Source organism: Nocardia sp. NPDC051463, from assembly GCF_040681975.1.
Taxonomy (GTDB): Bacteria; Actinomycetota; Actinomycetes; order Mycobacteriales; family Mycobacteriaceae; genus Nocardia.
Genome location: NZ_JBFBAB010000013.1, coordinates 1 through 57,671, shown reverse-complemented (window position 1 = coordinate 57,671; position 57,671 = coordinate 1). Strand labels below are relative to the sequence as shown.

The 57,671-nt window shown below is 67.2% G+C and carries 50 protein-coding genes and 1 riboswitch; of the genes, 26 read left to right on the top strand and 24 right to left on the bottom strand.

Going from position 1 to position 57,671, the window contains the following annotated elements:
- Positions 1 to 34: 34 nt before the first annotated feature.
- Complete coding sequence (locus AB0M74_RS18620) at positions 35 to 1,861, bottom strand: L-aspartate oxidase (protein ID WP_366527495.1); 1,827 nt, start codon at positions 1,859 to 1,861, stop codon at positions 35 to 37.
- A gap of 109 nt (positions 1,862 to 1,970) precedes the next feature.
- On the bottom strand, positions 1,971 to 3,017 hold the full coding sequence (nadA, locus tag AB0M74_RS18615; protein WP_366527604.1) for a quinolinate synthase NadA: 1,047 nt from the start codon (positions 3,015 to 3,017) through the stop codon (positions 1,971 to 1,973).
- A gap of 86 nt (positions 3,018 to 3,103) precedes the next feature.
- Between nadA and AB0M74_RS18610 the strand changes: the two genes are divergently transcribed.
- Entirely contained in the window at positions 3,104 to 3,862 is a 759-nt protein-coding gene (locus tag AB0M74_RS18610; protein WP_366527494.1) for an NUDIX domain-containing protein, read from the top strand.
- Positions 3,863 to 4,213: 351 nt separating this feature from the next.
- Here AB0M74_RS18610 and AB0M74_RS18605 read toward each other — a convergent pair whose 3' ends face one another.
- From AB0M74_RS18605 to bioB, 7 genes are all read right to left on the bottom strand, one after another.
- Positions 4,214 to 4,645 carry a hypothetical protein gene (locus tag AB0M74_RS18605; RefSeq protein ID WP_366527493.1) on the bottom strand — a complete coding sequence of 144 codons (432 nt, stop codon included), beginning with the start codon at positions 4,643 to 4,645 and terminating at the stop codon, positions 4,214 to 4,216.
- Entirely contained in the window at positions 4,642 to 5,037 is a 396-nt protein-coding gene (locus AB0M74_RS18600) for a hypothetical protein (protein ID WP_366527492.1), read from the bottom strand. The genes AB0M74_RS18605 and AB0M74_RS18600 overlap by 4 nt, the downstream gene beginning before the upstream one ends.
- Positions 5,038 to 5,283: 246 nt before the next feature.
- Positions 5,284 to 5,469 (bottom strand): hypothetical protein, encoded by a 186-nt coding sequence (locus AB0M74_RS18595; protein WP_366527491.1) that lies wholly within the window; start codon positions 5,467 to 5,469, stop codon positions 5,284 to 5,286.
- A 606-nt stretch (positions 5,470 to 6,075) separates the two neighbouring features.
- The gene (locus AB0M74_RS18590) at positions 6,076 to 6,612 is read right to left on the bottom strand and encodes a DUF1353 domain-containing protein (RefSeq protein WP_366527490.1); all 537 of its coding nucleotides are present in this window, start codon (positions 6,610 to 6,612) and stop codon (positions 6,076 to 6,078) included.
- 95 nt (positions 6,613 to 6,707) lie between these two features.
- Positions 6,708 to 7,394: a DUF2567 domain-containing protein gene (locus AB0M74_RS18585; RefSeq protein ID WP_366527489.1), complete on the bottom strand. Its 687-nt coding sequence runs from the start codon at positions 7,392 to 7,394 to the stop codon at positions 6,708 to 6,710.
- Complete coding sequence (locus AB0M74_RS18580; protein ID WP_366527488.1) at positions 7,394 to 7,609, bottom strand: hypothetical protein; 216 nt, start codon at positions 7,607 to 7,609, stop codon at positions 7,394 to 7,396. Before AB0M74_RS18580 ends, AB0M74_RS18585 begins: the two co-directional genes overlap by 1 nt.
- A 10-nt stretch (positions 7,610 to 7,619) precedes the next feature.
- Positions 7,620 to 8,633, bottom strand: a complete 1,014-nt coding sequence (gene bioB / locus AB0M74_RS18575) for a biotin synthase BioB (protein ID WP_366527487.1) — start codon at positions 8,631 to 8,633, stop codon at positions 7,620 to 7,622.
- Positions 8,634 to 8,767: 134 nt separating this feature from the next.
- Between bioB and AB0M74_RS18570 the strand changes: the two genes are divergently transcribed.
- Positions 8,768 to 9,352 (top strand): TetR/AcrR family transcriptional regulator C-terminal domain-containing protein, encoded by a 585-nt coding sequence (locus AB0M74_RS18570; protein WP_366527486.1) that lies wholly within the window; start codon positions 8,768 to 8,770, stop codon positions 9,350 to 9,352.
- Between the two features lie 219 nt (positions 9,353 to 9,571).
- Here the strand turns inward: AB0M74_RS18570 and AB0M74_RS18565 are convergent, their stop codons facing one another.
- The 5 genes from AB0M74_RS18565 to AB0M74_RS18545 form a co-directional block, all read right to left on the bottom strand.
- On the bottom strand, positions 9,572 to 10,921 hold the full coding sequence (locus tag AB0M74_RS18565; protein ID WP_366527485.1) for an LLM class flavin-dependent oxidoreductase: 1,350 nt from the start codon (positions 10,919 to 10,921) through the stop codon (positions 9,572 to 9,574).
- Complete coding sequence (locus AB0M74_RS18560; RefSeq protein ID WP_366527484.1) at positions 10,918 to 11,673, bottom strand: ABC transporter ATP-binding protein; 756 nt, start codon at positions 11,671 to 11,673, stop codon at positions 10,918 to 10,920. The genes AB0M74_RS18565 and AB0M74_RS18560 overlap by 4 nt, the downstream gene beginning before the upstream one ends.
- Entirely contained in the window at positions 11,649 to 12,512 is an 864-nt protein-coding gene (locus AB0M74_RS18555) for an ABC transporter permease (protein WP_366527483.1), read from the bottom strand. Before AB0M74_RS18555 ends, AB0M74_RS18560 begins: the two co-directional genes overlap by 25 nt.
- Positions 12,512 to 13,606, bottom strand: coding sequence for an ABC transporter substrate-binding protein (locus AB0M74_RS18550; RefSeq protein ID WP_366527482.1), 1,095 nt, complete (start codon positions 13,604 to 13,606; stop codon positions 12,512 to 12,514). Before AB0M74_RS18550 ends, AB0M74_RS18555 begins: the two co-directional genes overlap by 1 nt.
- A 75-nt stretch (positions 13,607 to 13,681) precedes the next feature.
- Positions 13,682 to 14,848 (bottom strand): alpha/beta hydrolase, encoded by a 1,167-nt coding sequence (locus tag AB0M74_RS18545; RefSeq protein ID WP_366527481.1) that lies wholly within the window; start codon positions 14,846 to 14,848, stop codon positions 13,682 to 13,684.
- 63 nt (positions 14,849 to 14,911) lie between these two features.
- Positions 14,912 to 15,045: riboswitch (cobalamin riboswitch) on the top strand.
- 34 nt (positions 15,046 to 15,079) lie between these two features.
- Between AB0M74_RS18545 and AB0M74_RS18540 the strand changes: the two genes are divergently transcribed.
- The 5 genes from AB0M74_RS18540 (at position 15,080) to AB0M74_RS18520 (ending at position 19,935) form a co-directional block, all read left to right on the top strand.
- Positions 15,080 to 16,111 carry an iron ABC transporter permease gene (locus AB0M74_RS18540; protein WP_366527480.1) on the top strand — a complete coding sequence of 344 codons (1,032 nt, stop codon included), beginning with the start codon at positions 15,080 to 15,082 and terminating at the stop codon, positions 16,109 to 16,111.
- Entirely contained in the window at positions 16,108 to 17,082 is a 975-nt protein-coding gene (locus AB0M74_RS18535) for an ABC transporter ATP-binding protein (protein WP_366527479.1), read from the top strand. Before AB0M74_RS18540 ends, AB0M74_RS18535 begins: the two co-directional genes overlap by 4 nt.
- Positions 17,079 to 18,104: an ABC transporter substrate-binding protein gene (locus AB0M74_RS18530; RefSeq protein WP_366527478.1), complete on the top strand. Its 1,026-nt coding sequence runs from the start codon at positions 17,079 to 17,081 to the stop codon at positions 18,102 to 18,104. Before AB0M74_RS18535 ends, AB0M74_RS18530 begins: the two co-directional genes overlap by 4 nt.
- 320 nt (positions 18,105 to 18,424) lie before the next feature.
- Positions 18,425 to 19,375 carry a sigma-70 family RNA polymerase sigma factor gene (locus AB0M74_RS18525; protein ID WP_366527477.1) on the top strand — a complete coding sequence of 317 codons (951 nt, stop codon included), beginning with the start codon at positions 18,425 to 18,427 and terminating at the stop codon, positions 19,373 to 19,375.
- Positions 19,372 to 19,935: a maleylpyruvate isomerase family mycothiol-dependent enzyme gene (locus AB0M74_RS18520; protein ID WP_366527476.1), complete on the top strand. Its 564-nt coding sequence runs from the start codon at positions 19,372 to 19,374 to the stop codon at positions 19,933 to 19,935. Before AB0M74_RS18525 ends, AB0M74_RS18520 begins: the two co-directional genes overlap by 4 nt.
- 58 nt (positions 19,936 to 19,993) lie before the next feature.
- On the opposite strand, the gene bioD is transcribed toward AB0M74_RS18520, so the two are convergent.
- The 3 genes from bioD to AB0M74_RS18505 all read right to left on the bottom strand — a co-directional run bounded on the left by bioD (position 19,994) and on the right by AB0M74_RS18505 (position 23,270).
- The gene (bioD, locus tag AB0M74_RS18515; protein WP_366527475.1) at positions 19,994 to 20,656 is read right to left on the bottom strand and encodes a dethiobiotin synthase; all 663 of its coding nucleotides are present in this window, start codon (positions 20,654 to 20,656) and stop codon (positions 19,994 to 19,996) included.
- A 94-nt stretch (positions 20,657 to 20,750) separates the two neighbouring features.
- Entirely contained in the window at positions 20,751 to 21,905 is a 1,155-nt protein-coding gene (locus tag AB0M74_RS18510) for an 8-amino-7-oxononanoate synthase (protein ID WP_366527474.1), read from the bottom strand.
- Between the two features lie 93 nt (positions 21,906 to 21,998).
- On the bottom strand, positions 21,999 to 23,270 hold the full coding sequence (locus AB0M74_RS18505; RefSeq protein ID WP_366527473.1) for an adenosylmethionine--8-amino-7-oxononanoate transaminase: 1,272 nt from the start codon (positions 23,268 to 23,270) through the stop codon (positions 21,999 to 22,001).
- 510 nt (positions 23,271 to 23,780) lie between these two features.
- Between AB0M74_RS18505 and AB0M74_RS18500 the strand changes: the two genes are divergently transcribed.
- From AB0M74_RS18500 to treY, 5 genes are all read left to right on the top strand, one after another.
- A complete protein-coding gene (locus AB0M74_RS18500; protein WP_366527472.1) occupies positions 23,781 to 24,824 on the top strand; it encodes a GNAT family N-acetyltransferase in 1,044 nt (347 codons plus the stop codon).
- A complete protein-coding gene (locus tag AB0M74_RS18495; protein ID WP_366527471.1) occupies positions 24,812 to 26,065 on the top strand; it encodes an MFS transporter in 1,254 nt (417 codons plus the stop codon). The genes AB0M74_RS18500 and AB0M74_RS18495 overlap by 13 nt, the downstream gene beginning before the upstream one ends.
- A 34-nt stretch (positions 26,066 to 26,099) precedes the next feature.
- On the top strand, positions 26,100 to 27,509 hold the full coding sequence (locus AB0M74_RS18490; RefSeq protein WP_366527470.1) for an amino acid permease: 1,410 nt from the start codon (positions 26,100 to 26,102) through the stop codon (positions 27,507 to 27,509).
- Between the two features lie 187 nt (positions 27,510 to 27,696).
- Positions 27,697 to 29,817, top strand: coding sequence for a glycogen debranching protein GlgX (glgX, locus tag AB0M74_RS18485; protein WP_366527469.1), 2,121 nt, complete (start codon positions 27,697 to 27,699; stop codon positions 29,815 to 29,817).
- Positions 29,818 to 29,828: 11 nt separating this feature from the next.
- Positions 29,829 to 32,252 (top strand): malto-oligosyltrehalose synthase, encoded by a 2,424-nt coding sequence (gene treY, locus AB0M74_RS18480; protein WP_366527603.1) that lies wholly within the window; start codon positions 29,829 to 29,831, stop codon positions 32,250 to 32,252.
- Here the strand turns inward: treY and AB0M74_RS18475 are convergent.
- The 3 genes from AB0M74_RS18475 to AB0M74_RS18465 form a co-directional block, all read right to left on the bottom strand.
- Entirely contained in the window at positions 32,172 to 33,404 is a 1,233-nt protein-coding gene (locus AB0M74_RS18475) for a DUF2235 domain-containing protein (protein WP_366527468.1), read from the bottom strand. The genes treY and AB0M74_RS18475 overlap by 81 nt on opposite strands.
- A 190-nt stretch (positions 33,405 to 33,594) precedes the next feature.
- Entirely contained in the window at positions 33,595 to 34,173 is a 579-nt protein-coding gene (locus AB0M74_RS18470; protein ID WP_366527467.1) for an MspA family porin, read from the bottom strand.
- A 121-nt stretch (positions 34,174 to 34,294) separates the two neighbouring features.
- A complete protein-coding gene (locus AB0M74_RS18465; protein ID WP_366527466.1) occupies positions 34,295 to 35,116 on the bottom strand; it encodes a methyltransferase domain-containing protein in 822 nt (273 codons plus the stop codon).
- A gap of 165 nt (positions 35,117 to 35,281) precedes the next feature.
- Between AB0M74_RS18465 and AB0M74_RS18460 the strand changes: the two genes are divergently transcribed.
- A complete protein-coding gene (locus AB0M74_RS18460) occupies positions 35,282 to 37,981 on the top strand; it encodes an AAA family ATPase (RefSeq protein ID WP_366527465.1) in 2,700 nt (899 codons plus the stop codon).
- Positions 37,982 to 38,104: 123 nt separating this feature from the next.
- On the opposite strand, the gene AB0M74_RS18455 is transcribed toward AB0M74_RS18460, so the two are convergent.
- Positions 38,105 to 38,344 carry a hypothetical protein gene (locus AB0M74_RS18455; protein WP_366527464.1) on the bottom strand — a complete coding sequence of 80 codons (240 nt, stop codon included), beginning with the start codon at positions 38,342 to 38,344 and terminating at the stop codon, positions 38,105 to 38,107.
- Between the two features lie 98 nt (positions 38,345 to 38,442).
- Here AB0M74_RS18455 and AB0M74_RS18450 point away from each other — a divergent pair, with 98 nt between their 5' ends.
- Positions 38,443 to 38,877 (top strand): nitroreductase family deazaflavin-dependent oxidoreductase, encoded by a 435-nt coding sequence (locus AB0M74_RS18450; protein WP_366527463.1) that lies wholly within the window; start codon positions 38,443 to 38,445, stop codon positions 38,875 to 38,877.
- Between the two features lie 68 nt (positions 38,878 to 38,945).
- Entirely contained in the window at positions 38,946 to 40,319 is a 1,374-nt protein-coding gene (ilvA, locus tag AB0M74_RS18445; RefSeq protein WP_366527462.1) for a threonine ammonia-lyase IlvA, read from the top strand.
- Positions 40,320 to 40,381: 62 nt separating this feature from the next.
- On the opposite strand, the gene AB0M74_RS18440 is transcribed toward ilvA, so the two are convergent.
- Together AB0M74_RS18440 and treZ are read right to left on the bottom strand one after the other, a co-directional pair.
- The gene (locus AB0M74_RS18440; RefSeq protein ID WP_366527461.1) at positions 40,382 to 41,638 is read right to left on the bottom strand and encodes a serine hydrolase domain-containing protein; all 1,257 of its coding nucleotides are present in this window, start codon (positions 41,636 to 41,638) and stop codon (positions 40,382 to 40,384) included.
- Positions 41,639 to 41,862: 224 nt separating this feature from the next.
- Positions 41,863 to 43,614 carry a malto-oligosyltrehalose trehalohydrolase gene (gene treZ, locus AB0M74_RS18435; protein ID WP_366527460.1) on the bottom strand — a complete coding sequence of 584 codons (1,752 nt, stop codon included), beginning with the start codon at positions 43,612 to 43,614 and terminating at the stop codon, positions 41,863 to 41,865.
- Positions 43,615 to 43,813: 199 nt separating this feature from the next.
- Here treZ and AB0M74_RS18430 point away from each other — a divergent pair, with 199 nt between their 5' ends.
- The 3 genes from AB0M74_RS18430 to AB0M74_RS18420 all read left to right on the top strand — a co-directional run bounded on the left by AB0M74_RS18430 (position 43,814) and on the right by AB0M74_RS18420 (position 46,324).
- Positions 43,814 to 44,428: a class I SAM-dependent methyltransferase gene (locus tag AB0M74_RS18430; RefSeq protein ID WP_366527459.1), complete on the top strand. Its 615-nt coding sequence runs from the start codon at positions 43,814 to 43,816 to the stop codon at positions 44,426 to 44,428.
- A 53-nt stretch (positions 44,429 to 44,481) separates the two neighbouring features.
- Entirely contained in the window at positions 44,482 to 45,054 is a 573-nt protein-coding gene (locus tag AB0M74_RS18425; RefSeq protein ID WP_366527458.1) for a TetR/AcrR family transcriptional regulator, read from the top strand.
- A gap of 79 nt (positions 45,055 to 45,133) precedes the next feature.
- Positions 45,134 to 46,324 (top strand): Cmx/CmrA family chloramphenicol efflux MFS transporter, encoded by a 1,191-nt coding sequence (locus AB0M74_RS18420; RefSeq protein ID WP_366527457.1) that lies wholly within the window; start codon positions 45,134 to 45,136, stop codon positions 46,322 to 46,324.
- Positions 46,325 to 46,476: 152 nt separating this feature from the next.
- Here AB0M74_RS18420 and dnaE read toward each other — a convergent pair whose 3' ends face one another.
- On the bottom strand, positions 46,477 to 50,028 hold the full coding sequence (gene dnaE / locus AB0M74_RS18415) for a DNA polymerase III subunit alpha (RefSeq protein ID WP_366527456.1): 3,552 nt from the start codon (positions 50,026 to 50,028) through the stop codon (positions 46,477 to 46,479).
- A 360-nt stretch (positions 50,029 to 50,388) separates the two neighbouring features.
- Here dnaE and AB0M74_RS18410 point away from each other — a divergent pair, with 360 nt between their 5' ends.
- The 8 genes from AB0M74_RS18410 to AB0M74_RS18375 form a co-directional block, all read left to right on the top strand.
- Positions 50,389 to 50,829 (top strand): hypothetical protein, encoded by a 441-nt coding sequence (locus AB0M74_RS18410; RefSeq protein ID WP_366527455.1) that lies wholly within the window; start codon positions 50,389 to 50,391, stop codon positions 50,827 to 50,829.
- 94 nt (positions 50,830 to 50,923) lie between these two features.
- Positions 50,924 to 52,123: a histidine kinase gene (locus AB0M74_RS18405; protein WP_366527602.1), complete on the top strand. Its 1,200-nt coding sequence runs from the start codon at positions 50,924 to 50,926 to the stop codon at positions 52,121 to 52,123.
- A 51-nt stretch (positions 52,124 to 52,174) separates the two neighbouring features.
- Positions 52,175 to 52,972, top strand: coding sequence for a LytTR family DNA-binding domain-containing protein (locus AB0M74_RS18400; RefSeq protein WP_366527454.1), 798 nt, complete (start codon positions 52,175 to 52,177; stop codon positions 52,970 to 52,972).
- Positions 52,969 to 53,337 (top strand): hypothetical protein, encoded by a 369-nt coding sequence (locus AB0M74_RS18395; RefSeq protein ID WP_366527453.1) that lies wholly within the window; start codon positions 52,969 to 52,971, stop codon positions 53,335 to 53,337. Before AB0M74_RS18400 ends, AB0M74_RS18395 begins: the two co-directional genes overlap by 4 nt.
- 54 nt (positions 53,338 to 53,391) lie before the next feature.
- Positions 53,392 to 55,140, top strand: a complete 1,749-nt coding sequence (locus AB0M74_RS18390) for a cation acetate symporter (protein WP_366527452.1) — start codon at positions 53,392 to 53,394, stop codon at positions 55,138 to 55,140.
- 194 nt (positions 55,141 to 55,334) lie between these two features.
- On the top strand, positions 55,335 to 55,718 hold the full coding sequence (locus AB0M74_RS18385) for a DUF485 domain-containing protein (protein ID WP_366527451.1): 384 nt from the start codon (positions 55,335 to 55,337) through the stop codon (positions 55,716 to 55,718).
- On the top strand, positions 55,715 to 57,361 hold the full coding sequence (locus AB0M74_RS18380) for a cation acetate symporter (protein WP_366527450.1): 1,647 nt from the start codon (positions 55,715 to 55,717) through the stop codon (positions 57,359 to 57,361). The genes AB0M74_RS18385 and AB0M74_RS18380 overlap by 4 nt, the downstream gene beginning before the upstream one ends.
- 114 nt (positions 57,362 to 57,475) lie before the next feature.
- Positions 57,476 to 57,671, top strand: a 196-nt coding sequence (locus AB0M74_RS18375) for an acetyl-coenzyme A synthetase N-terminal domain-containing protein (protein WP_366527601.1), incomplete at its 3' end; no start/stop codon positions are given.

Here is a 57,671-nt window from a genome sequence, read left to right as displayed (position 1 = left end):
TGCCGCAACCATGCGCCACTCATCGCCCCGGCGGTCACGATGCGCTCGGGAGGGAGTCACGGGGCCAGGGGTCGGCGACGGCGAATCCGTCGGGGGCCGGGACCGGTTGGCCCTCGGAGCCCAGACGGAATGCGACGCTGTGTTGCCGTCGTTCGGTCGGCTCCTGGTAGTCGGAGCGGGTGTGGCAACCGCGGCTCTCGGTGCGGGCCGCGGCGGCCAGCAGCAGCACACGAGCAGTCAAGGTGAGCGCGGCGTCCTCGAACTCGGCGATCCGTTGCGCCGCAATGCTGCCCGCCGAGTCGTGCGCGGGGCCGGTCAGCGGCACAACGCCGTTCGGTGACGACGCGTCTGTCTGCGCTGCCGCGCCATTACACACCCCATGACCGTCTCGCACCGCCCGATCGCCGGAAATCGCCGCGGCATCGTCCACCGACGGATCGATCGCCGCCGCACCGCCCGTGGCACGGCTGTCACGCACCGCCGAACTGTGGCCCGTCCGCGTCACGCGATGCAGCACCGCATGCTCCAGCCTGCGTGTCGCATCGGACAGACCGGCGCCGTCGCGGACGACGGAGCCGTGGGCAGTCATCAACTGCTGCACCAGCATTCGGTCGACGCGAGGAACCGCACGGAGCGGGATTTCCGTGATGGGCGCTTCCGCACCGAGACGTTCCGTCGCGGCCGCCCCGGCGCGTTCGCCCACGACGAGCCCCTCGAGCAGACTGTTGGAGGCCAGCCGATTCGCGCCGTGCAGGCCGGTTCGCGCTACCTCGCCCGCCGCGTACAAACCAGGGACGGCGGTGCGACCGTGCGTGTCGGTGACCACCCCGCCGCATTGGTAGTGCGCGGCAGGAGCAACCGGGATGAGATCGGTGCGCGGATCGATGCCCGCGGCCAGGCAGGAGGCGGTGATCGTCGGAAATCGTTGCGGGAAACCGTCGATGGACCTGGCATCGAGATACACGTGGTCGGCGCCGAGTGCTCGCATCCGCTCCGCGATGGCCCGCGACACCACGTCACGGGGAGCCAGATCACCACGGGGGTGCACCCCAGCGGTCACCGAATTGCCTTCGGAATCCACCAGTGTCGCACCCTCGCCGCGGACGGCTTCGCTGATCAGCGGCCTGCGACCGATCCCGCCCGGCGTGTACAGCACCGTCGGGTGGAACTGGACGAATTCGAGATCGGCCACGGTCGCTCCGGCCCACAGCGCCAGCGCGATACCGTCCGCGGTCGCCCCGGGCGGGTTGGTGCTGAGGGCGTACAGCTGGCCGAGCCCACCGGTGGCCAGCAGCACCGCCGGTGCGTGCACAACCCCTAATCCGCGCTCGGACACCGCGATCACGCCCTGCACACCGCTGGGACCGGTGACAATCTCCAGTGCCGCGGTGCCGAAGAGAACCGGCAGACCTGCCGCGTTCAATGCACGCTGCACCTCGGCGCCGGTGGCGTCGCCGCCGGCGTGGATGATCCGTCGAGTGCTGTGCCCGCCCTCGCGGGTGCGCGAAATCTGGCCGTCGCGACCGAGATCGAATACCGCCCCCAGGTCCGTCAGCGCGGCGATCGCGTCTTGCCCGCCTGCCACGATCGACCGCACCGCATCGACATCGCAGAGTCCGGCACCGGCCTCGACCGTGTCGTCCACATGCGACTCCACCGAATCCCCGTGCGGCGCGACGACAGCGATGCCGCCCTGGGCGTACTGGGTGGAGGTGTCGGTCGCTCCGCCCTTGCTGAGAATGAGCACCCGGAGGCCGCGCAGCGACGCAGTGCGCGCCGCGGTCAGACCGGCGACACCGCCGCCGATCACGATCAGGTCAGCGTCGGCCTCCCAGTCGATCCGGGGCGGCGCGATCGTCATTTGCTCCTGCCGCCCCGGACGAGCACGTGTGCCCGGTTACCGATCTCGATCCGCGGGCGCACCGGATCATATTCCCGCGCAACCATTTCCAGCATCGCGCGAACGGCATTCATTCCCCACCGCCCGGGTTGCCGATCTCGATCATGCGCTGCACCGAATTACGGGCCAGCGCAGCGGTTTCCAGATCGACGTGCACCTCGTCGCGGTTTTCCACCAAGGCCCGAAGCAGCGCGGCCGGGGTGATCATCTTCATGTACTTGCACGAGGCCCGGTCGTTGACGGCCTGGAAGTCGATGCCGGGGGCGGCCTTGCGCAGCTGGTGCAGCATGCCTACCTCGGTGGCGACGAGCACCTGGCTCGACTTGGCGACCCTGGCCGCATCGATCATGCCGCCGGTGGACAGGATGTGCACCCGATCGGCAGGGAACGAACCCGCACCCGCGAGATACAACGCCGAAGTGGCGCAACCGCATTCGGGGTGCACGAACAGTTCGGCGTCCGGGTGGGTGCGGGCCTGCTCCTGCAGCTCGTCACCGTTGATGCCCGCGTGCACATGGCACTCGCCCGCCCAGATCTGCATGTTCTCGCGACCGGTGACGCGCTTGACGTGTGCGCCGAGGAACTGGTCCGGCAGGAACAGCACCTCGCGGTCCGGGTCGATCGAGGCGACCACGTCCACCGCGTTCGAGGAGGTGCAGCAGATGTCGGTGAGTGCCTTCACCGCGGCCGTGGTGTTCACATACGACACGACGACGGCGTTCGGGAATTCGGCCTTCCATGCGCGCAATTCGTCCGCGGTGATGGAATCGGCGAGCGAGCAGCCTGCCCGCTGGTCCGGAATCAGCACGGTCTTCTCGGGGCTGAGGATCTTGGCCGTCTCCGCCATGAAATGCACGCCGCAGAACACGATGGTGTCCTCGGGCGCCTCGGCCGCGATCCGGGACAGCGCCAGCGAGTCGCCGACATGATCGGCCACGTCCTGGATCTCGGGCAGCTGGTAGTTGTGCGCGAGAATCGTGGCGTTGCGCTCGCGCGCCAATCGCTTGATCTCCCGCGCCCACTCGGGCGTCCCTTCGACGCCGGTGAATCCCGAGGGCCCGTCGGTGACCTGCTCCATCAGCGTGGTGCCAGGCGCGGTTGCGAGCTCTGCTCCCATCGTCGCCATGGTGGCTCCTTCCTCCATGCGCTCGGCAATACCGCCGAATTCGCACCAAACCAGGTTTTCGACTTATAATCGAAAACGTGCCCCATAGTAACACCATCCACGAATCGCTCACCGCGGTGTTCCAGGTCCGGCGCTTCCCCTCCGATATCACCGCAGGTCCAGGCCCCGCAGAGCGCTCTGGCGAGGTCATCCGACGCTGCCCACCCGACCAGCGAACCGAACTCGCCGTGCTGCTGTGGCAGCGCGCACTCGACCCACAGAAGGGCACTTGGTCGCTACCGGGCGGCCGACTGGGCGACGACGAAGACCTCGACGACTCGGCCAGGCGACAGCTCGCCGAAAAGGTCGACGTGCGCGAGCTGACCCACTTGGAGCAGTTATCGGTCTTCAGCAAGCCCGACCGGGTACCCCACCCGCGCCGCATCGCCTCGGCCTACCTCGGACTCGTCCCACTGACCGCGGATCCGCGGCTGCCTTCCGACACCGCGTGGCATCCGGTCTCCGCCCTGCCCGATATGTCCTTCGACCACGGCACGGTCGTCGACCACGCTCGCACCCGACTGGCCGCGAAGCTCTCCTACACCAACATCGCCTTCGCCCTGGCTCCCGACCGTTTCACCATGTCCACCCTGCGCGAAATCTATTGCGCCGCACTCGGATACGACGTCGACACCACCAACCTGCAACGAGTCCTCACCCGGCGCAAGGTCATCACCCCCACCGGTGCCACCGCAGCCCCCGGCCGCGCAGGCGGCCGGCCCGCCGCGGTGTACCGCTTCACCGACTCCGGCCTCCGCGTCACCGACGAATTCGCGGCGTTGCGCCCGCCGACCTGACGGCTGAGTGTGGTCGGCCAGGTGGCCGGCACCGCCACCCACCACGCCGCTGCTTCCTAGGCGTCCGATACCCGGCAGACCGGATGTCGGACCGCGATTCGCGGCCACTACCGCAGAGGCAGACGGGCCGACGAAGAGAGCACCGCCACGGCGCAGTTGTCCGGACCGGACAAGAAGCGGCACAGCGGGGTCCTGGTGGTTGCCCCTCGACACCGATCATGATCTCCGGAGAAAACGGCGCACCGACTCCGCCGCGAAGGCCGGCGGGCAACCCCGTGCGCAGCAGTCTCGGCGCACCATGTCGGGCACCTAGCACCGAGGACGAATGATCGCCCGGCTACCGTGCGGCAATCAGCGTGGCGGTGCGGTGCATCGTCGGACGGTTTCGCCGCGACCCTGTGGTCCGAGAACGTGCAGCACCTCATCCCGATCGAATCCGGGAAAGAGGGTCTCGACGGCTTCGTCCATCGATCGATCCGGTGCGCCACCGATCTGGTTCAACAGCAGATGTCCCACCTCGTGCCGAACGATATGGCCGACATCCGCATCCGAAGCCGCTGCGTCGCAGGCGATGACGATCTCGGCCGCACGTTCCAATACCAGCCCGCACGGTGCTGCCTCGGTACGCAGACCCGCCACCGGCAATAGCCGAATTCGCTTGCCTGTCATAGCTTCGGCCCGCTCTATGAATACCGCCAGGGTCCACGGCCGTGGCACGGCAAGCAATTCCGCCATCCGCCACAGCTGCTCGATGATCGGATCCCTCCGCGGTTCGGGACTCACAAAGCATCCAGCGCCCGCACCAGCGCGGCCAGGTCGGCGTCCGCGCGCAGGGCACCGCCACCACGCAATGCCAACCGAGTGACGCCGGCCGCACGGATGCTGCGTAGTAGCTCCAAATTCCGATGCAGCACCACGACCTCTGGACCGGAATCCGTGAGATAGTGTCCGGGGACACCGAAATAGTCGGCCAACGCGACCAAGACCGCCGGATCACCATCGGAAACCCCGCGCCGCAACGCCTTCAACACACCGGCCGATACCGGGAAGCCCACCCGCCGCGTCAGCTCTCGAGCCACTTCGTCGCCGGACCGTTCCGGTTCCGTCCGCGCGTGAAACGTCGCGAACAGCTGATCGACCCGTTCGGCCACACTCGGGCACCAGTCATCACGCATTCTGCACCCCACCGGCGACACTACTTATCATTCGAGTTTGGGCCCGACAGGGCGGACTGTCCAGTGGCGTCGAACAGTGAGCGGGGCCGCGTTCCCCGAAAGCGCCGCACCCGATGGCGCGACCTCTCCCGTCAGCGTCAGCGGCGGCCGTCGACGGTCACCCGACGACCCTCAGCCGACACCGGTGAGCCATCAGCCGGCTGACGGCGACGCGCTGGCGGACCGTCCGACCGAACACGCCGCACGTCACGAATCCTGTGACTGATTCTTATGTTTGCGCGTCCGGCGATACCGCCGCTTGCTGGGAACAGGTTGCGCAGCACTGGACCGGCGCAGCGCAGCGCGCCGTCGCCACGCCACCAAATCCGGCCGCTCCCCACCGGGCTCGGGGTACATCCCCGCCAACACCAGCGCCTGGTTGCGTTCGTTCATTGCCAACACCTCCTTCCCACCGTCGAAACGACTGCCGATCCACGGTAGCGGCGGCAGCAGTCGGCACTCCACTCATTTATCCGCCGGTGCAACACCTTCGAGCATCGACTTATTCGCACCGCGGGCCGTGCGGGCACCCACCGGTACTCGGGTGCGACTCAGCCGCGATCGTGCGCGGGTCGCAGCCGTCTTCCGCACCCGCCGTCCCGGTGCAGGTGCTCACTCGATCGGCCGTCGAGCAATGGCGGCGCCGGCCGATGCCCCTATCGGCCGGCGCCGCGGCAGCGGATATCGCCGATCCCGAAGAACCCCCTGCGTTCCCGGAAGCGGTCCATCCGCCGTGCCAGGGCCGCGTTCGGAAACCGTGGCACCCTAGGTGTATTCGGAGCGGACCGAGCTTCGGCTCTGCTCGATATCGATGTCGGACACACAGACTGCCGGACCAGCGGGGGCGAGGCGTCGGAGCGAGTGCCCCGACCTGCATCGGGCATAGGAAGCTGCCCGCCGATGAAAGACTCCATTATCGGATGGGGTGAACACACAGCCGGCAGAGATGGAGATCGTTTCCGCACCGGAAGACTCGGCCAATTCTCGCCGACCGGCAGATCAGGCCGTCTTCATCTGCGGCGTCGGTGGTGGCGGCGCAGGCGCGCGGCGTCCGATGGTGGCCACACCCCAGAACAGCAGCTCCACGAGCCAGAACACCATGAGAAACAGTTGCACGACGGTCGCCGGAATGGCGAGGAACGGGACCGCCAGCGCGGCGATCAGCACGAAGCGGGCAATGTCGAGCGGACCTGCGCCACGCAGGCGGCTGCCCAGACGTACTGCGGCCCACATCATCCAGCGACGCGGCACCGATACGCCCGCCTCGCGCAGCGCGCGCCGGAAGATGCCGTCCGCGTCGGCCACGCCCACCACGCCGGAGCTACGCAGATAGTCGTGCAGAATCGCGGCTCTGGTGTAGACGCCGTAGCGGGGGATCAACCAGACGAACGCCCGCGGCACCGACGCGAAATCGGTGCGGAAGCCTTCGGGGATAACGAATTCCTCGTCCGCACCGTGATAAACCAGCGGCGCGGCCACCCGCCAGAACTTCGCGTCGAGCTCCTCGACGACTGGCCCGTTACCGACGAACACCACGACCCGTTCCTCTCTGAACGCAGAGCGTGTCCCACCAATTCTAGGTTGTCGTGGCGCTTCTGGACCGACCCGCGGGCAACAGTTCGGCCACCGTGTCAGTAGGTGGGACGAGACTCCGGCATCGAACCGCTTCCGGGCTCGCGGGCCTGCCCGTACCCACCGTCGGGGACGGAACCGTTGCCCGTCTGCTGGGCGACATACGACCGGTAAGCGCTTGTCCCGGAGAAGGGTTGGTCATCGACCGGCCTGGTCTCCCCGAATGGGCCGCTGAATCCGGTGCCGAGATCGTCCGACGGGTAGAGCGCGGCAACGAACAGCACCACCAGTGACGCCAGCAGCGGCTGCACGATCAATGCCAGCCAGCTGCTCACCTCGGTAGGCAGCACCACGATCTGCCCGACGGGCGGATCGTGCGGACGCGGATGCTCCCATCCGGTGAGCTGCTCGCCGACCCAGGACATCGCGAACGCACCGGCGAGCGACCCGGCCAGCAGCCCGAGTTGCACGATCGGCCCGCGCACCGCGCGCCACCGCCACGCACCCACCGCGGACAGCACGCCGGTCACCGCGCCGATGCACACGAACATTGCCAGTGCATCGAACTGATGCACGCTTTCCCCGGTCAGTGCGGAGCCACGGCCCGGCTGCACCACCAGCAGTTGCTCGGTCGGCGCCAGCCAGCCCCACACGGCACCGCCGAGCACGCTGAGCAGCAACACCGCGAAACCGATGATGACCGCCGCGCGCACCTCACGCCGGATCCCCGCCGCACCCGCCACCACTAGCGGCGTTCCAGACTCGCCGAGTCGAGCACGCCGTGTCGTGAGCACTTCGCCCACCAACCGTCCGGGCTTACCTGCACGACCATCCGGCGACCGCACTCTGTACAGAAGCGCGGCGGTTCCAGCCCCAGCGCGGCAGCGGTCGGCACCGGGTCATCCAGACCCGGCACGATCCGCTTGCCGGTGAACGGGTTGTAGCGCTCGTCCATATCCATGACAGTACTGTCAGAGCGTTTCGTTGAGCGCTTTGATGGGCATCTTCAACTCGCCGAGCAGATCCAGGTCCGCTTCGGCGGGCCGTCCGAGGGTGGTCAGGTAGTTGCCGACGATGACAGCGTTGATGCCGCCGAGGATGCCCTGCTTGGCACCGAGGTCGCCGAGGGTGATCTCGCGGCCGCCCGCGAAGCGAAGCATGGTGCGTGGCAACGCGAGTCGGAACGCGGCGACAGCGCGCAGCGCGTCGGCGGCGGACAGCACTTCCAGGTCACCGAAGGGGGTACCGGGGCGCGGGTTGAGGAAGTTCAACGGGACCTCGTCGGGATCGAGCTTCGCGAGATCGGCGGCGAATTCGGCACGCTGCTCCAGGCTTTCGCCCATACCGAGGATGCCGCCGCAGCACACCTCCATGCCCGCTTCGCGCACCATGCGCAGGGTGTCCCAGCGCTCTTCCCAGCTGTGTGTGGTGACCACGTTCGGGAAGTGCGAACGGGAGGTCTCCAGGTTGTGGTTGTAGCGGTGCACGCCCATGGCGGCCAGCTGATCGACCTGCTCCTGGGTGAGCATGCCCAGCGAGCAGGCGACCTGGATATCGACCTCGTTGCGAATGGCCTCGACGCCCGCGGCGACCTGCGCCATCAGCCGCTCGTCCGGGCCACGGACCGCGGCGACGATGCAGAACTCGGTGGCGCCGGATTTGGCGGTCTGCTTGGCCGCCTCGACGAGGCTGGGGATATCGAGCCAGGCGGCGCGCACCGGTGACTGGAACAGACCGGACTGGGAACAGAAGTGGCAGTCTTCCGGGCAGCCGCCGGTCTTGAGGCTGATGATGCCCTCGACCTCGACCTCGGGGCCGCACCACTTCATGCGCACCTCGTGCGCGAGGGCCAAGAGGTCTTCGAGCCGATCGTCGTCGAGCCGCAGCACCTCTAGGGTCTGCTCCTGGGTCAGGCCGACGCCACGCTCGAGCACCTGCTCGCGGGCAATGGCCAAGATGTCGGTCTGAACGGGTGCCTGGGTCACTGCACGAATCCCTTCGTCCGGTGCAGTACACGGCCGATCCGCTGGGCTCACCCCAGGTGGCCGTGCAACTTGAACGGTGTTCAGGCTAGGGTAATGGTAAGAGTGAGTCAAAATACGACGGGGAAGGAATCCGGGTGCAACTGCACAGGGCGGACGTGGTCGACGGCGCTGTCGCCATTCTCGACCAATACGGTCTCGCCGATCTGACCATGCGCAGACTCGCGGGCTCACTACAGGTGCAGCCCGGGGCCCTGTACTGGCATTTCCCCAATAAGCAGGCATTGCTCGGCGCGGTCGCCGACAAGATCCTCGCGCCGATGGACGAGCCGATCGACGCGATCGAATGGTCCGGCCAGATCACCGAATTGGCGCATCGGCTGCGCAACTGCCTGCTGGCCTACCGCGACGGCGCCGAACTGGTCTCGGCCACCTACGCCTCCCGCCTCACCACGAACAAAGGCCGGGAGCGCCTGGTGAGTGCGGCAATCCGAGCCGGGATGCCGCGCCACGAAGCCGAACTGGCGGCCTACACCCTGCTGTACTACGTCCTCGGCCAAACAGTCGACGAACAGTCCAGAATGCAAATGGACTCGGTCGGCGCCCTCCCCGACAACGCCTCCCCCCTCGACGAAACCCCCGACGCCACCGCCCGTTTCGACTTCGGCCTGCAACTGTTCGTCGGCGGCGTCCGGCACCTCCTCGGCACCCGCGTCCGCTGACCGCGAACCGCACCTGGTGCCGCGGCCGAAACCCGGAATCGGCGCATTACCCTCGGGCGACATCGGCACCGACGGCCATGATCAGGCCGTGCGCCGGAGTCGAGGGCGACAAGACTGCCACGCAGGCGAGTTCCACTGCCGACGAGGCGGAGAATCACCCCAGCCGCGCGCCTGATCCGGGGTGCGCCGGGCGGGAACCGTCGAGTTCTCCGCGACCGCTCACGGGGCCAAGGCCGGGCGGCGGGCGAATTGGCTGTCGGGACGGGGCAGGCCGAAGTGGTCGCGGAGCGTGGTGCCGGTGTATTCGGTACGGAAGAGACCACGCTGCTGCAGGATCGGGACCACTGTTTCCGCGAAGACCTCCAGACCGCCGGGGTAATAGGGCGGCATGACATTGAAGCCGTCGGCGGCGCCGTTGCGGAACCATTCCTCGATGGTGTCGGCCACCTGCTCCGGCGTGCCGGCGAACACGCGATGCCCGCGGGCGCCCGCGAGGCGGTGCAGCAGGCCGCGAACGGTCGGGCGTTCACGCTGCACGATGCCGGCGACCACTTGCAGACGGCTACGGGCGTTGTCGGTGACATCGCCTGCGTCGCTGAACAATTCGACGGGAACCGGCTCATCGAGCGCGAGGTGGCGCAGGCTCTTGCCCGCGATGCCCTCCAACTGCTTCAGGCCGTACTCGGGGACGGTGAGCTCGTTGAACTCCCGTTCCAGCTTCTTGGCGGCTGATTCGGTGTCGGCGATGAAAGGGCTGATGCCGGGCAGGATCTTGATGTGGTCGGCATCGCGACCGAATTCCCCGGCCTTCGCCTTGATATCGGCATAGAACGCCTGCGCGTCCTCGAGACGCTGATGTGCGGTGAAGATCGCTTCGGCGTACTTGCCCGCGAACGCGCGACCGTCATTGGACGCCCCCGCCTGCACCAGCACCGGATACCCCTGTGGCGTGCGCGGCGCATTGAACGGCCCACGCACCTTCAGGTATTCGCCGACAAAGTCGATCGGATGGATCTTGTCCGGGTCGGCGTAGATCCCTGCCGCCTGATCGAGCACGATCGCGTCGTCTTCCCAACTGTCCCACAGTGCGACGACCGCATCCACGAACTCTCTGGCTCGTGCGTAGCGCTCGGCATGCGACGGATGCTCGGCGAGGCCGAAATTCGCTGCGGCGAGATCGGTTCCGGTGGTGACGATGTTCCACCCGGCCCGGCCGCCGGAGATGTGGTCCAGGGTGGAGAACAGCCTGGCCAGGTTGTAGGGCTCGTAGTAGGTGGTCGAGGCGGTCGCGATCAGGCCGAGATGGGTTGTCGCGGTGGCGATGGCGGTGAGCAGCGTAATCGGCTCCAGCCCAGAGCCCGCGTTGTGTTCGACATTCGTCCGCAGCGCCGGGCCATCGGCGAAGAACACCGCGTCGAGCTTCGCGGCTTCGGCGGTTCGGCCGATCTGCTGGTAGTAGGCGACGTCATAGATCCGACCCGGCTGACTGTCGGGGTGCCGCCACGCCGCCTCGTGATGCCCGGCGGGGTAGATGAACGCATTGAGGCTGAGTTGACGCGGTGAGCTCATGACGCTTTCTTCTCTTCGTCGATGTGAGGTGGCGTGGTGTCGACGCCGAGGCCGGCCAACAGCAATTCCCGCAGCCGAGTGAAGCCGGGGTCGCTGTGGCGGCGTGGCCGGGCCAGGTCGACGTGCTGATCCAGCGCGATCCGGCCCTCGTCCAGGACCAGCACGCGGTCGGCGAGCAGCACGGCTTCGTCGACATCGTGGGTAACCAGCAACACCGCAGGCTTGTGCTCGGCGCACAGGTCCTGCAGCAGTGCGTGCATTTTGATGCGGGTGAGCGCGTCGAGCGCACCGAACGGTTCGTCGGCCAGCAGCAGTTCCGGCTGCCTGACCAGCGAGCGCGCCAGCGCGACCCGCTGCTGCTCACCGCCGGAAAGCTCCTTGGGCCACGCCCTTTCCCGACCGGCGAGGCCGACCTCGGCCAGCGCGGTGCGCCCGCGATCGGTGACTCCGGCACCGGAGAGACCGAGAGTCACATTGTCCAGCAACCGGATCCATGGCAGCAGCCGTGAGTCCTGGAATACCACGGCGCGTTCAGTCGGCACCGTCAGCTCGCCGGATCCTGGCACGTCGTAGTCCAATTCGGCCAGCGCCCGCAGCAGGGTGCTCTTGCCCGAACCGCTGCGGCCGAGCAAGGCGACGAATTCGCCGCGCGCGATATCGAGGTCGATGCCGCGCAAGACAGCCCGGTCACCGAACCCGCGATACAGGTCGCGGGTGCGCACCACATTCAGTCGGCCAGTGTCTGCCGCCATGACAGTGCCCTCCGTTCCACCGCGCGCACGGTGATATCGCCGAACAAACCGAGCAGGCCGTATATCACCAGTCCGACAACGATCACGTCGATCTGGCCGTAGGTGCGGGCCTGCGTCATCAGATAGCCGATGCCACTGGTGGCATTGACCTGCTCCACCACCACGAGCGCGAGCCAGGAGATGGTGACCGCGAGCCGCAGGCCGGTGAAGAACCCGGGCAGCGACCCGGGCAGCGCGATCCGTCGGACGAATCCCCAACGCGAAAGCCCTACCGTCGCCGCGAGTTCCACGTACCTGGAGTCGACGCTGCGCAGTTGCGCATGAGTGTTGAGGTAGATCGGAATCGCCACACTGGTGGTGATGACGAGCTGTTTCATCTCCTCGCCGATGCCGAACCACACGATGAACAGCGGGATCAGCGCCAACGTCGGGATCGCCCGCTTGATCTGAATCGGCCCGTCCACCAAAGCTTCACCGATCCGGCTCAGCCCCGCGACCAACGCGAGCACCACCCCGATGACGACACCGAGACCGAGACCGACGCCGGCACGCTCGACGGAGGTGAGCAGGTTCGACTGCAGCCTGCCATCGGAAATCAGGTCACCCGCGGTCTCGGCGACCGTCCACGGCGCGGGCAATGTCTCCGGATCCAGCGCGCCGGAGGCGGCTCCGATCACCCAGGCGGCGACCAGCAGCAGCGGTCCGACGGCGATGCCGAACGGGATCGGTCGACCGGGTCCGAGCCTGGGCCGACTCGGTGTGCGCCGGGCGAGCACCTGGGCCGGGACCGGGCGGGCACGGCCGAACCGCCCGAGCACACCCGCATCCACGGTGGCCATTACCGTGCCTTCGGTTCGAACGCGGCGCCGCTCTCGGTGACGGCCTGGGTGACGGGAGCATCGAAGCGCAGGTCGAAACCGCTCGCGGCGCGTACCTTCTTCGGTAGCTCACCCGCACCGTCGATGACATCGATGGTGGCTTGCTGCCGGTCGACGAGTGCTTGGTCCAGGTGCGGGAAGGTGTAAGTACCGAGCGATTCGACGATGCGTCGGGCGTCGTCGGCGCTGACCTTCTGGATGTCGACGTAATACCGACGCGCCCACTCGTCCTGATGGGTATTGGCCCACTGGTGCGCCCGCACATAGGCGCCGACCAAAGCGCGGGTGGCAGCGGCCTTCGCCGGGTCCTGCACGACGGCACGGCGCGCGTACAAATAGGCCAATCCGCCGTAGATACCGGCGGTCTCGGAGTCCGGGATCAGTGAGGTACCCGGTGTGCGCAGCAGCCGAGTGACATTCGGCTCGATCAGCGGTGCGATGTCGACCTGCCCGGTACGCACCGCGTCGAGGAACTCGGCCAGTTGCAGCCGAATCAGTTGCACATCATCGGTTTCGAGACCGGCCTTCGCCAATGCGCGCAACACCGCAGCCTGCTGGGCGGTGCCTTCGGCGTAGGCGATCTTCTTGCCCTTCAGATCGGCCAACGTGGTTGCGGTCTTGCCGGGCGCCACCGCGAGCTTCAGTGCGCTCGCGCTGGTCTGGTACGACGCGACGATCGGCACGTCCTGCCCGGCCGCCAGTGCATGGATCGGCGGGACATCGCCCACTCCTGCGACGTCGGCGGCGCCGCCACGGAAGGCCTCGAGAATCGCCGGCCCGCCGATGAAGTTGGCGAATTCGACCTTGAACGGCAGCTTGTCCAGTTCGCCGGACAACCGCAGCACCGACTGCAGCCGCTCCTGCTGGTCGGCGACAACGAGTGTGGTGCCCGCGGGAATCTCAGTCGGCAGCGGGAGGTCGGCGACGGTGGTGACCGACGGCTTGTCACTGTTCGCACAGCCGGCCAGACCGAGCGTCGCAGCGGTCGCCGCGAGGAGCACCGCGGCGATTGTGCGGCCACGGAGGCCGGTGAAGAACGTGCGTGGTTGGTGCATGCTGGCATTGAAGCAAGACGAATCCAGCGCGGATACGGTTACTTTCAGGCTGATTCGAGCCCTGCCCCGGCACCGTCAGCGCGGTCCGGCCGCACTGGCCGCCGCACGGACCTGCTGCTGAAAACGCTGCACGAACGGCAGAATCTGCTGCTCGATCACCGTGTTGTACTCACGGGGGCGCTGCATCGGGTTGGCGTGGCCGGTGTTTCGCGCCATCACCACCAGCAGGGTGCCCTCGACGCCGCCGGAGCGCTCGATCAGCACCTGGTGGGAGTATTCGACGTCGACCACCCGGTCGTTGTCGGGATTGCGCGGACGGATGAAGACGATGGCCGGGCGCGGTTTACCGTCCGCGGGGCGCGACAGTGCGCGCAGATCGTTGAGCGCGCCACCTGCCACGATCGCCAGGAATTGCGATTCGATGAGGCCGTTGCTCGCGGCATCGCGGGAAAAGATCTTCTCGCGCAGCACATCCGACACCACCCCGCCCAGTTTGGCGACCCTGATGCCCGGCATCCCCGCGCCACCACGGTCGACGAAGCGGTCGCGACGCGCATAGGTCTCCACGGTCAGGCGCAGCCCGCGACTCTCCCGCGCGCCGGGCAGCCACGCCATCCAGCGCAGCATGTCCTCGCCCCGGCCACGGCTTTCCGGGCGCACCGCATTCAGGTCCATCGGCGTGCAATCGAGGATCACCGACACCAGACGGCGGTCGCTGTCGGTGTGGATGTGCCTGGCGACCTCCAGCGCGATCACCCCGCCCATGCTGTGCCCGACCAGCACGATGTTCTTCAGTCCCGACATCTGCGCAGCGCGGATGATCAACTCGGCGATCACCCGGGTGTCGATGCCGCTGTTGTCGTATTTGATGGCCCACACCACGCCCATTCGGCTCAGCGCGGGCAGCGCCGCGGCGGTATTGCCGGCATTGAGGCCGCCGAGGCCCACCATGTCGACCACAACGGTGTCCCAGTTCTCGGCGTCGGCCGGGGGCGCGACCGGCAGGATCGCAGGCTCGGTGCGCGCCAGCCTGGCCTGCTCCGGCGCGACGTCGTGCACCCAGTACTGAGCCAACAGCACGAGTCCCGCGAGCAGCACTGCGGCGACCCGCAACAGCGCCAGCCGGGTGCGGCGCAACGACTTCCACCCGTGCCCGAGGCCGGTATCCCGCAGGCGGGCTTTGCGTCGCTCGTCGTCCCAGTCCGTGACGGTGGACGGGTGCCGTTCCTCCAACGGCGACATCTCTTCACTGTAGGCACGGCTGCGGCGGGCCTGCCAGCGAACGCGGAACACCTGCCGCGCCCGAAAACCTGACCGACCGGTAGAGTCCGAGCCGTTATCCCAGGCGGGTGCGGGAATCCGGTGCAATACCGGAACGGTCGCGCCACTGTGATCGCCGTCACGGCGAAAGTCAGACCTCCCCCTCCTGGACACACGCTGGAGAGGCCGCGATTTGCCTGTGGAGCACCGTCGATGATCCGTGCGCGAACATCGATCGCCCTTCCCGTACTCGGGGCACTGCTGATCCTCGCGATGCTGGTCGCGACCGGGTTCGGCGCCGAGACTCTACCGCTGTCGTCGGTGCTGGAGGTCCTGCGCGACCGTGTTGCCGGGCGCACACCTGCCGACCTCGGCCTCGACACGATCATCTGGCAGTTGCGTGTGCCGCGCACATTGCTGGCCGCCGTGGTCGGCGCGGGCCTGGCCGTGGCGGGTGCGGCGATGCAGACGCTGGTACGCAATCCGCTGGCCGACCCCTATCTGCTCGGTGTGTCCTCCGGTGCGGGGGTCGGCGCGGCAGCCGTCATCACCTCCGGGTTGTTCGCGAGCGCGGGAGTGTGGGCGTTGTCGGGCGGGGCGCTGGCCGGTGCCTTCGTCGCCGCGGCGCTGGTGTTCTTGATCGCGGTCGCCCAGGGCGGACTGACACCGCTGCGGCTGGTGCTGACCGGCACCGTCCTCGGCTCGGCCTTCGCAGCGCTCGGCAGCTACCTGGTCTTCCGAAGCTCGGATCCCGCTGCGGCGCAATCGGTCCTGTTCTGGCTGCTCGGCAGCCTGGCGGGAGCCGACTGGACAAAGATCGCATTGCCCTCGGGTGCGGTGGCCTGCTGCGGCCTGGCCCTGCTGGCCGGCAGCGGCTGGCTCGACGCACTCACCCTGGGAAGCGACACCGCCGCATCGGTCGGCGTTCCCGTCAAAGCGGTGCGCGTCGCCTTGTTCGTCCTGCTGGCCATCCTGGTCGGGGTGCTCGTCGCGGTGTCCGGCGGAATAGGTTTCGTAGGCCTGGTCATCCCGCATGCCGCGCGGCTCTTGGCCGGCCCCCGCCACCGCACCCTGCTGCCCACCTGCGCGCTATGCGGCGCATTGTTTCTCGTGATCGCCGACGCCGCCACCCGAGTCCTGGTGCGACCGACGGAAATCCCGGTCGGCGTGCTGACCGGCCTCCTCGGCGCGCCCGCTTTCCTCATCCTGTTGGGCCGCCGCCGCTATCGGTTCGGTGAAGCATGAAACGCCGCAACGAGTCAGAGGCACTGGAGGATGTCGCGTGGGCCGCGCCAGGAACACCGAGCTCCTCGGCGGCACACGGCGACGCCGAGGAAAACCGCGGCAGATCCGGCGGCGCGAGCCGACACCACGACCACATCGATGTGGGACCCGACCGGTCTGGTGGTGGGTCGGTGGCGACGGCACCCGAAGTCGGTGTGGCGCTCGAGGCCCGCGGCGTGACCTGCGCCGCCGGGCGACGAGTGATCGTCGCCGACGCCACCTTCAGCATTCGAGCCGGTGAGACGATCGGCATCGTCGGCCCGAACGGCGGCGGCAAGACGACCTTGCTGCATGTCCTTGCCGGCCTCGACCGACCGAAGCGTGGGCAGGTCGTTGTGGACGGTCGGCTGCTGCACGGTCTTTCGCCACGGCAGCGGGCCAGGGCAGTCGCTCTGGTCGCACAAGATGAGCGCCCGCCCGCGGATCTGCGGGCGGGCGAGGTGGTTTTACTAGGGCGCACGCCCTACCTACCGCCGTGGGGCGCGGGGTCGGCGCAGGAGCAGCACGCTGTCGAAGCAGCGTTGGCAACCGTTGACCTGGCGGGGTTCGCGCAACGGCCCGTACACCGGCTTTCGGGCGGGGAGCGGCAGCGGGTGCTGCTGGCCAGGGCGCTGGTGCAGGACACGCCGTTGCTGCTGCTGGACGAACCGACCAACCACCTCGACATCACCCATCAGCTCGACCTGCTCGCACTGGCTCGCACGCTCGACCGCACCATCGTCATGGCGCTGCACGATCTGTCACTTGCCGACCGGTACTGCGACCGAATTCTGGTGCTGCACAAAGGCCGCGCGCATCCACTCGAACCACCGGAGACCGCTTTGCGGCCGGAGGTCGTCGACGACGTATTCGGCCTCCACGCGATCCGGATCCCACATCCCGACACCGGCGAATCCCATCTGTTGATCACCCCGCGAGAGGCACATTCATGAAGAGTCTGTCCCGAGCGCTGGCCGCGACCGCGCTGGCCGTGGCGATGGCAGCCTGTAGCAACCAGACCGAGGCCACCGGTGCGCTGTCGCTGCGCAATTGCGATGCGGACGTACGATTTCCCGCGCCTGCGCAGCGCCTCTTCGTCAATGACGGAAACCTGATCTCCATGGTGCTCGCGCTCGGCGCCCACGACCGGGTCGCGGCGGTATCGAGCCTGCAGCGCGACGCAGATACCTTGCGCAAGCACTACGGTCCCGCGGTCGACAGTCTGAAATCGGTTGCCCCCGAGTACCCCGCGCGGGAAACGGTGCTTGCGCAGCGTCCTGACGTCATGATCGCCGGCTGGAGTTACGGCTACGACGAAACCAAGAACCTCACCCCGGACTCGCTGCGCAAGGACGGGGTCGCCGCCTATGTACTCACCGAAAGCTGCCGCAGGCACGACGGCGAACGCGCGCGTGGCATCACCGAGCCGTGGAACGCGCTGCGCACCGACCTGACCAACCTCGGCGCCATCACCGGCCACCCCGAACGCGCCACGGAAGTCACCGCCGACCTCGACCGCAGGCTCGCCGCACTGTCGACCGCCGCGCAACCGGAACGCAAGCCGAATATCTTCCTATTCGACAGCGCTGGCGACACCATCTTCTCCAGCGGCAAATTCGGTGCGCCCCAGGCGATCCTGGAGGCAGCGGGCGCCCGCAACATCCTCGACGATGTCACCGACACCTGGACGAGCGTGTCCTGGGAGCGCCTCGCCGCGGCCGACCCCGACGCCATCATGTTCGTCGACTACCCGAAGCAATCCTTGGCCGAAAAGGTCGAGCTGCTGCGCGCCAAGCCCGGCATCAACCAACTCCGCGCCGTCACCGAAGGCCGCTTCCTGAACCTCCCCTACGCCATGTGGACCAGCGGCCCCCTCAACATCGACGCCGCCGAACAAATCCGTAAACAGCTGGAACGCTGGAACCTGACCCCTGCCTCCACCATCGAGCCGCGCGCCGACGACACGGTGCGGTAGTCGGAGACGGTTTCGCGCCGCCGCGCCGCACACGGCGAGGGGTGTGCCCGGCGCAGGCCGCACGCACCGAACTGGTCGGGTGTGCGCCGGTCAGGACCTGTATCAGCTTCTGCCAACACGGCGAGTTCGCCGAGGGAGATACGCCGGCCGAGTTCGTTGTCATCGAGCGGACCCCGACCGGCGTGACGGCGGACCTCATCGGTCGTGGTGCCGGAGTTTCCGGCACCGATGAGTTCGGAGCCCGGGAACGGTCTGCATGTTAGAGGACTTCCATGCCGCGGCCGGGGTCCGACACGAATGGGCCGACAAAAGGGGCACCGATGGTCGACATCGACGAGTTCGCCGCACAGACGGCGCAATACCGGAGGGAATTGCTCGCGCACTGCTATCGCATGGTCGGCTCGGTGGACGACGCCGAGGATCTGGTGCAGGAGACGATGCTGCGGGCTTGGCGCGGCTACCGCGAATTCGAGGGGCGGGCGTCGATGCGGACATGGCTGTATCGGATCGCGACCAACGCCTGCCTCAACGCGCTGCAGCACAGCAGTAGGCGCGTGCTGCCCTCCGGGCTGTCGGGGCCGTCGGATGACCCGGAGACCGTGCCGTTGCTGTCGAGCGAGATCCCGTGGCTCCAGCCGATGCCGGATGTCCGTATCGAGCCCGAGTCGTCGGATCCGGCCGCGATCGTCGCTGCGCGCGAAGGAATGCGGCTGGCGTTGATCGCCGTGTGGCAGTATCTGCCGCCACGCCAGCGCGCGGTACTGATCCTGCGGGATGTACTGCGCTGGAAAGCATCCGAGGTGGCGGAACTGCTGGAGGTGAGTGTCACCGCGGTCAACAGCACGCTGCAGCGCGCGCATACCACCCTCCGGCAGACGCCCCCGGCATCGGCCGATTGCACCGAGCCCGACGATCCGGCCGTGCGTGCGGTGCTCGACCGGTACGCGGTCGCGTTCGAGAACGCCGACATGGTGGCGCTCACCGAGCTGTTGAAAACCGATGCGGTGATGGAGATGCCGCCGATCCGCGAATGGTTCCGCGGCAACCTCCGCATCGTGCGACTGATCGCCACCCGGTGCCCGGCCCGCGCGGGCGATGTGCGGATGGTCCGCACCGCCGCCAATGGGCAGCCCGCCTTCGGGTTCTACCTGCGCGGGGAGGCCCACTCGATCCATGTGCTCACCGCAACCCCGACGGGGATCGAGCGCATCGTTTCCTTCCACGACAGCGGACTCTTCGAAGGCTTCGACCTGCCGAAGTCACTGTCATGAGCTGTGACCTGTTCGACCGATCGGTGCTGTATCTCCTGTGCGCCCTGCGGGGCCTCGGCTCCGACCTCACCGGACCGACCCCCTGCCGCGGCTGGGACCTGCGCATGCTGCTCGCGCACGTCGACGAATCGATCACCGCCCTGCGCGAAGGAGTTGCGGGTGGCCAGGTTTGCACCACTCCCGCCGTTCGGCATCCCGATGCCACCGCTGTCGCCCATGTTCAGGCCGCCGCCACCGGCCTGCTCAGCGACCTGACCCACTACCGCGCTGACCTCGTGCTGGTTTCCGGTACCCCGTTGCCCGCCGAAATCCTCGGCGCGGCAGGCGCCCTCGAATTGACCGTGCACGCTTGGGATATCGCCGTGGTGCACACGCCGTCGGCACACATACCGGACGAGCTCGCAGCCGATCTACTCACCATCGCGCCGCAGCTCGTCCCGATCACCGGTCGAGATCCGCTGTTCGGGCCACCGGTCCCCATCTACACCACCAGACCAGGCGAACAACTGCTCGCCTACCTCGGCCGCACGAGCCCAGTACGCGCAGGGGCGGCTCGGTAGCGCTGCCCAGCGCAGGGTGACCGACGGTCACAGTCGATCGGCCGAACCGGTTCGGCCTTCACCAGGTGCGCGTGAACCACCCCGGGGCGGCGGCAATAAAGCGGTCGCGTCCCCATGCCCCCGCCCCCGCGGGGATGGCGCCGACCACGTCGACGCCGGTGACCTCCGACAGATCGGTACGGTTGCATTCGGCGGCCAGGTCGGGGGCGGCGGGCCAGGAGCCGATCACCAGTCCCGCACAGCGCACGCCCGCCGATTGCAGTGCGCGGGTGGTCAATTCGCTGTGATTGAGAGTGCCGAGCCCAGCGGCGACGACCACGAGAACCGGTGCGTCGAGTTTCTGCGCGAGATCGAGCAGCGTGAATTCGCCCATGCGGACGAGCAGTCCGCCCGCGCCTTCGACCAAGGTGAGGTCCGCGTCGGCGAGACCGTCTACCGCAGAGACGGTTTCGGCCAGGGTCAGCAGCGGTCGGCCGCAGCGGCGGGCCGCGGTGTCGGGCGCCAACGGATCCGGGTAGCGGGCGAGTTCGAGAGTTCGGGTGACACCCGTCAGTCGCTCGACCTCGGCGAGATCGCCGGGCTCACCCGGAGCGACACCGCTTTGGGCGGGCTTGCACACCGCGACCGATCGGCCGGCCGCGCGGGCCGCCGCCGCGACGGCCGCTGTCACCACGGTCTTGCCGACCTCGGTGGAGGTTCCGGTGATCAACAGCGGACTCATGGCCACACCACGCTGACTACGCGGGCCCGCGAAGACTCGGGCGCGACTGTGCCGGAACATATGCCGACCGAAGCTGCGACGATGGACTGTCCGCTCATGCGGGCACCACGCTCAATCCACGAGCTTCGGCCAACACCTCGGTGAGGACGCCGGCGATGGTGTCGAGCTCTGCGGGGGTGAGATCGGCGCGGGCGGTCAGGCGTAGCCGGGAAGTGCCCTCCGGGACCGACGGCGGCCGGAAGCAACCGACGTCGAGGCCACGGGACCGGCAGGCTCGTGCGGCATCGTAGGCGACCTGCGCCGCGCCGAGCACAACCGAGACCACCGCCGAATCCGGTGTCGGCACATCAGCGATACGGGCGATGTCGGCGGCCCGCTGGAGCACGCGGGCGGCCATCTCGGGTTCGCGGCGCAGCAAGCGCAGAGCCGCACGGGCCGCACCGACAGCGGCAGGTGCGAGGCCGGTGTCGAAGATGAAGGTGCGTGCGGCGTCGATCAGGTGTGCGCGGATTCGCGCACTGGCCAGCACGGCACCACCTTGGGCGGCAAAAGCTTTCGAGAGGGTCGCGGTGACGATCAGGTCCGGTTCCCCGGCCAGGCCGACCTCGTGCACCAGCCCGCGCCCACCGGTGCCGCGCACGCCGAGACCATGCGCCTCGTCCACGATCAGCACCGCGCCGTTGGCGCGGGTCACCCGATGCAGTTCGGCCAGCGGAGCCAGGTCACCGTCCGCGCTGAACACCGAATCGGTCAGCACGAGCGCGCGTTCCTCGGTGCGGCCGGCCAACAATCGGTCGACGGCGTCGACATCGCGATGGGCGGCGATCTCCACCCGCGCCCGCGACAGTCGGCAGGCGTCCACCAGTGAGGCGTGACTGCCCGCGTCGGAGACGACGAGCGCGCCGCGTCCGGCCAGCGCGGTCACCGCGCCCAGATTGGCGGCGTACCCGGAAGCGAACACCAAACCAGCTTCGGCGCCGACGAATTCGGCGAGCTCGGCCTCGAGCTGTTCATGTGCGGCCGTAGTGCCGGTGACCAGCCGGGACCCGGTCGATCCGGTCCCCCATTGCCGCACGGCATCGATCGCACCCGCGACCACCTCGGGATGCCGCACCAGGCCGAGATAGTCGTTGGAGGCGAGATCGATCGACGGCGACTGCGGCGCCCGCGCCCGCAGCTCGCGCCGCAATCCCGCGGTCACCCGCTCTGCCGCGTGTTCGTCCAACCAGCTCAACGGATCGGTAGTCACAGCTCCGAAGCATACTTGAACACCGTTCAGGTTGCCCAGTGGACCCATCGCCCGCCACCCGCGACCAGCCGGTCGGTCGGTGAGCAATTCTGGCTATGCCGACTGCGCTTCGACCGCAGCCCGCATGCCCGCCGTGATCGCGGCGACATCCTCCGAGGTACTGATGAACGGCGGCATCGTGTAGATGAGGTTGCGGAAGGGACGCAGCCAGACGCCCGCGGCCACCGCGGCCGCGGTTGCCGTGCGCATGTCGACCGGGCCGTCGAGCTCGATGACGCCGATCGCGCCGAGCACCCTGACTTCGACAACCCCGCGCAGGTCACGAACCGGGGCGAGACCGGCGCTCAGCTCCGATTCGATCCGAGCGACCTCACCGCGCCAGTCGCGCTGCAGCAGCAGCTCCATCGACGCCACGGCGATGGCGCACGCCAGCGGGTTGCCCATGAAGGTCGGCCCGTGCATCAGACCGCCGTGTGCCGCGCTGAGGGTTTCCGCGATCCGCGCGGTACACAACGCCGCGGCCAAGGTGAGGTAGCCACCCGTCAGCGCCTTGCCGACGCAGAGCACATCGGGACTCACGCCCGCGTGGTCGGCGGCGAAAAGCGCTCCGGTGCGGCCGAATCCGGTAGCGATCTCGTCGAAGATCAGCAGCACGCCGTGTTCGTCGCACAGGCGGCGCAGGTCGGCGAGATAGCGCGGGTCGTGCCAGCGCATGCCCCCCGCACCCTGGACCACCGGCTCGACGATGACCGCCGCGAGCTCGTCGGCGTGCGCGGCCAGCGCACGGTCGAGTTCGGCCACATAGCCGGGTTCGTAGTCGCGGGGTGGCGCCGGCACGAAGACGTGCTCGACCAGCACGTCGGTCCACAGCGAGTGCATGCCGCCGTCCGGGTCGCACACACCCATCGGCGTGAACGTGTCACCGTGATAGCCGCCGCGCCAGGTGAGCAGCCGCCGCTTGGCGGGCAGCCCGAGCGCGCGCCAGTACTGCAGGCACATCTTCACCGCGACCTCGATGGACACCGATCCCGAGTCGCACAGGAACACCTTGTCCAGGCCGTCGGGGGTGTGCTCGACGAGCAGTTCGGACAGCCGAGCCGCGGGCTCGTGAGTGAGTCCACCGAACATCACATGACTCATCCGTTGCGACTGGGCAACCAGTGCCGCATCCAGCACCGGGTGCCGGTAGCCGTGGATCGCGGCCCACCAGGAGCTCATGCCGTCGACGAGTTCACGCCCGTCGGACAGGGTCAGCCGGGTCCCGGACGCACCCGCAACCACGAGCAACTCGGTCGTCGCAGGGAAACCACCATAGGGATGCCAAACATGCTCGGCATCGATGGCGGCGATCTCGTCGGGGGTCATTGCCACAGGAATCCTCGCGGTCGTGCGACTGCCCCGGCCTCCCCGGAGCTGGCTTGAACGGCGTTCAAGTTACCACTGGAGCTGCGTAAGCACGACCTCGCCTTTGCGGCCGAGGCCGATATCGCCCGACAGCGCTTGCCCCACCCGTCAGCGCGCCGGCGAGGGAACGCACTGGCTCAACCACAGAGGAAACCGACTCCGGCATCGACCTGTGAGCAATTGCTCAGCCGCGGCGCTGACGGTGCGACATATGACTGCCCCGACGCGATACCCGATTCCGGGTTTGCGACATAGAGCCGGAGCAGCCCCGGCAGCCCCGCCGATCGGCGGCATCATCGCCGGCTCGCCGATCAGCAATGCGCAGCGAATCCCGAAGGCAAATCACCAATTCCGCCGCGACACGACGGCCCGCTTGATAAAGTGTCACCAAATAGCGGCACGTTAGATGACGGCATGGCGACACAGTGTCCGATCCTGCCAACCCATCAGAATTCGTGGTGAGCAATGCAGGTGACGCTGACAACCTCCGACACCCGGCCTCCGGAATGGGACTCGCTCGCGGCTTCGACCGCGGATTTCGAGGTGTCGTCGCGATGGCTGGAGACCATGGCTCCATTGCTGCCCGGCGAGCCGCGGTGGCTGATCGCCCATGCGGGTGGCCGGGCACAGATCGGGCTGCACCTCCGGTTCGCGAGAACCCCTCCAGCGGAGCCGCGTTATGACATCGCGGCGATACTGCGCGGCGATATCCCCTCGCTGGACCAGCGCCCGATTCTCCTGTCCAAGACCCCCGGCGTCGAGTCGCTGTATCCAGCCGTGTTGGCGGTGCTACCCGGATACACCTGTATCCCTGCCGGGCCCGGAGCGACCGACCCAGCCCTACTGGCGGCGACCTTGCGAGCCACAGACGCCTGGGCAAGGCAGCAGGGTGCTCGATCGGTGTCGTTTCTCTACGTTCCCGAGCGGGAGAAAATCCTGCGACGCGCCCTGGAAGAGTTCGGTGCGCGGCCAGTTCAGTTGTTTCCGACCTGCGTCATGCCAGTGACTTTCGACAGTATGGACGAATACCTGATGCGGCTGGGCAGAAGTCGGCGCGCCGGATTGCGTCGGTTGCTGCGGTGGGTGGACGAGACCGGAATGACGCTCGGTGAGCAGGACCTGAGCGAGGTTCGCGAGGAAGTCCTGGAGCTACGCATGAGCTTGCTGCGCAGATACCACCATTCGGCTGACGACCAGGACGCCCAGCTAGCGACTATCGACCGAATCGTCCGCAACTACCCGCCCGAGGATCGCGCACTGACCACTCTTCGTCGTGGCGACCAGATCATCGGTTTCACCCTGGGGCTGCGGCACGGTGACATGTTGCGTGGGCTCTGGTCCGGGCAATTGCCCGAGGCGCGCGGCGCCTACTTCCTGCTGGTGTTCTACGGCGAGGTCGAGGCCGCGCTACGGCGCGGGCTGACCAGCATCAACTACGGCACGCTGCAGTGGCAGGAGAAGACCTCGTTCGGTTGCAGGCTGGAGCAGTTGGTCGGCCACACATGGTCGCTGTGATCCGGGTCGGCGACAGCCGACTATTCCTTGCGGGACAGGCAGTCTCACTACTCGGCGATGGTCTGGCCATTCTGGCGATCCCGCTGCTGGTGCTGGACCTGACGCACAATCCAGCGGCGGCGGCACTTGCCTCGGTGCCGCGCGCGGTCGGCTACCTGGTAGCGGGACTGCCCGCAGGCCCGTTGATCGACCGCACCAACCCCTGGCATGTTCTGATAGCCGCCGACGTGGTGCGGGTGGCGATCTTCGCCACGCTGTTCGGACTGTCGGTCAGCGCGACCGCCTCGGTCGGCGTCATCCTCGCCCTCGCATTGGCATCGGGCGTTGCCGGAGTGTTCTTCGAGACCGCACTATCGGTCGCGGTACGCGACCGCTATCGAGATCGAGAACTCTTACGCGCCAACTCTTTTCTCGAAACCGCGAGTCAATCGTCGATCCTGCTCGGACCGATGATGGTCGGGCTGCTCGCTGTCAGCGTCGGATTGGGATCCGCGCTGCTGGTGAACGCCGCCACGTTCGTGGTGTCGCTGGCGACGCTGTGGACGACCTCCCGGCGCGCGACCCCCGAGCGCGAAACCGACGACGCCGCTCCTTGGCGTCAGCTCGGGGCCGAGTTCCGCGAGGGTCTGCGCTACCTCGCCACCTCCTCGGTCCTGGTCTGGCTTGCGGCGTTGGCCGTCATCTCGAACCTCTGTTTGGGGGCCGCCACGCTCCTGGTGTTCTTCGCGCGTGACTACCTCGGCGCGTCGACGTGGCTGGTCGGTTCGGCAGCCGCGGGCGGTGGTCTCGGTGGGGTCCTCGGCGCGGCCACCGCACCCGCCGTCATCGCCAGGTTCCGTCCGGTTCCGTTGTGCGCGACGGCGACCTTGCTGACCGGTATCGCGTTGGCCTCGGCAAGTGTGGCGGCCAATATCTGGTGGCTCACTGTGAGCAACGCCGTGTTGGTCTGGGCCGATGTGCTCGCCAGCATTGTGGTCCGGACGCTGCGGCAGCGCATAGTGCCACGGGAGCTCCTCGGCCGGGTCACCGGCGCGGTGCGATGGGTTGTGCTGGCGACGACTCCGATGGGGGCCGCCGTCGCGGGGCTGCTCACGCGGCTCGCCGACAACGATCCCCGCCCTGCCTTCCTTGTCGCCGGGGCAGTTCTGGGGGTGTCCACTCCGGTCATCTGGGCCATCGGACTGCGCGACCACCGCAACACTCCGATGCTCCACCGAAGCGAAAGTGTGCTCACCAGATGACGACACATGTCGAAAGAAGGCCCCTGTGACAGCTATGGCACGTGCATCTGAGCAGCTCGAGCACACAATCAATACCCGGCAGCTCACCATGATCGGAATCGGCGGTGTCATCGGCGCCGGATTGTTCGTGGGTAGCGGCAAGGCGATCTCGTCGGCGGGGCCGGGCATCGTGTTCGTGTATCTGGGCACCGGTCTGGTCGTCATCCTGGTAATGCGGATGCTCGCCGAACTGGCGACGGCCAGTCCAGAATCCGGATCGTTCTCGACATACGCAACGCGGGAACTCGGTTCATGGGCAGGGCTCGCGGTGGGGTGGTTGTACGCCTATCACTGGTGTGTCACCGTCGCATTCGAGGCGATAGCCGGGGCCGCGATCGCAAGTCATCTCATTCCCGCAGTTCCGACCTGGCTATGGGCGCTGGGGTTCATGGCCGTCCTGACGTGGGTGAATCTGGCGGCGGTCACCTCGTTCGCCCGATTCGAGTTCTGGTTCGCCATGATCAAGGTCGCCGCGATCGTCGGATTCATGTCCATCGGCGTCGCGGCCATCGGCGGCTTACTTCCACACGTGGACTCCCCCGGTGCCGCCAATTGGGTCGACCACGGCGGACTCTTCCCCCATGGGTTCGGCCCGCTGCTGCCCGCCGCGCTGACAGTCTTCTTCTCCTACTTCGGAACCGAGCTCGTGACGATTGCCGCGGGTGAGGCCAGGGATCCGGTCATCGCGGTGCGCCGAAGCATGCGCAGCGTCGGATGGCGAATCCTCGTGTTCTACGTGGGCTCGATCCTGGTTGTCATCACGTTGATGCCCTCGAATGCCGTCGAGATCACAAAGAGTCCGTACGCCGCGGTATTGAACCTGTTGCATATCCCGGGCGCTACGACCGTCATGAATCTGGTCGTGCTCACTGCGGTGTTGTCGTGCCTGAACTCTGGGATCTACTCCTCGTCCCGGATGCTTTTCTCGCTGTCGCAGCGAGGCGAAGCACCGCGTGCCTTCGGGCGTGTCACCGGAAGGCGAGTACCGGCCAACGCGGTCCTGGGCGCCTCCAGTGCCGGCTTCCTCGCCGTCGTCGCGAACTACTTCCTGCCCACTGGAGCCGTGTTCACGTTTCTGCTCAGCTCTTCGGGCGCTGTGGCCATCGTTGTCTACCTTTGCATCTGCGCAACCCAGATCGTCGGACGCCGCAGGAAGTCTCCGGCACAGAATGCCGCGCTGCCGGTCAAACTGTGGGGCTTTCCCTACGTATCGTATTCAGTGACGGCGATATTGCTGACCATCGTCGGTGCGATGGCATTCTCACCCACGTCTTGGACCCCGCTCGCGCTCACGATGATTGTCACGAGTGCCGCCGTGAGTGCCGGCGTCGTGCATCAGAAGATGCAATCGGCGACACCACCTCCCGACGCCGTACTGGTCGAAGCCGACTCGCTCGAGGACTGACCAGGCGAACAGGTGATTCGGTCGCCTCCCGCGAGTGCCGACGCGCCTTCCTCGGCGGACTCGCCCACATCGCCAGGCGGGTGCGTGACGAGCGTTGCTGGGTGAAAACCAATCCCGACCAGCACTGACACGCGCGGCCGCAACCACCCACATGGACGGTTGCCTGGGGGCCGCTAGTGTCGTTGACATGGCTCAGCCCGACGCAGCGCCCGGTGACGTGACACCACTCGGTGTTTGGCCCGGCACCGCCTACCCTCTGGGCGCTACCTACGATGGTGCAGGCACCAATTTTTCGGTGTTCTCCGAGGTCGCCGATGCCGTAGAACTGAGCCTGATCGCCAGGGACGGCACCGAGACCAGGATCCCGTTGGAAGAGGTCGACACCTACGTCTGGCACGCGTACCTACCGACGATCGGGCCGGGACAGCGCTACGGCTTCCGAGTGCACGGGCGTTACGACCCCGATCGCGGATTACGCTGCGATCCCAGCAAATTGCTGCTCGATCCCTACGGGAAAGCTTTCGACGGCGACTTCGACAACGATCCGTCGCTCTACACCCACGGCCTGGATTCGCTGGGGCACACCATGACCGGCGTGGTGATCAACCCGTTCTTCGACTGGGGCTCCGATCGCAGGCCGAATCGGCCCTATCACGAGACGGTGCTCTACGAGGCGCATGTCAAGGGCATGACGATGACGCACCCCGACATTCCCGAGGAGTTGCGCGGCACCTACGCGGGCATCGCACACCCGGCGATCGTCGGATATCTGAAAAGCCTCGGCATCACCGCTATCGAACTGATGCCGGTGCACCAATTCCTGCACGACCGTGTCCTACTGGATCAGGGCCTGCGAAATTATTGGGGCTACAACAGTTTCGGCTATCTGGCCCCGCACAACGAGTACGCCGCGAGCCCGCGTGGCGGCGCCGCGGTCACCGAGTTCAAGGCGATGGTGCGCGCCCTGCACGCGGAGGGTATCGAGGTGATCCTCGACGTCGTCTACAACCACACCGGTGAGGGCAATCACCTCGGACCGACCCTCGCCTTCCGCGGTATCGACAACGCCGCCTACTACCGCCTCATCGACGACGACCCGTCGCGTTACATGGACTACACCGGCACCGGCAACAGCCTCAACGTGCGCCACCCGCACACCCTGCAGCTGATCATGGACTCGCTGCGCTACTGGATCCTGGACATGCACGTCGACGGCTTCCGCTTCGATCTGGCTGCCACGCTGGCCCGCGAACTGCACGACGTGGACCGGCTATCCACGTTTTTCGATCTAGTGCAACAGGATCCGGTGGTCAGTCAGGTGAAGCTGATCGCGGAACCGTGGGATGTCGGCGAAGGCGGCTATCAGGTCGGCAACTTCCCCGGCTTGTGGACCGAGTGGAACGGCAAGTACCGCGACACCGTCCGCGACTATTGGCGCGGCGAGCCCGCGACCCTCGGCGAGTTCGCCTCCCGGCTCACCGGCTCCTCGGACTTGTACGAGGACACCGGCCGCAGACCGAGCGCAAGCATCAACTTCATCACCGCGCACGACGGGTTCACGCTACGAGATCTGGTGTCCTACAACGAGAAACACAACGAGGCCAACGGCGAGGGCAACCGCGACGGCGAAAGCTGGAACCGATCCTGGAACTGTGGGGTGGAGGGCCCCACCGACGACCCGGATATCCTCGCCCTGCGCGCCAAGCAAAGCCGTAACCTGCTGGCCACGCTGGTGCTCAGCCAGGGGACGCCGATGCTCTCACACGGCGACGAAATCGGGCGGACGCAAGGGGGGAACAACAATGTGTATTGCCAGGACTCACCGCTCGCCTGGATGGACTGGTCACTGATGCAGACGAATTCGGACCTGCTCGACTTCACGCGCGCGGTGATCGCGCTGCGCACCGAGCACCCCATCTTCCGCCGCCGTCGCTTCCTGAAGGGCAGGCCGATCCGGTCCAAGGAGCATGCCCGCGACATCGCGTGGCTCACCCCGGCGGGCGAGCAGATGACGCCTGCGGACTGGGACAGCGGATTCGGCAAGTCACTGACGGTGTATCTCAACGGACGCGGCATTCCCGAGCCCGGCCCGCGTGGCGAACACATCACCGACGATTCGTTCCTGCTGTGCTTCAACGCGCACGATTCCGCCCTCGATTTCGCCCTGCCCGGTACCGATTACGGTCCGGAGTGGTCGGTCGCGCTCGACTGTTCGATACCCGACGGCCGCTCCGAAACCATCTATCCGGCGGCCGCGACCGTCACCCTCCCCGCCCGGTGCCTGCTCGTCCTCCGTTGCACCGCATGACCGAAACGCCCATGACCGAGACGCAGAAACACTTCACCGATCCCATTCTCCGTGGCCGCCGACCGGCCAGGCAGACCACGGTCCGCAGCACCTACCGACTCCAGCTGCGACCCGATGCGCTGACTTTTACCGAGGCCCGCTCGATCGCGGAATATCTACAGCAGCTGGGTATCTCGCACCTGTACCTCTCGCCGATCCTGACCGCGGCGCACGGCTCGACGCACGGCTACGACGTCACCGATCCCACCACCGTGTCGGCGGCGCTCGGTGGCCCGGCGGGCCTCAAGGCACTCGCCGACGAGGTACGCAGCCGCGGTATGGGTCTGATCGTGGACCTGGTGCCCAACCACGTCGGTGTCGCCGACCCACAGCAGAACCCGTGGTGGTGGGACGTGCTGCGCAACGGACGCGAATCGAAGTTCGCGCACTTCTTCGACATCGACTGGAGCCCGGCCAACGGCGCGGGCGGGCGGCTGGCGCTGCCGGTGTTGCAAAGCGAAAACGATCCGGCGGCTCTGACTGTCGACCGGTCCGGTTCGGAACCGATGCTGGCTCTGCACGACCTGCGTTTTCCCATCGCGGCGGGCACCGACGGCGATAACGCGCTGCGCATCCACGACAAACAGCACTATCGGCTGGTCAGCTGGAAGGCCGGACTGTGCACCTACCGCCGGTTCTTCGCCGTCAGCAGCCTGGCCTCGTTGCGCCAGGAAGATCCCGAGGTCTTCGATATCACCCATCGCGAACTCGCCGCCTGGTGCGAGCACGATCTCATCGATGGCGTCCGGGTCGACCATCCGGACGGATTGTCCTATCCCGCCGCCTATCTGACGAAGCTGCGCAGGCTGATCGGACCGCATCGGCTGCTACTGGTGGAGAAGATCCTGGCCAACCGCGAGCCGCTCGACGCGACGCTGCCGATCGACGGCACCACCGGCTACGACGCACTCGCCGATATCGGCGGTGTGCTCGTCGACCCGGACGGTGAGCCCGCACTCACCGAACTGTCGCGGCATATCGCCGGGCACGGCAGCGACCGGGCCTGGATCGGCGAGACCGAGCACCGGATCAAACGCGCGGTCGCGGAAAGCATTCTGGCCCCGGAGGTTCGGCGGTTGGTGGCCGCCGTCAAGCGCGACGCGCGAGCGGGAAGCTTCGACACCATGGCGCTGACCAACGCGACCATCGAGGTGCTGGCGTTCATGCCGGTGTATCGGGTCGACTACGCGCCGCTGGCCGGGATGACCGGCGCGGTGGTCGCCGAAGTCGAAAAGCGCAACACCGAGCTCACCGCACCATTGAATATCCTGGTGTCCGCCTTGGCCGTGGAAGGCGAAGCCAGCGTGCGGTTCAGTCAGGTCTGCGGCGCGCTGACCGCCAAATCCGTCGAGGACACCATGTTCTATCAGGCGGCCCGACTGGTCTCCTTGCAAGAGGTGGGTGGCAATCCGGCTCGATTCGGCCACTCGCTCAACGAGTTCCACCTGTCCAACAGCGAACGGGCGCAACGCTGGCCTGCCACCATGACCACGCTGTCCACCCACGACACCAAACGTGGTGAGGACGTGCGGGCTCGGATCGGGGTGCTGTCGCAGGTCGCCGAGACCTGGGCGCAGTCGGTCGAGTCGTGGGTGGAGCAGAAGCCAGGTCCCGACGGCGCGACGACCCTGTTCCTGCTGCAGAACATGTTCGGTGTGTGGCCCGCCGACGGCCGCCCGGCCTCTTCGGTGTCGGGCCTGCGCGAACGACTGCACAGGTTCGCGGAGAAGTCGATTCGCGAAGCGGGCGTGCACACCTCGTGGGAGGAGCCGGATGCCGAGTTCGAGGCATCGGTGCACGGCTGGCTGGATGCGGTGATCGACGGCCCGGTCGGCTCCGAAATCGGCGACCTGGTACACGAGCTCGCGCCACACGCCTGGTCGGATTCGTTGTCGCAGAAGCTGCTGCAGCTGTGCGGGCCCGGTATCCCGGACATCTACCAGGGCTGTGAGCTGTGGGAAGACACCCTGGTCGACCCGGACAACCGGCGGCCGGTGGACTTCGCGGCACGCGCCGGGCTATTGCAATCGCTCACCGGCACACCGGCATTGAACACCAACGGGGCGGCAAAGATGTGGATCGTCGCCTACGCGCTGTGGCTGCGCAGGGAGCGGCCGGACTGCTTCGTCGGCGGCACCTACCTGCCGCTGTTCGCCACCGGCGACCACGCGAGCAGGCTGGTGAGCTATGCCCGTGGCCGGACGGGCGAGGCACCCGAGGTCATCGTGGCCACCACCCGGCACAGCATCGGTCTCGCCGAAACCGGGTGGGGCGACACTACGCTCGAATTGCCGCAGGGCAGCTGGACCGACCGGTTAACCGGCCACACTTTCCAAGGCCGGGCTCGACTGGAAAAGCTCTTCGCCCGGCTGCCTGTCGCCCTGCTCGTGCGCTAGCAGGGTGGACACCCCACCGGTCTGCTCGACCAGGTCCGCCGGGAACATGCCGCCGAGGTCCGCGCGCCAGCGCCGCAGATTCACCGGACGGTAGTGCGGCTCACTCTTGGCGCTGGAGGCTATCCGGACGCACTGGTCGATCGGGGTGGCCAGCCGCCGCCAGGAATCCCAATGGAAGCGCCGGTTTCGTGGGTTGCGCAGCGTCCGAAGCACATTGAGGATGCGGTAGCCCATGCCGAGGGACTTGTGCAGTGCCAGGTGCTTGGCGCCCTCGGCGTGGCAGCGCTTCGACAGCCCCGCCAACCGCTCCCGGTCGAAGGCGAGCCCGACCGATTCAGCCTCGGTCACCATCCACTGCAGGGTGATGTCGGACAGGCCGCACTCTTTGTAGCCGCCGCCGATATCGCTGTGCACGCCCTCGAACCAGACCTGCTTCACCCGATCGAAGTGCTCGCGGTACTTCACGTTCGGCTCGATCGGCACCTCCCAGAGGCACGGCTCGAAGTTGCGGCGCCGCTCATCGATCGCCAGCGCCTGGCGCGCGCAGTGCACGTTGGACGAGAGCTTGACATCGTGGAATTTGTGCCGCAGCGAGGTCAGGCCCGGCACGCCGAGCGCGCCGACCGTGTCGAACACACCGAGGAAGTCGATCGTGGCGGGGTACCTGCAGTGCTTGTCGCGGAAGTCGATCCATTCCTGCGGCTCCGACGGATCCGGCTGCCGCGGCGTCGGCTGCGGTGCGGCGGAGCGATGAATGCGCAACGCCTGCGGGTATTGGCCGTCGATCATCGACTCCGGTGTCATGATCCCGATACGGCCGATCAACCCGGCGAGGCTGCGGGCGGTGAAGGCGCCGCGACTGAAGCCGAAGATGTAGATTTCGTCGCCGGGTTCCCAGTTCAGCGCCAGATGCCAGTACGCGGACGACAGGTTCGCCTCGAGCCCGAGCCCGAATGCGCCGCCCATCAGCCGGTCGGCGAGGAACCCGCGCGCACCCGGCCCCGACACGTAGCTCACCCACTGCTGGATCGGCTCTCCGGTGGGTCCCGGAGCGTCGAATCTGATCGTCTGGGCGATTTTGATGATGTTGGATACCGTGCTGCTCGATTCGGCTTTCCAGGTGCCGTCGCAACAAACTACCAGGCGTTTCATGGGCAAATTCTCCCGCCGCATCCCCGTGTGAAACCTGCGTACTGGACTACTCGAATCATCGGGGTTCGAGCACGGGTTGTTAATGAAAACAATGCATTTCAGTGGGCGAATACCCTGAAGTCTCAATGGGGATAGGCCCTGGAAAAACAAAAGCCCCGGCGCACCGGGGCTTCGTCGTGTCGTGTCGACCTCACAGCCAGGTAGGGTCGCCGAACACCGCGCCCATGTCGTCGACCTCCGGTGAGGAGGCGATCACGTAGGTGAATTGCCGGATGGCGACCGGTCCGGTGCAGGTATTGACCTTGAGGTGGAAGTCCCGAACCACTGTCTGAATAAGCTTCCCGGGAATCATGTCCTTCTCGGCCACCGGTACCTCGGCGACCTCACCTGGCGTGAGGTTCAATGTCACCACCGGGTTCGGATTGAGGAGCCAGGGCGTAAGTTCGTCGGCCTCCGGGTCATACCCGAAGATGATATCGGGGGTCCCACCGAGCGTGCCCGCACCGACGGTCACCGCGCAACCGACGTGATATCCGACCCTCAGCTTACCGCCTCCCCCGTCGACCTTGCCGTAGGCAATGCCACTGACCAGGGCCTCCCTGGTGGTGCCCACCATGTTCAACGGCGCGATGCGGTTGATCGTCTCGTCCCTGTTGCCCACCATCAGATCGCCGCCCAGCGGCGATGCGTAGGTCACCTCATGCGGCGGCATGGCGACGATTTCGGCTTCGGCTCGGGGCGCGGACGTCACCGACGAAAGAGCGGCCATACATGCTCCGACGAGCGCCGAAGCTACCTTCGTCACATTCGATGGCATGACCGAGATTCTAGTAGCGCACCGCTATAACGGCGGGTTAGGACACGGCTCGTGCGGCGATTGGTTCCAGCAGCTATCGCTTGTGCGCCAACACCGCGAACATGGTCACCGACAGGTGGTAGTCACCCACGGCGATGCCCGCATCCAGTTCGGCCCGGAATTGATCATGTTGTGCGGCAGTGATCGCCCCCGCCGCGACAGCCCGCGCCGTCATTTCACCGTAGAGCGGCAGTGCCGATCCCGGGTCCCAGATGACCGCCTCCGAGCCCATGTCGTCGATCTCGAAATCCGCCGCGACCAGCAGACCACGCAGCCGGCGGCCGGACGCCGGATTAGGGGTGTTCGCCAGCAGCGTCTCGGACATCGCCTGCACGACCGCAGGGTCGCCGGGATGGGTGATCGCGGTGTGCCAGTCACTGTCGATGAGCAGCACCCGGCCACCGGGGCGCAGCACCCTGGCTATCTCGGCGGTCGCGGCGGCCGGGTCGTCGAGATGCTGATACACGCGCTCACAGCGGATCGCGTCGAAATGGCCGTCGGGGAAGGGCAATTGGTAGACCGAGCCGCCGAGATACCGCGCCCTCGACCCTGCAGCCTCGGCGCGCTGCTCGGCGATGACAACCATCGCGGGATTCGGATCGATGCCGACCGCCTCGCCTTCCGTGCCGACGCGCTCGGCGAACGCCTCGACTTCCGAACCGGTGCCCGATCCGATGTCGAGGACGCGCTCCCCCGCCGTGACCGCGAGCGCTTCGTGCGCCCAGCACCGCATCCGCTGGATGCCGGGTAGACGAGCCTGTACATCGAGAATGGCCACGAGGGTGTCGATCTGTCCGGAATCGACATGCTCGGCGTGAAAGGACGGCCCTATGTCGGGCGTATCACCATGTGCCATACGCCGACCGTACCTGCGCCGCGACATCGAGTGGCGCAGGCCGACCATGCGCCGACCGAAACGAGGGCACGCCGACCGGATCCGTCCGCGTCGGCAAGTCGGGCTTTCGCGGATGGGCATATATCGCCGCGGACCGACCGTCTGCTGGACGGCTACGGTGAGCAGATGCTCCACGGACGAGAAGCCGAACAAGCACTCATCGATCGGCTGCTGCAGGGAGCCAGGGAGGGTCGCAGCGGCGCACTCGTTATTCGCGGCGAGCCCGGAATCGGGAAGACCGCGCTGCTGGACTATGCGGCGACCCAGGGTATTCCGACGGTGCGCAGTGCCGGTGTCGAGTCGGAGGCGGAGCTGCCCTTCGCCGCGCTGCACCTGCTGGTACGACCGGGACTCGAGATGGTGGACATGCTGCCCGGCCCGCAGCGCGATGCGCTGCGCGGCGCGTTCGGCCTGACCCAGCACAATCCGGCCGACCGGATGCTGATCGGTCTCGCCGTGCTCTCACTGCTGGCCGAGGAAGCCGCCGATGGTCCACTGCTGTGCCTGATCGATGACGCGCACTGGCTCGACCGCGCAACAGCCGAGACACTGCTGTTCGCGGCCAGGCGACTGGATTCCGAGGGCGTCGTCATCATCTTCGCCACCCGGCCTGCGGACGACGATTTTCCCGCGCCCGGTCTCGCGGAGCTGACCGTCACGGGATTGCGGCAGGACGCGGCGGCGGCGCTGGTGGACAGCCACACCGCCGATCTGGCTCCCGCGCTGCGCTATCGACTGCTGACCGAGGCGGCGGGCAACCCGCTCGCACTGTTGGAATTACCCGCGGTGCTGGCGGTCGAGGCGACCGGCTCGACGAGCACAGGGCCCAACCCGTTGCCGCTGACACAGCGCCTGCAGGTGGCCTTCCATGGCCAGGTCAGCAGACTGCCCGCTCCGACACGGACGCTGCTGCTCGTCGCCGCCGCGGCAGGCACCGATGACCTCGGCACAGTGTTGCGCGCCGCGGCAGCCCTCGGACCGCAGCTGTCGGATCTGCAACCCGCCGAATACGCCGGTCACCTGCACAGCAATGGTCGAACGCTGGTCTTCCGCCATCCACTGCTGCGGTCAGCGGTCTACCAGGGCGCACCGCTGGCGCAGCGCCTCGCTGTGCACACCGCGCTCGCCGAGGCGTTGCACGATCCCTCGGACGCGGACCTACGCGCCTGGCATTTGGCCGCCGCGGCAACAGGTCCCGATGAATCGACCGCTACCGCACTCGAGGAGACCGCCGACCGTGCGCGGCGGCGCAGCGGCTTCTCCGGCGCCGTCACCGCCTACGAGCGTGCGGCCGGCTTGAGCACCGACGCGAAAGCCCGCGTCCGGCGACTGGTCTCGGCTGCCGAAACCGCTAGCGAGGCAGGTCAATTGGACCGGGCCCGCACGCTCGCCGAACGCGCGGCAGGCCAGAACAGCGACCCGTTGCTCGACGCGCGCCTGGATCTGGTGCGAGCGGCCGCGGAATTCGGTGCAGGCAAACCACTCTCGGCCCACCAGCTGCTGCTGGCAGGCGCGGACCTGGTGCGCGACAGCGAACCGGTGCAGGCGGCCCGCATCCTGGCGCAGGCGGTGCACACGGCCTGGTATCTCGGCGCACCGGAATTGGCGGATGTTGCCGCGCGGCTGACCGCGCTGGCGTTGCCCGAGTCGGATTCGATGACGCCGATCGCTCGCTACACGGTCGCCGCCATCGAGGGCCGCTACACCGTCGACCTGCGCGAGACGGCCGCCACAGCTCGCCGCAACGGCGCCGACAGCCCGCGCGACCTGGTCCAGATGTGCGGCGCGGGCCTGGTCGTCGGTCAGGATGAGCAGGTCGCGGAGCTGGCGCAGAACCTCATCGCCGAATGCCGTGACCAGGGTCGCATCGCCCTGCTGCCGACGCTGCTGTTCTTCCGCGGCGAGGCCGAGGTGTTCCTCGGCAGGCCGCACGAGGGCCGGATCGCCGCGACCGAGGGACTGCGGATCGCCGAGGATATCGGACAGGACCATTGGATCAGCCAACTCAGTAGCTACCTCGCCTACCTGGCCGCGTTCGAAGGGCGTGAGCAGGACTGCCGGGCTCTGGTCGCACGCGCGCTGGCCGAGCAACTCGGCGGCGCCGCGGCGCCCGGCGCACCGTGGACGAATTCGGCACTCGGTCTCCTCGAGCTCGGCCAGGGCAAGGTCGAGACAGCGCTGGCGCGGCTGGAGCTGCTGACCGTCGAACCCGCCCGCCACCATGTCGCCGGGATGCGCGCCCTGCCGGATCTGATCGAGGCTGCGGTTCGGCTGGGCAGTCCGGAGCGGGCCGGAGACGCCATGGAACGGCTGCAGTCGTGGGCCGCGGGCGCGCGGCAGGATTGGATCGCCGCGCTCGCCCACCGCTGCCAGGCACTGATCGGTCCGGAAACCCAGGTGGAGGACCACTTTCAAGCCGCGCTCGCCCTCGGCGGCAGGCCGTTCGAGCAAGCGCGTACCCAGCTGTTGTTCGGCGAATGGTTACGCCGCAACCGCCGCAAGGTCGAGGCACGCAACCACTTGTCGCCTGCGTTGGAAGTCTTCGAACGACTCGACGCCGCACCGTGGGCCGAGCGCGCTCGCACCGAACTCGCTGCGCTCGGCGTCGGCACCGCGGCACGGCCGGCGACCGGGGTGCTCGCCAGGCTGACCCCGCAGGAACTGCAGATCGTGCGGCTCGCAGCACAGGGCATGTCCAACCGCGATATCGCAGCGCAGTTGTTCCTCAGCCCGCGGACCGTGGGGCATCACCTGTACAAGGCGTATCCGAAGCTGGGTGTGTTGTCGCGAGGCGAGCTGGCCGAGCTACCACTCGACGCGGATTGACCGACGCCGCCGGGCCGGAAACGGTCGACGATCGCGAGGGTGGCCGTCGAAGGGCTCGCCGATGGAACCCCGAGGTGATCGACGACAGTCGGACCCGCGGGGCCGGAGGTAGTCCGTGGACGGTCAGCGTGCGGCGAGGATCCGGTCCGCGCGGCGCGCCGAGTCCGACCGGCGCCTACCGGCCTGTCCGATGATCCACCGGGCTCCGGCCACCGCTGCGGCCACGAGCACCGCGATCTGCGGCGAGCCGGTGCCGAGCACCAGAATCAGGCAGGTCACCAGCCCGGCGGCGAGCGCCTCGAGCTTGTACGTCGGCCACGCGGTGCCCGCGATATCGACGGTGGAGGGGTGAACCGTTGCCATGTGGTCAGGATATACGGATAACGAAGTTCGGTCCACCGAACATTTCCGAACATATCCAGGGCGGGAACAGCGGGCGACGCTGTCGCGTTGCCCGGAATATGCCACTCACGGGAGAATATGCACCGAGCACATCCGACTGGGCACGCAAGCAAGCGGAAAAGTACGAGAGTTCCGGCGGCACCGACGGCACCTCACTGCAGGGCAAGCCGGTAATCCTGCTCACCACGCGGGGCGCGAAGACCGGCTTGCTGCGCAAGACGCCGCTGATGCGGGTCGAACACGACGGGGAATACGCGGTTGTCGCCTCGCTGGGCGGCGCACCGAAGAACCCCGTCTGGTACCACAACATCAAGGCCGATCCGCACGTCGAGCTGCGCGATGGCACCGTGACGAAGGACTACATCGCCAGCGAGGTCTTCGGCGACGAGAAGGCCCGATGGTGGGAGCGAGCCGTCGCGGTCTGGCCGGACTACGCGAACTACCAGACCAAAACCGATCGTCAGATCCCGGTCTTCGTCCTCACCCCGCAGTAATCCGCCACTGCACACCACATGCCCACCCGCCGCGTCGGGCCTGCGCGGCGGGTGGCAGCATAATTCGGGTGTCCAATCCGCTTGATGTTCTCGACGAACTGTCCGCTTCCCGTCCCGCGCTGAGCGCGGATGAGATCGACGCCGCCGCCAAGCGCATTGCCGACATTATCGAGCCGACCCCGCTGCAGTTCAGTGCCCGGCTGTCGGTGCTGACCGGTGCCAAGGTCTACCTCAAACGCGAAGACTTCTCCGCCGTCCGCTCCTACAAGTTGCGTGGCGCCTACAACCTGATCGTGCAGCTCACCGCGGACGAGAAAGCCGCAGGCGTGGTCGCGGCCAGCGCAGGCAATCACGCCCAGGGCGTGGCCTTCGCCTGCAAGGCGATGGGTATCAGCGGCCGCATCTACGTTCCGACCACGACACCCAAACAGAAGCGCGACCGCATCCGAGTGCACGGCGGCAAGTTCGTAGAACTGATCGCCGTAGGGGAGACCTACGACGCCGCCGCCGCGGCCGCCGCCGCCGATGTCGAGCGCACCGGCGCGACCATGGTGCCGCCGTTCGACGATGTGCGTACCGCGGCCGGTCAGGGCACCATCGCCGCCGAAATCCTCGAGCAGCTCGGCACCTCGCCCGATCTGGTGGTGGTGCCGGTGGGCGGCGGCGGTTGCCTCGCAGGCATCGGTACCTACCTGCGCGACCGCTCACCGCAGACCGGCATTCTCGGCGTGGAACCGGCAGGCGCGGCCTCGATGACCGCGGCGCTGGTCGCGGGCGCACCGGTGACGCTGCCGGAGATCGATCCGTTCGTGGACGGCGCCGCCGTGCGCCGGATCGGTGATGTGCCCTTCGCGGCGGTCTCGAGCTTCGGCGGCCGGGTGGTGTCCCATGCCTCGTTGCCTTTACTTACCGCCACCGAATCTCCCGGTGGCGCAGGCTCTTTCCGCATCATGCAGGTGGACGAGGGCGCAATCTGCACCGCCATGCTCGACCTCTACCAGAACGAGGGCATCATCGCCGAGCCCGCGGGCGCGCTCGCGGTCACGGGGCTATCGGAGATCGCCGCCGAGCCCGGCTCTCCGGTACTGCCCGGCTCGACGGTGGTGTGCCTGATTTCCGGCGGCAATAACGACGTGTCCCGCTACGGCGAGATCATCGAGCGCTCGCTGGTACACCGCGGGCTGAAGCACTACTTCCTGGTCGACTTTCCGCAGGAGCCGGGCGCGCTGCGGCGCTTCCTGAACGAGGTGCTCGGGCCCGAGGACGACATCACCCTGTTCGAGTATGTCAAGCGCAACAACCGGGAAACCGGTGCCGCGCTGGTCGGTATCGAACTCGGTGCGCCGGACGGGTTGGCGCCGCTGCTGGAGCGTATCGCGCGGACTCCGATCCAGTGCGAACAGCTGGAGCCAGGTTCTCCGGCCTACCGCTATCTGACCTGACGTCATCGGACTCGTGCGCCGTCCCCCCTTTCGCGGGGCGGCGCACCTGCCCGTGCTGATCGCTAGGCCGCCTCGGGGGTCTCCACGACGGCGGCGGCTCGCCTGGTCGAGCGTAGTCCGGCCAGCACCATCGGCAGCAGCCAAGCCGCTGTCGATTGGTCGAAGGTCAACTGCCCCACCGAAAGCCGGTTGTGCACGAAGCCGACCGAAAGCCCGAGGCGCGGCTCGGCCCAGCCGAACGAGCCGCCGAGACCGATGTGACCGAGACCCGCGCGAGCACCGGGCATCGGCACCGAGTGGTAGCCGAGGTGCCAGAGCATCGGCGCGTAGAACAGCGCGTGGTCGAGCCGGTAGCTCTCGATCCGGCGCAACGCCATGATGGTCCGCGGCGACAGGTATCGACGACCGTCGACCGTTCCGTTGTTGGCCAGCGCCCCATACATGGTCGCCAATGCCGATGCGGTGCTCACCCCGTTGCCCGCGCCGAGTTCGGTGTTCAGGATAGGCGGATCCTCACCCTCCAGGATTGCTTCGACACCGGGCAGGAACAGACAGCGGGCAGCCGCGCCGAGTGCGCCCGGAATCCCATGGCTGAAACCTAATACCTTTGCGGTGAACGGGTTTCCGATCGGACGCAGCTGGTTGCCCGCGAGTGCGGCGTAGCTGGTCGACGCGGAGGCGGGCGGGCGGCCCAGATGAATGCCGTCGATGCCGAGCGGCTCGGCGACCTCGGTGCGGAACAGCTCCGCCATGCCCGCGCCGGTGATCGCGCGAGCCAGCCCGGCGAGCAGCCAACCGAAGGTGAGTGCGTGGTAGGCCGGAACACCGATCAGGTGGTCGGGTTTCGCGGCGGCGAGGCGTTCCTCCATCAGTTGGTGATCGAGGATTTCCAGGCCGGAGGCGATCGGACTCAGCGCGGACAAGCCCGCACGGTGGGTCATCACCTGACGGACGGTGATGGCTGCTTTACCGTTGGCGCCGAACTCCGGCCAGTACTCCGCCACCGGGGCGGCATAGTCGAGCAACCCGCGGTCGGCGAGGCGGTGGATCACCGTGGCGGTAATGCCCTTGGTCGCCGAGAAGATGATGGATCCGGTGTCTTTGGTCCACGGCGTGTTGCCCGCACTCCCGGTCCAGATCTCTACGAGCGGCGCACCACGCAGATACACCGTGAGCCCCGCGCCCGCGCCACGACGGTTTCCGAATGTCTTCGCGAAACGGCGTACCAGTGGTCCGAATTCAGCGGCAGCGCTGCCGCCCACCCCGGCAGGGAGTTCGCCCGACAGATCGAAGTCCCCGGATGCAGCCACGTTGCTCATTACTCAACGGTAATGGCGGCGGTCGCACTCGGCAACGGTCATTGTCTCGGACAGTTGACACCACGCGCTCCGAGCCGCGCGGAATGCGGCTGCCAGCCATCGGCTTCCGAAGCTTTCGAAACGGTAACATCGCAGGTCAACGAGGTTGATACGCCCACAAGCGGCCGCCGGTGATAACAATTTTCGTTCGGTTTCCTTCGGCGGCCCGGCTGGACCGCCGGCCGTCAGCGGATCCGCTCCGACTCGGCGACCTCATCGGCGGATACCACCACGAACGAGTGCCCGGGAACGACTGTCCCCGAATCGGCTTCGACAGGTTCGCCCCAGGCCAGCAACATCGTTCCGACAATCGGCACGGTGACCGGATCGGCGGACAGGTTACACGCCAGCCGCACCGTCCCTCGGTGCACGACGATCCAGCGAGCATCCTCGTCGTAGTCGACCGCTACCTGGGTCAGCCACGGGTCGGTGAGCTCGGCCCGCGCACGTCGCAGCGCGATCAGCGCGTGATAGCAGCCGAGCAGCCCGGCATGACGCGCGACCCCCAGCTCCGACCAGTCGAGTTTCGAGCGCAGAAACGTCTCCGGGTCCTGCGGGTCGGGCACATCGTCACTGTCCCAGCCATGCTCGGCGAACTCGGCCTTGCGGCCGGCGGCGGTGGCGGCCCCGATCACCGGATCGGTATGCGAGGTGAAGAACTGGAAGGGTGTGCGCGCACCCCACTCCTCCCCCATGAACAGCATCGGCGTGTAGGGCGAGAGCAGCACGAGAGCGGCCTTGATCGCCAGTTGCCCGTCGCTGAGGTTGACGCTCGGCCGGTCACCGAGCGCGCGGTTGCCGATCTGGTCGTGGGTGCAGGTGTAGGCCAGTAGGGCGCTCGCCGGGATCGCCCTGGTGTCCAGTGGACGGCCGTGGGTGCGGCCGCGGAAACTGGAATACGTTCCGGCATGGAAGAAGCCGTTGGTCAGGGTGTGCGCGAGGCAACCGAGCGTGCCGAAATCGGCATAGTAGCCCTGCCTTTCACCGGAGACCGCGGTGTGCACGGCATGGTGCAGATCGTCGTTCCACTGCCCGGTCAGCCCGTAGCCACCCGCACCCCGCGGGGTGATCAGCGTTGCGTCGTTGAGATCACTTTCCGCGATCAGGGCCAGCGGCCTGCGCAGGTGGGCGGCGAGGCGTTCGGTCTCGGTGGCCAGTTGAGCGAGCAGGTGGGTGGCGGTGCGGTCGACCAGCGCGTGCACCGCGTCCAGCCGCAGCGCATCGATGTGGAACTCGCGCAGCCAGCGCAGTGCGTTGTCGATGATGAAACGGCGCACCGTATCCGAGCCCGGCCCGTCCAGGTTGAGGCTCTGGCCCCAGGTATTGCGTCCCGTGGTCAGGTAGGGCCCGAAGCGCGGCAGGTAGTTACCGGAGGGGCCGAGGTGGTTGTAGACGACATCGAGTGCGACGGCCAATCCTCGTGCGTGACAGGCATTCACGAACCGCTGCAAACCGTCGGGACCACCGTAGGGTTCGGCCACCGCATACCAGAACACACCGTCGTAGCCCCAGTTGTGGGTGCCGTCGAAGGCGTTCACCGGCATCAGCTCGACCACCGTGACACCGAGTTCCACCAGGTGATCGAGACGTGCGATCGCCGCGTCGAACGTACCCGCCGGCGTGAACGCACCGACGTGCAGTTCGTAGTAGATCGCGCCAGCCAGCTGCCGCCCGGTCCAGCCGGAGTCGGTCCATACCGCCGGGTCGAGAACGTGCAGCGCCGAACACCCGTGCACGCCGTCGGGCTGTCGCGGCGAGCGCGGATCGGGCAGCACCGTCGGATCGTCATCGAGGAGGAACCCGTAGCGCGCCGCGGGCGCGGACGCCACCTCGGCTCGCCACCACCCGTCGGTCGACCTGGTCATCGGATGCACCGAACCGTCCACTTCGACCCGCACCCGCTCCAGACGCGGCGCCCACACCTCGAAGAAGGTCACCGCGCCAGCATCGCACGCCCGACCCCTCCCCACGCACCGACCGTGCGGGCATTCCGGACTGGCCCACGGCCCCCGACCAGCGCGGCGGGCATTCCGCGAGGGCCGAATCGCCCGTCTCCGCGTTCATCGCGCGACCTTCGGACACCCGCCCGGCTGTGGGACCCTGGCGCTTCCGAGGCGACACTGACACAGTGAAGGTGTGGGCATTTACAACGATCAGATAGTGCCGCGCATTGTCGACGTCGCCTGCGGCGCGAAGTTCCTCGATCCACAGCGCAAGCGGGTCTGCGCCGGACTGCACGGGCGGGTGGTGGAGATCGGCTTCGGGTCCGGGCTCAACGCGCCCTTCTATCCGGCGGCGGTCCAGTCGATCAGCGCGGTCGAACCGGCGGATCTCGGATGGAAGCTCGCTGCCGGACGCCTGGCCGAGACTGCCGTGCCGATCGAACGCGCCGGGTTGGACGGTCAATCGCTCCCCTTCGCCGACAACTCTTTCGACACCGCCCTCTCGACCTGGACGATGTGCACGATTCCAGACATCGCGACCGCGCTGGCCGAGGTGCGCAGGGTGCTCGTTCCCGGCGGCACCCTGCACTTCGTCGAACACGGCCTCGCGCCAGATCCGAAGGTGCAGGTCTGGCAGCACCGGCTCAACCCGATCCAGAAGGTCATCGCGGGCGGCTGTCACCTCGATCGCGATATTCGCGGGCTGGTCGAGACAGCGGGCTTCGGGATTCGCGATATCGCCATCTTCTACGAGCGGGGCCCCAAGTTCCTGACGGCACTCACCTTCGGTGTCGCGGTATCGCCCTGACCAACTCCACACATATTGGAACGATCTGTTCAAAATATGCTAGCGTTGCCGTCATGGCACGACCGAGGAGATTCGACGAGGAGCGGGCGGTGGACGCGGCGATGCGCGCGTTCTGGACCGCGGGCTACGAGGGCACCTCCACCCAAGACCTCTGCGAGGCAACAGGACTCGGGCGCAGCAGCATCTACAACACCTTCACGAGCAAGCACGAGCTGTTCGATCGAGCGCTACAGCGATACATGACCACCAAGAACGCGACCATTTTCCAGCTGCTCGACAGCGACGAGTCGGCCACCGCGAAGATTCGAGCCCTGTTCTGGCAGGTGATCGACGCACCCGAGGAAGAACCGACCGGCTGCCTGGTGGTCAATTCGACCGTCGAGCTGGCCCCACGCGATCACGCGGTGGCCGCTACGCTGCGCACCGACCAAGAGTTGCGATTGGCCGCACTGACCGCCGCCATCGACAGCGGCCAGCGTGCGGGTGATATCGAACGCGGCAGAGATGCGCGCGATCTCGCACACTTCGTGAACGCCACCATCGCCGGAATGCGCGTGGCGGCGCGCGGCGGAGCCGGACGGGATGCACTGGAAGCCATTGCCCGCACCGCGCTCAGCGCACTGTAAGGCCGGCAAGGCGGCATCGCGCCGCCTTTTCTTTCGAGTTCATTTTGAACTGATCAATCCAAAAAACGAGAGGTCTCCGATGCCGTTAGCCGTCTTCGTCCTGGGGTTGTCCATCTTCGCCCAGGGCACCTCGGAGCTGATGCTCGCCGGCCTGCTGCCCGAAATGGCCACCGATCTCGGCGTCACCATTCCGCGCGCAGGACTGCTGATTTCGGCATTCGCCCTCGGCATGCTGGTGGGCGCACCAGTGCTCGCGGTAGTCACCCTGCGCTGGCCACGCCGCGATGCGCTGCTCGGCTTTCTGGCCGTCTTCGTCGCCGCCCACATCGTCGGCGCATCGACCTCGGACTACTGGGTGCTGTTCGCGACCAGAGTGGTAAGCGCCTTCGTCTACGCCGGGTTCTGGGCGTTGGCGGCGACCACCGCGGTGAGTCTGGTCCCGGAGAACGCACGCGGCAAGGCGATGAGCATTGTCGCGGGCGGACTCACCATCGCCACCATCGTGGGGCTGCCCGCGGGCACCGTCATCGGCCAGCACTTCGGCTGGCGCGCGGCATTCTGGGTGGTCGCCGCGCTGTCGGCACTCTCGGCGATCGGCGTGCTGGTGAAGATTCCCGGCGGTAGGCCGACCCGGGTGCCGCAATTACGCAATGAACTGCGCACCATGACCAACCCGCGACTGTGGCTGTCCTACACGACCACCGCGCTGTCCACCGGGTCGATCTTCGTGACCTTCTCCTACCTCGGCGCCATGCTCGCGGACACCACCGGAATCTCCGAAACCTGGATTCCCGTGGTACTCGCGCTCTACGGCCTCGGCAGCCTGATCGGCATCAGCATCGGCGGCCGCACCTCCGACGCACATCCCTTCCGCACGCTCTACGTCGGCGCGGCGGGCATGACCATCATCGCGGCGGGGCTGGCACTGACCGCGAGGCTGCCCGGGCCGGTGATCGTTTTCGTATTCCTTTTGGGCGCCTTCGGCTTCGCCACCAACCCCGCCCTCAACACCCGGGTCTTCACCCTGGCGGGCGCCGCCCCCACCCTCGCCACCGCCACCAACTACTCCGCGTTCAACGTCGGCATCACCGTCGGCCCCTGGCTCGGCGGCAGCGCCATCGGCGCAGGACTCGGCTACGCCTCGGTCGGCTGGATCGGCGCGGCGATCGGCATCGCCATGCTGGCCACGATCGCCTGGGCCCAACACCTGCACCGCGGGCCCGCTCTTGCGACACCGGAACCCCAGCCGCTCGTCGAACTCGCCCACTGACCGAAGGACGCCGAACTTTCCCACCGCCGCCCGGTTTCGCACCGACAACCGGAACGCTGCGCGATCCGGCCTCGATGACCGGTCCGCGACCTCCTCGGATGCCGAACCCCGACTTGCCGTGTGGCAAGCCGGGGTTCGACGTCGGAGGTAGCTCAGCCGGCCAAGCAGCCGGGCCCGAGGAGGGCCTTCAGGTCGCCCATCAACGCCGACGACGGCGAGACACGCAGGCTGTCGTCGAGTTTCAGCAGGGTGGTCTTGTCGCGGGCGCCGACCAGCCGCAGGTGCACATCCGCGGTACCGGGGTGGCTGGTCAGCACGCGCTTGAGGGCGCTCACCTTGTCGGGGGTGCACAGCCTGGTCGGCAGGATCACCGCGAGTGGCTTGGCCACCCCGATCGAGGAGAGGTCGGGAACGGCGAGATCGTTGGCGATCAACGAGATCCGGTCGTCGCGGACCGAGACGCGGGCCTTCACCAGGACGACCGCGTCCTCCACGACATCCATACCGTAGACCGAATACGACTGCGGGAAGAACAACACCTCGATGCCACCGGTCAGATCTTCCAGCTGCGCGGAAGCCCAGGCCAGACCGTTCTTGTTGATCCGGCGATTCACCGAGGCGAGGATGCCGCCGATGGTTACCTGGGCGCCATCCTTGATGTCCCCCTCGAGAATCGCGGGGATCTGTGTATCCGCTTGCGCGGCAAGCACATGCTCGACGCCGTTGAGCGGATGCCCGGACACATAGAGGCCGAGCATCTCGCGTTCCAGCGCGAGCTTATGCTTGGTCTCCCACTCCTCCTCGGGCACCTTGACGTTGAACACCGATGCCATCGAGTCGTCGCCGTCGTCCAGCCCACCGAAGAGATCGAACTGTCCGATCGCCTCGGCCTTCTTGGTGGACATCACCGCGTCGATGGCGTCGGAGTGGATCAGCAGCAGCCCCTTGCGCGGATGCCCGAGCGAATCGAATCCGCCTGCCTTGATGAGGGATTCGGTGACCTTCTTGGTGCAGGCGACCGCGTCGATCTTGTTCAGGTAATCGGAGAAGTCGGTGAACTTCGACTTCTCCTTGCGCGCGGCGATAATCGAGGACACCACGTTGGCGCCGACATTGCGCACCGCGCCGAGGCCGAAGCGGATATCGGTGCCGACCGAGGCGAAGTTCATCTCGGACTCGTTGACATCCGGCGGCAGCACGGTGATGCCGAGGCGGCGGCAGTCCGACAGGTAGACCGCGGCCTTGTCCTTGTCGTCACCGACGCTGGTGAGCAGTCCCGCCATGTATTCGCCGGGATAGTTGGCCTTGAGGTAGGCGGTCCAGAACGAGACGAGACCGTAGCCGGCGGCGTGCGATTTGTTGAACGCGTAGCCGGCGAACGGAAGGATGGTGTCCCACAGGGCTTTCACCGCGGCCTCGGAGAACCCGTTGGCGGTCATGCCCTCGTGGAAGCCCTTGTATTCGGCCTCCAGGACCTCGAGCTTTTTCTTGCCCATGGCCTTGCGCAGCGCGTCGGCCTTGCCCATGGAGTACGAGGCGACCTTCTGGGCGATGAACATGATCTGCTCTTGGTAGACGATCAGACCGTAGGTCTCCGAGAGGATGTCCTTCAGCGGTTCCTCGAGCTCGGGGTGGATCGGCGTGATCGGCTGACGGCCGTTCTTGCGGTCGGCGTAGTCGTTGTGGGCGTTCATGCCCATCGGGCCGGGGCGATACAGCGCGAGCACGGCGACGATGTCGTTGAAGCCGGTCGGCTGCATGCGGCGCAGCAGGTCACGCATGGGGCCACCGTCGAGCTGGAAGACGCCGAGAGTGTCACCGCGGGAAAGCAATTCGTAGGTAGCAGGGTCATCCAGCGGCAGATTGTCCAGATCGAGATCGATGCCGCGGTTGGCCTTGATGTTGTCCATCGCGTCACCGATGACGGTGAGGTTGCGCAGCCCGAGGAAGTCCATCTTCAGCAGGCCGATGGCCTCACAGGACGGATAGTCCCAGCCGGTGATGATGGCGCCGTCCTGGGCCCGCTTCCAGACCGGGATGGCATCGGTCAGCGGCTCCGAGGACATGATCACCGCGCACGCGTGCACGCCCGCATTGCGGATCAGGCCCTCCAGGCCGCGCGCGGTCTCGTAGATCTTGGCGACATCCGGGTTGTTCGAGATGAGTTCGCGGACCTCGGCGGCTTCCTTGAAGCGCTCGTGATCGGGATCGGTGATGCCGGACACCGAGATGTCCTTGGCCATGATCGGCGGCGGCAGCGCCTTGGTGATCTGGTCGGCGATGGCAAAACCGGGCTGGCCGAACAGCACTCGCGCGGAGTCCTTGATCGCGGCCTTGGTCTTGATGGTGCCGAAGGTGATGACCTGGGCGACCCGGTCGGTGCCCCACTTCTCGGTCGCGTAGCGAACCATTTCACCGCGGCGGCGATCGTCGAAGTCGATATCGATATCGGGCGCGGACGGGCGCTCCGGGTTCAGGAACCGCTCGAACAGCAGGCCGTGCGGAATCGGGTCGATATTGGTGATGCCCAGCGCGTAGGCGACCAGCGAGCCGGCGGCCGAGCCACGGCCGGGGCCCACACGGATGCCGACGTCCTTGGCATGCGCGACGAGGTCGCCGACGACGAGGAAGTAGGCGGGGAAGCCCTTCTGCTTGATGACGTCGAGCTCGAAGTAGGCGCGGGTGTAGTACTCGTCGGGAACGCCTTTCGGGAACCGACGCGCGAGACCACGATCGACTTCCTTGCGGAGGTAGGAATTCTGGTCGTCGCCCTCGGGCACCGGGAACACCGGCATCCGGTCGCGGAACTCCCACACGTCGTCGTAGGACTGCACGCGCTCGCCGATGAGCACGGTGTTGTCGCAGGCGCCGGGCACTTCGGCATCCCAGATCGCGCGCATTTCCTCGGCGGACTTGAGGTAGTAACCGTCGCCGTCGAATTTGAAGCGGGTCGGGTCGCTGAGCGTCTTGCCGGTCTGAATACACAGCAGCGCTTCGTGATTGGTCGACTGATCCTTGGTGACGTAATGGCAGTCGTTGGTCGCGATCGGCGGAATGCCGAGCTTCTTGCCGATCTCGATGAGTCCTTCACGGACCCGGCGTTCGATCGACAGCCCGTGGTCCATGATCTCCAGGAAGAAGTTCTCCTTGCCGAAGATCTCCTGCCATTTGGCCGCAGCCTCCAGTGCTTCCCGATCATGGCCCAGGCGCAACCGGGTCTGCACCTCACCGGAGGGGCACCCGGTGGTGGCGATGATGCCCTCGGCGTACTGGGCGATGATCTCCTCGTCCATCCGCGCCCACTTGCCGAGCTGACCTTCCAGCGATGCCAGCGACGACAGCTTGAACAGATTGCGCAGACCGGTCGCATTCTCCGCGACCATGGTCATGTGGGTGTAGGCGCCGGAACCGGAGACGTCGTCGCCCTTCTGGCTCGGATCGCCCCACTGGATGCGCTTGGTGTCGAATCGGGAGGCAGGGGCGATGTAGGCCTCGATGCCGATGATCGGCTTGATGCCCGCCTTCTTCGCGGAGTTGTAGAACTCGGAGGCGCCGTACATATTGCCGTGGTCGGTCATTCCGACCGCGTCCATCCCCAGCCGTTTCGCCTCGGCGAACAGGGGCGAAATCTTCGCCGCACCGTCGAGCATGGAGTACTCGGTGTGGTTGTGCAGGTGAACGAACGATCCGGACGAGGCGGCCAAGACGGTCCTTCCTCCCAAGGTCTCGACGGGGGTTGGCCTAGCGATTCTAGGCACGTCGGTACGACAAGTTTTCTGCGGCGCGCACGCCGCAAAGGGACGTCCCAGGAGTGCCCGGCGTGTCGGTGTCGAAGATCACCGGCGCGTCTGGCGAGTCGCCATGGAGCTGTCCATTTTCCGCGAATGACGTCTGGCGCGGACCGGTCGACACTACGCGACGCCCGCGGTCACGTTCTCCTGCGCGCTGCCGGATCGACGGAATCTCGACCACCGAAGCGGCGCGCGTGGCAACGTTTATCGGGATGAACGTACGGGCGTGACCGCACAACCCGAGGAACCCGACCCAACTCTGTAGGGATGCCGATGAATACAGCCAGATCCCTGTTCGTCCTTTCCGCCGCACCCGTTGCCGCCGTGGCGCTACTGACCACCGCGGCACCCGCCACCGCGGAAGGCAAGTTCGCCACCGCCTACTCGCTCACCCAGGGCGCCTGCTTCGCTCAGGTCGAGACTTCTGTCAACGGTGACGCCTATCCGTCGAGCGCGGGGTTCACCGTGAACACGACCATGTTCGGCATCGGACCGTGCACGCTGCCGGTCACATTGAACTGGCGCAATATCGCCACCGGCGCGACGGGCTCGTTCGCAGTGACCGCGAACGGCCCCGGGTATTGGAGCAACGGCGGCTACTCCGCGATCTTCCAACCGGGAATCGGCGATTTCACCAGCACGGTGACCATCGGCGCGGCGCACGTGCCCGACCCGGGCACACGCACGTTCACGGTGCACCAATACCAGCCGTAGCCTGCGCTTCGGCGCTGCCGTCACCGACCGCGTGACGGCATCGGGATAATCGGGCGATGACGTGGCAGCAACACACCCCTTCGACGGGTACGCGTTGACGACGGCGGCGATAGCCGTTGTCGCCTCGGTGCTGTTGCTCGCGGGTGCGCTGCTGGTGTGGTCGCGGACCCGTCGGACCGTGACCACGCCTGCCGAGCGCGCGGTGCACACCGCGCTGCACACCGCGTCGCTGGCCGCGCGTCCGCTGCGTCAGGGCCTGACCGATCAGTCCGCGCAGGAATCGGCGCCGCATCTGCGCGCCCTCACCGGAGCCGAGGCGCTCGGTGTCGCCGATCCGGACGGCACCTTGCTCGCCTGGGACGGCCCGCACTCCGATCTCGCCGAACATTTCGCCGAGGCCGCACGCCGCGCGATGGCGACCGAGCGGCCGGTCCTGGTGTCCGGGCCCGGCCGCGCCGAGCACTCCGGGCGCACGTTGATCGCTCAGCCATTGCTGATCGAGAACTCCGGAGTTGCCGGTGCGCTGGGGGTGGTGACCACCGGGCAGCCTGGACCCGGCAGGCTCGGCGCGGTGGCGGAGGTGGCGCGATACGCCTGCGGGCAGCTCGAGCTGGCCGAGCTCGACGCCTCCCGCGCCCGCTTGGACCGCGCCGAGGTGCGCGCGTTGCGCGCCCAGATCAGCCCGCATTTCATCTACAACGCCCTCAATACCGTGGCATCGTTCGTCCGCACCGACCCGGATCGGGCGCGCGAACTGATCCTCGAATTCGCGGATTTCACCCGTTATTCCTTCCGCGCCGCAGGCGAATTCACCGTTCTCGCGGACGAACTGCGCAATATCGAGCGTTATCTCGCCTTGGAGCGGGCCCGCTTCGGCGAGGCGTTGCAGGTGCGGCTACAGATCGCGCCGGAGGTGCTCGGCGTCGTGCTGCCTTTCCTCGCGCTGCAACCGCTGGTAGAGAACGCGGTCCGACACGGCTTGGCGGCGGCGACCCGCGGCGGCACGGTGAGCATTACCGCCACCGACGCGGGCACCGACTGCGTGATCAGCGTCGAAGACGATGGCATCGGGATGGATCCGGATCTGCTGCGCTCGGGCGCCCTCGACGCGATCGAAACCGGCACCGGCGCTGCGGCTTCCGGCGAATCGGCCCATGTGGGCCTTGCCAATGTCGACGACCGGCTGCGCGCCGCCTTCGGCAACGACTACGGCCTGATCGTGGAAACCGCGCCGGGCGCGGGCACCAAGGTGAGCCTGCGGGTCCCCAAGTTCCGTGCGGGCATCCAAGCATGAGAGGCCGACCCGATCCGAAGCCGCCGAGCGGGCGCTTACGATGGACCGGTTGTGACCCGGACCACTGACCAGTCCGTCGGAGCGCTTCGTGTGCTTGCTGTGGACGATGAGAAACCGGCTCTGGATGAGTTGGTGTATTTGCTGCGCGCGCAATCGGGTGTCGGCGTGATCCACAGCGCGGGCGACGCGACCAACGCGCTGCGGCTGATGCGGGCCCATCCCATCGATGCGGTGTTCCTCGACATCAATATGCCGGGACTGGACGGCATGGAATTGGCGGGCATCCTGTCGGAGTTCGCGAATCCGCCCGCCGTGGTGTTCGTGACGGCGCACGACGATCGAGCGGTGGCGGCATTCGATCTCGGTGCTGTCGATTACCTGCTCAAGCCGTTGCGCGAGGCACGATTGGCCGAGGCGGTGCGGCGGATCGCCGCCGCACGCAGCACGCCCGCACCGGTAGCCGAGCAGCCGCGCACCGATCCGAACGAGGTCATCCCCGTCGAGCTCGGCGGCGTCACCACTTTGGTGAACCGCTCGAGCGTGAGCTGGGTGGAGGCGGACGGTGATTACGCGCGGCTGCACACCAGCGCCGGGTCGCATCTGGTGCGGATTCCACTGACCGCGCTGGAATCCCGCTGGGAGAATGCGGGATTCCTGCGGGTGCACCGGTCCTATCTGGTGGCGCTGCGGCTGGTGACCGGATTGCGCACGGTCGGCACGGGCACGGTGGTGTGCCTGCGCGCGGACGGGAACGCCGCGGCGGTGGAGCTGCCGGTCAGTCGACGACAGGTCCGTGAGCTCAAGCAGCGTCTCGTGCGCGGCCCTCGACAGCAGTGGAACCACCCGTGACCGGACCGCAGCAGCGAGCGATCCGGCAGCGTGTGGTGCTGGCCGAGCGGCGCGGCGCGCGGCGGGTCCGCACGCGCGTCGAGGTGGCCGAACAGACCGAGATCGGCGCGGCCATGATCGGTGGGCTCATTCGCGCCCAGCTCGGCCTCGCGCTGCGGCTCGGCCTGGTCACTGTCCTCGTATTGTGCTCGCTGCCGTTGCTTTTTCAGATCGCGGCGGTCGGCTCGTTCGTGGTCTTCGGCATGCGACTGCCGTGGCTGCTGCTCGGCATCGCGGTCTATCCGCTGCTCTATGCCGTCGGGCGGCTGTACGTTCACCTCGCCGAGCGCAACGAACAGGACTTCCTCGAACTGGCGGACGAGTGACGTGCATACCGACGCGGTAACCGATCGCACGCAGCGAGCCGGCCGGAGACGGCGATGAGCACCGCGCCCGCGCTCACCCTCGCCGCCCTACTGCTTGCCGCACTCGCCACCGTCGCGATCGGCGTCTACGGCGTGCGCTTGGCGCGGACCACATCGGACTTCCTCGTTGCCTCGCGCAGTGTCGGGCCGCGCTGGAACGCGGCGGCGATCTCCGGTGAGTATCTTTCCGCCGCTTCCTTTCTCGGTGTTGCGGGGCTCATCGCCAAGTACGGTGCCGACGCGCTCTGGTATCCGGTCGGGTTCACCGCGGGGTATCTCGGCTTGCTGTTGTTCGTCGCCGCGCCGCTGCGGCGATCGGGGGCCTACACCGTGCCCGACTTCGCGGAATTCCGGCTCGGGTCGGTGCGGCTGCGCAGGCTGGCGGCGGTCGTGGTGGTGCTGGTGTGCGGGGTGTACCTGATTCCGCAGTTCCAAGGCGCCGGGTTGACGCTGCGCATTCTGCTGGGTGTGCCGGACTGGGTCGGCGCGGTGGCGGTCGGGGCCATCGTCATCGCGAATGTGGCAGGCGGCGGGATGCGGTCCATCACGCTGGTGCAGGCGTTCCAGTACTGGCTCAAGTTGACCGCGGTGGCGATACCGGCGCTGGTGCTGCTCGGGCATTTCCTCGCCGATGATCGCGAGCTCGCCACACCCGCGCCCCCGACCTTCACCGAGCGGACGACGGTCGATGTGAGCACTGATGTGGTCGTTCAGGTCGCCGCGCCGCAACAGGTTTCGATCGACGGCATCCTCGACGACCGCGCGGTGACCGGACCGGCGCTGCTGACATCCGGCGAACACGAGCTGGCCGCGGGCACCCAGCTGGTCCTCGAGGCCGGGGACGCCGTGCCGGTGGTGGCCGGTGCGCCCGCCGACGGCGCGGCCTGGCTGTTGCCCGGCGGCGGGTTCGGCGGATCGCATCCGACCTACCAGGTGTTCTCCCTCATCGTCGCCACCTTTCTCGGCACCATGGGGTTGCCGCATGTGCTGGTGCGCTTCTATACCAACCCGGACGGCCGGGCGGCGCGGACCACAGCGCTCGCGGTGATCGGGCTGGTCGGAGTGTTCTACCTGTTCCCAGTGCTGCTGGGCGTCTTCGCGCGGCTCTACGTACCGCAGCTGCTGATCACCGGCACCTCCGATGCCGCGGTGGTGCTGTTGCCGGGATCGGTGCTCGCCGGGCTGCCGGGACAGCTGCTCGCGGCGCTGGCGGCTGCGGGCGCGATCGCCGCGTTCCTGTCCACCTCCTCGGGTCTGCTCGTGAGCATCGCCGGCGTACTCAGCACGGACATGTTGCGCGGACGCGTTCGCGATTTTCGTGCCGCGGCACTGTGCGCCGGTGCCGTGCCACTCGGTCTTTCGCTCACCGTCGCCTCGCTCGATCTGTCCCGCACCGTCGGGCTCGCATTCTCGGTCGCCGCGTCCACGCTCTGCCCGCTACTTGCTCTCGGCATCTGGTGGCGCGGGCTGACCGCGATCGGGGCGGCCACCGGGCTGATCACCGGTGGTCTGGCGGCGGGCGGCGCGACGGTGGTTTCGGTACTCGGCGGAGTCTCCGACGAGGTGGCGGGCGGCTGGCCCGCGGCAGTGCTCGGTTATCCGGCGGCGATCAGTGTTCCCCTGGCATTCGCATCGATGATCCTGGTCAGCAAGGTGACACGCGGCCAGAGCGCACGCACGGTCGGGCGGATCTTCGTGCGCCTGCACGCGCCGGAAAGGCTCGGCATGGGCGCCGACCGGGAGCGCGTGCTGCGTTCGAACTGAGGCTGCCGGGGCTCGAACGAACCGCCGTGGCGACCCGATTTCGCACTCCGCGACCGGACCGTTCATCGCGTTCAGCCGACCGTTCACCGCACAAACAGGCACCTTCACGGAGTGACCTGCGCCACATCATGATTCCCTCATGCCGATCTGGCTACGGTCTGCGCAGTAAGCCACGTCACACGCTAGGACTCCTGATGACCAGTATCGACCTCGACGGCGAGAGCATCGAGCCTCGGCGCGCGGATACCGCAGCGCCGCGCACGCCGAGCGCCGAGGACTTCGCCGCCGTGCAATCGAGTCCGCAATTCCAGGAGCTCCGAAGCCGATTGCGCCGCTTCGTGTTTCCCATGACGGCACTGTTTCTGGTCTGGTACCTGAGTTACGTGCTGCTCGGCGCCTACGCGCACGACTTCATGGCCACCGAGGTCTTCGGGAACATCAACCTCGGCTTACTGCTCGGCCTCGCGCAGTTCGTCTCCACCTTCGCCATTACCGCGCTGTATGTCCGGTTCGCCAACCGGGAACTCGACCCGCGTGCGGCCGCTATTCGCCATTACCTCGAAGGAGGCCAGGCATGACCGCCTTCGCCGACACGCAATACCTGGCCGCGGGGACGGTCGGTAATCCGGCCGCGAACATCGCTATCTTCGCCGTCTTCGTCGTGATCACCATGGTCGTGGTGATCAGGGCCAGTCGCAACAACCGCACCGCCGCCGACTACTTCACCGGCGGCCGCGGCTTCTCCGGTCCACAAAACGGTGTCGCCATCGCGGGCGACTACCTTTCCGCGGCGAGCTTTCTCGGCATCGCCGGTGCGATCGCGGTCTACGGCTACGACGGATTCCTCTACTCGATCGGTTTCCTGGTGGCCTGGCTGGTCGCGTTGCTGCTGGTCGCCGAAATGCTCAGGAACACCGGCAAATTCACCATGGCGGACGTGCTGAGCTTCCGGTTGCAGGAAGGCCCCGTCCGCACGGCCGCCGCATTGACCACATTGGCTGTCTCGCTGTTCTATCTGCTGGCGCAGATGGCGGGCGCCGGCGGTCTCGTCGCGTTGTTGCTCGATATCTCCGACAAGACCGGGCAGTCCATCGTGATCGCCGTTGTCGGTGTGCTGATGATCGTGTACGTACTGGTCGGCGGCATGAAGGGCACCACATGGGTGCAAATCATCAAAGCCGCGCTGCTCATCACCGGCGCCGCGCTGATGACGGTCATGGTGTTCGCCAAGTTCGGCTTCAACTTCTCCGACATCCTCGGCTCGGCGCAGGACGCGGTGTCCGGTTCGAAGACCAAGGGCGTGGCCGCGCGTGACGTGCTTGCCCCCGGCGCCCAGTACGGCGGCAGCTCGACCTCCAAGCTGAACTTCGTCTCCCTGGGCTTGGCGCTGGTGCTCGGCACTGCCGGGCTGCCGCACGTGCTGATGCGCTTCTACACGGTGCCCACCGCGAAAGAGGCGCGGCGATCGGTGGTCTGGGCGATCGGACTGATCGGCGCGTTCTACCTGTTCACCTTGGTGCTCGGATACGGAGCGGCCGCGATCGTCGGCCCCGACCGCATCCTGGGCGCGGCGGGCGGGCAGAACTCGGCGGCACCGCTGCTGGCGTTCGAGCTCGGTGGCGTTGTGCTGCTCGGCATTATCTCCGCGGTCGCCTTCGCCACGATCCTCGCGGTCGTCGCCGGACTGACCATTACCGCCTCGGCATCGTTCGCCCACGACATCTACGCGAGCGTGATCAAGAAGGGCAAGGTCGACGAGGACAAGCAGGTCCGGGTCTCCAGGATCACCGCGGTGATCATCGGCGTGCTCGCCATCGGACTCGGCATCCTCGCCAACGGCCAGAATGTCGCGTTCCTGGTGGCGCTCGCCTTCGCGGTCGCCGCCGCGGCGAATCTGCCGACCATCCTGTTCTCGCTGTTCTGGAAGCGGTTCAACACCACGGGAGCGCTGTTCAGCATGTACGGCGGCCTGATCTCCACCATCGTGTTGATCGTGTTCTCCCCGGCGGTGTCGGGCACCAAGACCTCGATGATCCCCGGTTCCGATTTCGACTGGTTCCCGCTGTCGAATCCGGGAATCGTCTCCATCCCACTGGCTTTCGCGCTCGGTGTGATCGGCACCTTCCTCGGCGGCCGCAAGCGGGAAGACCCGGTGAAGGCCTCGGAGATGGAGGTCCGCTCACTCACCGGCGTCGGCGCGGAGAAGGCGGTCATGCACTGAGACCTGCCGCCCCCGACATTTTCGACGGGATGAGACCGCATCCCTTGTAGTTCCGATAGGAGTTCCACGTTGACCAGCGCAACAACCGACCTTGACACGACCGGCCTCGACAGCATGCCCGGTGCGGTACCGGCCACCTACCCGCCGGAGGCCGCGTTCACTGCGACCGCCAATGCCGGTGTGGCCGTGTACGACCGGGCCGCGGCCGACCGGCTCGCGTTCTGGGCCGAGCAGGCCGGGCGGTTGCACTGGGATCAGCCCTGGACACAGGTCCTCGATTGGCGCGACGCACCCGTCGCGAAATGGTTCG

Bases quoted from the DNA above. Each gene is read 5' to 3' on its own strand.
- AB0M74_RS18620 (WP_366527495.1), bottom strand. From the start codon at position 1,861: ATGACGATCGCGCCGCCCCGGATCGACTGGGAGGCCGACGCTGACCTG.
- nadA (WP_366527604.1), bottom strand. From the start codon at position 3,017: ATGGGAGCAGAGCTCGCAACCGCGCCTGGCACCACGCTGATGGAGCAG.
- AB0M74_RS18600 (WP_366527492.1), bottom strand. From the start codon at position 5,037: ATGCGTGATGACTGGTGCCCGAGTGTGGCCGAACGGGTCGATCAGCTG.
- AB0M74_RS18595 (WP_366527491.1), bottom strand. From the start codon at position 5,469: ATGAACGAACGCAACCAGGCGCTGGTGTTGGCGGGGATGTACCCCGAG.
- AB0M74_RS18580 (WP_366527488.1), bottom strand. From the start codon at position 7,609: ATGGATATGGACGAGCGCTACAACCCGTTCACCGGCAAGCGGATCGTG.
- AB0M74_RS18565 (WP_366527485.1), bottom strand. From the start codon at position 10,921: ATGAGCTCACCGCGTCAACTCAGCCTCAATGCGTTCATCTACCCCGCC.
- AB0M74_RS18560 (WP_366527484.1), bottom strand. From the start codon at position 11,673: ATGGCGGCAGACACTGGCCGACTGAATGTGGTGCGCACCCGCGACCTG.
- AB0M74_RS18555 (WP_366527483.1), bottom strand. From the start codon at position 12,512: ATGGCCACCGTGGATGCGGGTGTGCTCGGGCGGTTCGGCCGTGCCCGC.
- AB0M74_RS18550 (WP_366527482.1), bottom strand. From the start codon at position 13,606: ATGCACCAACCACGCACGTTCTTCACCGGCCTCCGTGGCCGCACAATC.
- AB0M74_RS18545 (WP_366527481.1), bottom strand. From the start codon at position 14,848: ATGTCGCCGTTGGAGGAACGGCACCCGTCCACCGTCACGGACTGGGAC.
- AB0M74_RS18540 (WP_366527480.1), top strand. From the start codon at position 15,080: ATGATCCGTGCGCGAACATCGATCGCCCTTCCCGTACTCGGGGCACTG.
- AB0M74_RS18535 (WP_366527479.1), top strand. From the start codon at position 16,108: ATGAAACGCCGCAACGAGTCAGAGGCACTGGAGGATGTCGCGTGGGCC.
- AB0M74_RS18530 (WP_366527478.1), top strand. From the start codon at position 17,079: ATGAAGAGTCTGTCCCGAGCGCTGGCCGCGACCGCGCTGGCCGTGGCG.
- AB0M74_RS18525 (WP_366527477.1), top strand. From the start codon at position 18,425: ATGGTCGACATCGACGAGTTCGCCGCACAGACGGCGCAATACCGGAGG.
- AB0M74_RS18520 (WP_366527476.1), top strand. From the start codon at position 19,372: ATGAGCTGTGACCTGTTCGACCGATCGGTGCTGTATCTCCTGTGCGCC.
- bioD (WP_366527475.1), bottom strand. From the start codon at position 20,656: ATGAGTCCGCTGTTGATCACCGGAACCTCCACCGAGGTCGGCAAGACC.
- AB0M74_RS18505 (WP_366527473.1), bottom strand. From the start codon at position 23,270: ATGACCCCCGACGAGATCGCCGCCATCGATGCCGAGCATGTTTGGCAT.
- AB0M74_RS18495 (WP_366527471.1), top strand. From the start codon at position 24,812: ATGGTCGCTGTGATCCGGGTCGGCGACAGCCGACTATTCCTTGCGGGA.
- AB0M74_RS18490 (WP_366527470.1), top strand. From the start codon at position 26,100: ATGGCACGTGCATCTGAGCAGCTCGAGCACACAATCAATACCCGGCAG.
- glgX (WP_366527469.1), top strand. From the start codon at position 27,697: ATGGCTCAGCCCGACGCAGCGCCCGGTGACGTGACACCACTCGGTGTT.
- treY (WP_366527603.1), top strand. From the start codon at position 29,829: ATGACCGAGACGCAGAAACACTTCACCGATCCCATTCTCCGTGGCCGC.
- AB0M74_RS18475 (WP_366527468.1), bottom strand. From the start codon at position 33,404: ATGAAACGCCTGGTAGTTTGTTGCGACGGCACCTGGAAAGCCGAATCG.
- AB0M74_RS18470 (WP_366527467.1), bottom strand. From the start codon at position 34,173: ATGGCCGCTCTTTCGTCGGTGACGTCCGCGCCCCGAGCCGAAGCCGAA.
- AB0M74_RS18465 (WP_366527466.1), bottom strand. From the start codon at position 35,116: ATGGCACATGGTGATACGCCCGACATAGGGCCGTCCTTTCACGCCGAG.
- AB0M74_RS18460 (WP_366527465.1), top strand. From the start codon at position 35,282: ATGCTCCACGGACGAGAAGCCGAACAAGCACTCATCGATCGGCTGCTG.
- AB0M74_RS18455 (WP_366527464.1), bottom strand. From the start codon at position 38,344: ATGGCAACGGTTCACCCCTCCACCGTCGATATCGCGGGCACCGCGTGG.
- AB0M74_RS18450 (WP_366527463.1), top strand. From the start codon at position 38,443: ATGCCACTCACGGGAGAATATGCACCGAGCACATCCGACTGGGCACGC.
- AB0M74_RS18440 (WP_366527461.1), bottom strand. From the start codon at position 41,638: ATGAGCAACGTGGCTGCATCCGGGGACTTCGATCTGTCGGGCGAACTC.
- AB0M74_RS18425 (WP_366527458.1), top strand. From the start codon at position 44,482: ATGGCACGACCGAGGAGATTCGACGAGGAGCGGGCGGTGGACGCGGCG.
- AB0M74_RS18420 (WP_366527457.1), top strand. From the start codon at position 45,134: ATGCCGTTAGCCGTCTTCGTCCTGGGGTTGTCCATCTTCGCCCAGGGC.
- AB0M74_RS18410 (WP_366527455.1), top strand. From the start codon at position 50,389: ATGAATACAGCCAGATCCCTGTTCGTCCTTTCCGCCGCACCCGTTGCC.
- AB0M74_RS18390 (WP_366527452.1), top strand. From the start codon at position 53,392: ATGAGCACCGCGCCCGCGCTCACCCTCGCCGCCCTACTGCTTGCCGCA.
- AB0M74_RS18385 (WP_366527451.1), top strand. From the start codon at position 55,335: ATGACCAGTATCGACCTCGACGGCGAGAGCATCGAGCCTCGGCGCGCG.
- AB0M74_RS18380 (WP_366527450.1), top strand. From the start codon at position 55,715: ATGACCGCCTTCGCCGACACGCAATACCTGGCCGCGGGGACGGTCGGT.